Below are 57,671 nucleotides of genomic sequence, written 5' to 3' on the forward strand. Positions count from 1 at the left end.
TTCCACCACCGAAGTTCCGACACTGCGGGTCGAGAACCTCTCGATCGCCTATCGGACCAGGGGCCGCAACACACCCGTCGTCGATTCCGTCAGCTTCGACGTCCACCGCGGACAAACACTCGCGATCGTGGGCGAGTCCGGCTCGGGCAAGAGCACCATCGCGAACGCGATCGTGGGATCCTCCACAGAATCCGCACGCATCACAGGTGGTCGCATAATGTTCGGCGACGACGACATCCTGACTCTGAAAGAACGTGCTCTTCGACGGTTGCGTGGCTCCGAGATCGCTTTCATACCACAGGATCCTGGATCGTCACTCGATCCGATCGTGCGAGTCGGTGCACAGATCGCAGAAGTGTTCACCACTCACCGGCGGCTGTTCCCGGTGGCGGATGTCGACGACGCCGTGACCACAGTGCTGCAGGAGGTCGGTTTCGACAATCCCGATGTCATCCGTAAGCGCTACCCGCACGAGCTCTCGGGCGGGATGCGACAACGTATTCTCATCGCGATGGCAGTGGCTCTGTCGCCGCGTCTGCTCATCGCCGACGAACCCACCTCCGCTCTCGATGTCACCGTCCAGCGCACGATTCTCGACCTGCTGAGCCGGCTCGGTGAGCAACACAACATGGCCGTCGTGCTGATCACACACGACATCGGTGTCGCCGTAGACCGTTCGAACCGCGTCCTCGTGCTGGACAAGGGGGCGGTTGTGGAAGAAGGCGAGTCCGCGACAGTACTTCGGACGCCGACTCATCCGTACACCCAGCGCCTCGTCTCCGACGTTCCCACCCTCGCCGACGCTCGGCTCGGGTCGGCGCGAACGCCACGGGAACGCCTGCTGTCGGTGAGCGCAACCGAACTACGAGTCGAATACGCCTCGGGTGAGGAACATCCCGTGGTGGCTGTCGACGATATCTCCTTCGAGATTGCGACGGGCGAAACCTTGGCCGTGGTAGGCGAATCCGGTTCGGGCAAGACCACGACGGCCAGGACGCTGGCCCGATTCGTCACTGCCACATCGGGAAACATCGACGTCCGAGCTTCCGACGGCACATCACTCAGCACCGCCGACGAACGAGATTTCAGACGCCACGTGCAGTTCGTGTACCAGAATCCGCGATCCTCACTGAGCCCGAGGCGGTCCATCGGATCCATCATCGCCGAACCCCTCGACGCGTTCCACATCGGAAATCGCCGTTCCCGCACAACACGCCGCAACGAACTGCTCGAACTCGTCGGACTGCCGACGTCTCTGCATACCCGCACACCACGAGAGTTGTCCGGCGGACAACAACAACGCGTCGCGATCGCCCGTGCACTCGCACTGTCCCCCAGCATCCTCGTGCTCGACGAGCCGGTTTCGGCGCTCGACGTCACCGTCCAGGCTCAGATTCTCGACCTCCTCGTCGGTCTTCAGGACGAACTTGCCTTGACCTACCTCTTCATCTCCCATGATCTGGCGGTGGTGAAACGCGTCGCCGACACCGTGCTGGTGATGAAGTCCGGACGCGTAGTCGAATACGGAAGAGCAGAAGCCATCTTCGGGAATCCACAACAGGACTACACACTCGAACTTCTGGGTGCCGTCCCAGGAAGCCGGACCCTCCGACCCACAGGAGTCAGCTCGTGACCGCCGCGCACACCGGACCCGATTCTCGGTCGTCGACCGAAATTCCGAAGGGAGTTGCGGACACATCGGGCGAAATCAGCTTGATCGTCAACATGCAGAGCTACGGCTCACACAACGCAGGGTGGCGTACCTCGGCGGTCGATCCACGCGAATTCCTTCGACCCGAGTACTTCGTCGAGATTGCACGCACTGCCGAATCGGGCCTCTTCGACGCCGTGTTCCTGGCCGACCACTCGTCGATCCACGGAGCGATAGCGGAGACGCCGAGTTGGACGCTCGACCCTACTGTCGTCATGTCCGCCATCGCGGCGGCCACCGACCATATCGGGCTGGTTGCAACCATGAGTACGACGCTGGCCGCGCCCTACTTCGTGGCGCGAGCCATTTCTTCGCTCGACCACGCGAGCCGTGGACGTGCGGGATGGAACGTCGTCACCAGCTGGGACGACCGAGCAGCACGAAACTACGGACTCGACGCGCTCCCGGACAAATCCGATCGCTACCGCGCAGCCGACGAGTTCGTCCAGGTCGTCGACAAACTATGGGAGAGCTGGGACGAGGACGCCCTCCCTGCCGACCGTCGTTCCGGTATTTTCGCCGACACCACCAAGATCCGTCCGGTCGACCACACCGGTGAATTCTTCACTGTCGCAGGCCCACTCCAAATTCCATCCTCACCCCAGCGACGCCCCGCGGTGTTCCAAGCGGGTGGTTCCGACGCCGGACGCACACTGGCTGCCAAGTATGCCGACGGAGTCTTCGCCGCACACCAGCTGCTGGACGGCGCCAAGGTCTACAGAGACGACATCCGAGCACAAGCGACTGCATTCGGCAGATCGGCCGATTCGGTCAAGATCCTGCCAGGGGTCGTCGTGGTCACGGCCGAGACATCGCAGCGGGCCTGGGCAAAGCGTGCAGCGCTCGACGAATTGCTGGGCGCCGAGGACGAGCACCTCCGCAGACTCGGCCGAGTCCTCGGGCTTGACCTGTCCGGTTTCGACCTCGACGCTGCTTTCCCGCAAGACTTGATTTCGTCGTTGACGATCAACCTGCCCCAACAAGGGTTCGTCGACGCCACCATCGGTCTGCTCCGAGACCGGAGTCGGACGCTCCGGCAACTGAGCCACGTGATCGGACTCGGCCACCGGAGCCTGATCGGTAGCCCCGAAGAGGTCGCAGACGACCTACAGGCCTGGGTCGACGGCGGCGGCGCCGATGGCTTCGTCCTGATGTTCGACCAGCTTCCCGAAGGACTCGACGACTTCGTCGAGCTCGTCGTCCCCGTACTGCAGAAGCGTGGGCTGCTTCGGTCGTCGTACTCCGATACCACGCTCAAGGACCGACTGCTGCAGCGCGACGTCGTCGTCGTAGAGCCCTGATTCCCCCTTCCACTGGAGATCGCGAACCGGAGCGGACGGATGTGTGCAACTCTCGGTAGCCGATAGTCCAAGATGGGCTGGTGATCCTGTGGATAATTGCAGCCGGAGTCGAGCTTGCCGTCATCGTTGCGCTCGGTGTTCTGCTGGTCGTGTCGAACCGAAAGTTGGCGGGAACCCGCGAGGCGCTCGAACGTGCCAAGCGTGACTCCGAGCGCCCGCGTCGCCGACGGGGAATCGGCCCACTCGCGATCAGGACGGCCTTCAACGCTGCAGATTCGCTGATCAACAAGGGATTCGGTGCGACCGTGCGCAACTCGGTCGAGGATCTGGCGGGTTGGGCCAAGGTCGAGCGCCCCGACCTTGCACGAATGACCGCCGACGGCGATGTCGTGGTGGTCTTCTCGGACATCGAAGGATCGACCGCGCGCAACGAGGAACTGGGCGATCGAGGGTGGTTGAAGCTTCTCGAACGACACAACCGACTCGTCACCAAGCAGGTCGACGACCACGGTGGCCACGTCGTCAAGAATCAGGGCGACGGTTTCATGATCGCATTCTCCGACCCCGCCCAGGCCGTGCGCTGTGGGCTTCGGGTGCAGGAGGCTCTGCGCGAGAACCCGGATCGCTGGAACCGGATCCGGGTGCGCATGGGCATTCACGTGGGAAGTTCGGTGCGACGAGGCGACGATCTCTTCGGGCTCAACGTCGCGATGGCCGCGCGGGTCGCCGGTCACGCCGAAGGCGGGGAAATCCTTGTCAGCGAACCGATTCGGGATGCGATCGTCCCCACCGGCGATTTCGAGCTCGGCGCACCCCGCGAAGTCGCACTCAAGGGTATGAGCGGTAGCCACCAGCTGTATCCGGTCGAGCTACCAGCTCACCCCTCGGCTGCACACACTTCCGCGTGATCGCAGCCGGCGTCAGGCCTTGGCCCGTTCCTCGACCAGTTCGATCAGCTCGGTCGCGGCGGCCGCCGACGAATTCGGATTCTGGCCGGTGATCAGGATTCCGTCCTTGACCACGTAGGAATCCCAATCGACGCCCTTGCTGTAGTCACCGCCCAGTCGAACGAGCTCGTCCTCGACCAGGAACGGCACCACATCGGTCAGGCCGACGCCCTCTTCCTCGGTGTTGGTGAATCCCGTTACCTTCCGGCCTTCCACGAGCGGGCGACCGTCCGAATTGGTGACGTGACGCAAAACGCCGGGCGCGTGGCACACCAGAGCGACCGGGATCTGTTGCCGCAGAGCATGTTCGATGAGCGCCTTCGACGTGCGATCCTCGGCCAGATCCCACAGGGGCCCATGGCCGCCCGGGTAGAAGACTGCATCGAATTCGGTGACGTCGACCGAGCTCAGCACGACGGTGTTCGCGAGCTGCGCGTTGGCGGCCTCGTCTGCTTCGAAACGATGCGTATCCGCCGTCTGGAAGTCGGGTTCGTTGCTCTTGGGATCGAGCGGCGGCCGGCCGCCGAGAGGTGAGGCCAGCACGATGTCCGCGCCCGAGTCCTTGAATCTGAAGTACGGCGCCGCAAGCTCCTCCAGCCAGAAGCCGGTCTTGCGTCCGGTGCTGCCCAATGTGTCATGGGAGGTCAATACCATCAGAACCTTCATCTTTTTTCCTTCTCTCGCAGACCAGTAGACCGGTCGACTAGCGACGGACACGGACGTGCCGTCGCGAAACATGATGCGGGTCAGATACCCAGGATCCGGCGGGTGAGAACCAAGGCGTTGTCCATCGAGTCGGTGGTTCGGCTCACCTTGGCGGTGACGCTCGCACCCAACCACAGGTCGTACAACGACGCCGCGATCGATTGCGTATCCCCCACCGGAATCACCGACTTCTCGTCGATTCCAGCTCGGATAGCAGTCTCGATTCTCGCGATGATCGCGGCAATCCCGTCCTTGAGCGCGACGCGCATCGATTCGGACAGGTCCGCGACCTCGGCGCCCAGTTTGACCGCAAGGCATTTGCCCTGGCAGTCGAAACTGCTCTGCGATTCGATCCAGGATGCGAAGTAATCCAGGATCCGCTGCGCCCACGTGCGATCCGTGCGCGCAAGGATCGCGTCGAAGTCCGCCAGATAGTCCGTGAAATAGGACTTCAGCATCGCCTCGCCGAGCGCGTCCTTCGACTTGAAATGGTAGTAGAACGAACCTTTCGGAACACCGACCGATGCCAGAATCTCGCTCAAACCGACTGCAGTGTAACCTTTTCGAGCCATCAGGCCCTGAGAGCAGGCGATGATGGCCTCTCGCGTATCGGTCGTTTCGATCTCTGGCATGCCGGTAACAGTACACGCTAGTAGACCGGTCGTCTAGTCGGGTTCTCTGGCGGCGCCGCTCCCCCGCACGCTTGAATGGTGCTTTCATACGATCTGAACGTATGAAAGCACCATTCAAGCGATGGTTCCTACGGAAAAAAACCTACTCCGCCGACGCCAACGCGTCGTTGAACGTCTTGGACGGACGCATGACAGCAGCGGTGGCCACGGGATCGGGAAGATAGTATCCACCGATTTCGACGGGCTCACCCTGTGCGTCGTTGAACTCCTTGACGATGGCGCTCTCGTTGTCGGACAACGTCTTCGCCAGTGCCGCGAAGTGTTCGGCGAGGGCGGTGTCCTCGGTCTGCGCAGCGAGTTCCTGCGCCCAGTACAGCGCGAGGTAGAACTGGCTGCCGCGGTTGTCGAGTTCGCCGGTCGTGCGCGACGGGCCCTTGCTGTTCTCGAGCAACTTGCCGGTCGCCGAGTCGAGCGCCTGGGCCAGCAGCGTCGTCTTGGTGCTCCCGGTCTTACGGCCGAGATCTTCCAAACTGACTGCAAGAGCGAGGAACTCGCCGAGCGAATCCCACCGCAGGTGGTTCTCCTCCAGCAGCTGCTTGACGTGCTTGGGCGCCGAACCACCGGCACCCGTCTCGTACAGTCCGCCACCTGCCATGAGAGGCACGATCGAGAGCATCTTTGCGCTGGTTCCCAATTCGAGAATCGGGAACAGGTCGGTGAGGTAGTCGCGCAGAATGTTGCCGGTCGCGGAAATGGTGTCGAGCCCGCGAACCAGACGTTCCATCGTGTAGCGGATCGCACGAACCTGCGACATGATCTGAATGTCGAGGCCCTCGGTGTCGTGATCCAACAGGTACTTGCGCACCTTGCCGATCAGCTCGTTCTCGTGCGGGCGGTACGGGTCGAGCCAGAAGACGACGGGCATTCCCGACTCACGAGCGCGTCGAACGGCCAGCGCGACCCAGTCCTGAATCGGCGCATCCTTGACGATGCACAGACGCCAGATGTCGCCCTCTTCGACGGTCTGGGTCAGTAGAACCTCGCCGGTGGCCAGATCGGTGATGTTGACGATGCCTGCCTTCGGCACCTCGAAGGTCTTGTCGTGCGAGCCGTATTCCTCGGCCTTCTGTGCCATCAGGCCGACGTTGGGGACGGTGCCCATGGTCGTCGGATCGAACGCGCCGTTGGTCTTGCAGAAATTGACCATCTCCTGGTAGATCCGGGAGAAGGTGGACTCGGGGTTGACTGCCTTGGTGTCCTTGGGACGGCCGTCTGCACCCCACATCTTGCCGCCTGCGCGGATCATCGCAGGCATGGATGCGTCGACGATGACGTCACTGGGCGAGTGAAAGTTCGAGATGCCGCGTGCAGAGTCGACCATCGCGAGCTCCGGACGGGTCTCGTGGCACTTGTGCAGGTCCTCGATGATCTCGTCGCGCTTGGACGCGGGAAGCGTCTCGATCTTGCTGTACAGATCCGACAGGCCGTTGTTGACGTTGACACCGAGCTCTTCGAACAGCTCGTTGTGCTTGGCGAACGCGTCCTTGTAGTAGACCCGTACCGCGTGTCCGAACACGATGGGGTGCGAGACCCGCATCATGGTTGCCTTGACGTGAAGCGAGAACATGACGCCCGTCTCGTAGGCGTCCTGCATCTCCTTCTCGTAGAAATCGAGCAATGCCTTCTTGCTCATGAACATCGAGTCGATGACGTCGCCGTCGGTCAGCGCGACCTTGGACTTGAGGACGATCGCCTCGCCGCCCTCGGGTAGCAGTTCCATCTTGATCTCGCGGTCACCCTGGACCGTCGTCGACTTCTCACCGTGGTAGAAGTCACCCTCGCGCATGTGCGCGACGTGGGTGCGTGACGCGGGCGACCACTCGGTCATGCTGTGCGGATGCTTGCGGGCGAACTCTTTGACGGCCTTGGGCGCGCGACGGTCCGAGTTACCCTCGCGGAGAACAGGGTTGACCGCGCTACCGAGACACTTGGTGTAGCGATCGCGGATCTTGCGCTCCTCGTCGGTCTTCGGGTTCCCCGGGAAGTCGGGGATCGCGTAGCCCTTGCCCTGCAGTTCCTTCACAGCTGCGAGCAGCTGCGGGACCGAGGCGCTGATGTTCGGCAACTTGATGATGTTGGTCTCGGGGAGCTGCGTCAGCTTCCCCAGCTCGGCCAAGTTGTCCGTCACGCGCTGATCTTCGGTCAGGTAATCGGGGAACTCGGCGAGGATTCGACTGGCGACGGAGATGTCACTCGACTCGACGTTGATCTCAGCCGCACTGGCAAAGGCACGTATGACCGGCAGAAACGCGTGCGTCGCAAGCATCGGCGCCTCGTCGGTCAGGGTATAGATGATGGTCGGCTGTTTCGCTGTCATATTTGCCTTTGCCTCAGTTTCAACGTCGTCTTTTGGATACGTCCGCTCCCAACTTTAAACTTCCGACGCGATCCTGTGCGGAGCAGTAGCCCTATCGCACACCTACTGGCCAGTAGCAATGCGGTTGCCGCCACTTTCGATCAACGCACGACGCGCTGAACAGGCCGATCACCATCGGAAGTATCCAATCTGCCGGAATTGGAACCACATCGCCGCCCTCGGCCGTTGAATGAGGTATGACAACCTACAAAACTGTCAATCCTGCCAACGGCGCAACCGTGAAGGAGTTCGACACGCTCGATTCGGCCGGCGTCGAGCACGCGTTGTCCTCGGCGCACTCGGGCTTCCTGACGTGGCGTCTGACGTCGCCGCAGCACCGAGCCGAGACCCTGGGCAAGGTCGCCGCCCTCTACACCGAGCGGGCCGACGAACTGGCGCGCAGCATCTCCCTGGAGATGGGCAAACCCGTCAGGGAGGCCAAGGGCGAGGTCCAACTGTCCGCGGCGATCTACCAGTACTACGCCGACAACGGGCCGAAGTTCCTCGAAGACGAGACCCTCGACGTCCCGGGAGCCGAAGAGTCGGTGGTCCAACGCAAGCCGGTGGGCGCACTCGTCGGGGTCATGCCGTGGAACTTCCCTTACTACCAGGTGGCACGCTTCGCCGCGCCGAACCTGATGGTGGGCAACACGATTCTGCTCAAGCACGCACCGAACTGTCCGCAGTCGGCACTGCTGATGGAGGAGATCTTCCACCAGGCCGGCCTGCCCGAGGACGCATACATCAACATCTTCGCCAGCAACGAGCAGATCGCCGACATGATCGCCGATCCCCGCGTGCAGGGCGTTTCCCTCACCGGCAGTGAGCGCGCCGGAACCTCCGTTGCCGAAACCGCAGGCCGCAACCTCAAGAAGGTCGTCCTCGAACTCGGCGGATCCGACGTCTTCATCCTCCTCGACTCCGACGACATCGACGCCACCGTCAAGTCCGCGACCCGCGCCCGCCTGTCCAACGCAGGTCAGGCCTGCAACGCGGCCAAGCGCATCCTCGTCACCGAGGACTACTACGACGAGTTCGTCACCAAACTCACCGCATCGTTCGCCGCCACCAAGACCGGTGACCCGCTGGACGAGAAGACCCGACTCGGACCTCTGTCGTCACAGACCGCGGCGGACACCCTCATCGAGCAGATCGACGACGCCGTCGCCAAGGGCGCCACGCTGCTGACCGGCGGCAAGAAGATCGACGGCCCTGGCGCGTACGTCGAGCCGACGCTGCTCGCCGACGTCACCCCGGACATGCGCGCCTACGAAGAGGAGCTCTTCGGTCCGGCCGGTGTCGTCTACAAGGTCAAGAATGCCGAGGAGGCAATCGAATTGGCCAACTCCTCGCCGTTCGGTCTCAGCGGTTCGGTGTGGAGCTCGGATCTCGACACCGCGCGCTCGGTCGCCGAACAACTCGATGTCGGCATGGCATTCGTCAACGAGCACGGCACCACCCTGCCCGGCCTGCCGTTCGGCGGCGTCAAGCGCTCCGGCGTCGGCCGTGAACTCGGACCGTGGGGCATGGACGAGTTCGTGAACAAGAAGCTCGTTCGAGTGTCCAAGAAGTAAGACACGACGAAGCGAGGGCCGCGCCTGATGTAGGCGCGGCCCTCGCTCGTCAGGCAGAGGCAGCCTCATTGCCCTGAGCTGCGGAGACGACCAGGTTGCTGCCGGCGAGGGAGTCGCCCGCTTTGACTGCCTCGGACCACTGCGCCGTCGTCACGACTGCCGCGAGGTTCGACTGGAACAACACCATCAGCGCGTTGTGCAGCACCTCCGCGGACACCTGCCCTGCCTCGTTCGCGAGATTGATCGCGCCGGTGGCGTCGGAGATGATCTCGGTCGAGAGGCCGAGGGATTCGGCGTCGACGGCGGTCGCGAGGTCGCAGTTGTTCGTCATGAAGCCGACGACGGAGATGGTGTCGACGTCCTCGGACTTCAAGTACTCGGCGACGTCGGTGCCGGCGAAAACGCTGCCGTACTGCTTGGTCACCCGTTTCCACGACGGGTCGATACGCTGCTCGATCTCGGGATGCAGCTCCCACGTCGCGGAGCCTCGAGCGAAAACAGGCGCACCCTCGGGCGTTTCGTGCTGCACGATCACCACCGGAAGATCCGCAGCCGCAGCCACTTCCAGCGCGGTGACGACGTTCGCCAACGATTGTTCACGAGGTGGGTACTGAATCTGCAGCAGGCCGTCGAAATACTCCTGCTGAACATCGACGACGACGAGTGCGCGGCGCGGTGCGGTCATGTTCGATTCACTCCTGAAGGTCGGGGTTCGATCAACGTCGTCCATTCTTCGGCTGATGTGTTGCCTCCGCGAGTGGCACGGATGCATACTTTCGATGACTTTGTGCCAACCTGGGAGATTGCATGCGCATCGCGCTGTACGCGTTCGACGACATCACGATGTTTCATCTCGCCGCGCCGTTGATGGTGTTCGGCGAACTCGCGCGACTCGGCCTGGCATCCGATTGGGAAACGCACGTGTGGTCCGACACCCCAGGGTCGATCCGGACCGTGGAAGGCTATTCGTTGGGCGACATCAACGGACCGTCCGTCATCGATGGCGCCGATATCGTGATCATTCCCTCGTGGCCGTCGGCGCTACCGCCCATCGACGACGCGTTGAGCACCCGGTTACGCGACGCGCACCTGCGCGGCGCCGAGATCGCCGGCCTGTGCCTCGGCGCGTTCGCCGTCGTCGATACGGGGTTGCTCGCGGGCCGCGCTGCGGTCACACATTGGCAGGAGATGCCCGCGCTGCGCGAACGCAACGCCCAGATCGAGCTCGACGCATCCGTGCTCTACATCGACCACGGCGACGTGATGACCTCCGCGGGCACCGCGTCCTCGATCGATGCGTGCCTGCACCTCGTGCGTAAGCACCTCGGATCGGCAGCAGCAACCCGGGTGGCGCGCAGCCTCGTCGTCGCTCCGCACCGAGACGGCGGCCAGGCGCAGTACATTCAGCGCCCGGTCACTCGGGCCGCCGAGGACACCACCATGTCCGACGTCGTCGAATGGGCGCTCGGCCGACTGCACGAGCCGCTGCCCATCGATCGCCTCGCCGAACGAGCGCGCATGAGCCGGCGCAGTTTCGTGCGTCAGTTCGAGGCCGCAACCGGGGCAACTCCAGCGAAGTGGGTGCTCGAGCAACGCCTCGACGCGGCACGTGTGCTTCTGGAAACCTCGACCTGGACTATCGAAAAGATTGCTGCTGCCTGCGGTTTCGGCAGTGGCGTGACATTTCGGCAGAACTTCGGCGCCGCTTTCGCAACCTCGCCGACCGCGTACCGTCGTCAATTCGCCGACACCAGAAGGCGCGCAGATTAATTCGTTCGAATGACATACCGTTCGAGATGCGCAGTTCACCAGCTCGCACCGGGCGCGCGAGCAGTAACACGGTTGACGGCTCGATCGATGAAAAGGCACCACCAGCGCTCGTCTACGAACGGAAAACGCAATGCTGAAGAAGACCCTGTCGATCGTCGGCGTGACCGCCGCGAGCCTGATCATGCTGGCGCCGACGGCCGGAGCACAGCCCACCAACGACAATCCGTTCGGTCCGTGGGATTACACCGACAAATTCGTCAGCGCCTTCGACCCCGCCGCATACGGAAGCGAAAGCGATCGGTCCATCATCATCAGCCCGTTCGGCACCAGCCAGACCATCGAGTGCAGTTCATTTCACGGATCCACCTGGTGCACCCAGAACGATCCCTGGGGCGCCAAGCACGATCTGACACCACTCACGCCGCAGTCCGGATCTGCTGCAGGCCTGCGTCCGGTGTACGTCTACAACCCGTTCTGATCTACGAAGTCGACTCGGCGGTCAGCCGCAGGGCCCGAAAGGATCTGTCGGCGACCCGCTCGAGTTGACTCCGATTCGCTCCGTCGCGAGCGCGCTGGGACATTCCCTGAATGATCACGCCGATGAACTCGGCCAACTCCGCCGGCTCGCAGTCGGCAGGGAGAACTCCGTCGACGACGTCGGCGGTGATACGTTCGGTGAGCAGATCGACGTTGGCATTTCGCATATCGCGCAGTCGATCTGCCACGTGCCTGTTGGCGTCGGTGACGCTCACGGCGGAACTGATGACAAGACAGCCACCCGGACACGATTCGTCGGCATAGTGCGAGGCCGCGTCGTAGAGTAGCCGACGAATCAGCTCGGATGCACGCACCTCCTCCGCGAACGCACGGTCCATGAAGTCCCCGCGGGTGGCGTTGTACCGGTCGATAGCCGCGAAGAACACACCCTCTTTGCCCCCGAAAGCACTGTAGAGGCTCGGCGGATTGATCTTCATCGCCGACGTCAACGTCGCCACCGACGTGCCCTCGTACCCATGCTCCCAGAAGGCATACATCGCCTGGTCGAGCGCTGCGTCCACGTCGAACTTCCGCCCTTGCCCCGGCACGCCCGCCATAGTTCCTCGCTTTCGCCCACAGCGATGATCGCTGTGTGAAGCAGTCTACTCCTGTAGCGATCACTACGCGAATGGCCTACTGTGATTCCGGGAAGCCCATTTCGTTCACCGAAGCAACGCGTATGACCGAACACCGATCGAGAGTTCGCCACACAGCCAGGGGGATCGATATGCGAAGTGCCGCATCATTCAAGCTGGGTCAGGGATAGACCATGGTGACCGAAACTCGGCTCAGCACACCGTCCGCTTCCGGATCGAAGGCCGGTTCGATCAACGCGAACACCGCGATCCTGTGGATGTTGCTCGCGGTGTTCGGAGTGGGAACCGTCGAATATCTTGTTGCAGGAGTACTCCCGGACATCTCGTCCGACGTCGGAGTCGGTAACTCGACAGCCGGACTCCTCGTCACGATATACGCCGTCACCGTCGTCGTCGGCGGTCCGTTGCTCACCATCGCGACGACCCGCGTACCCCGGACACCGCTCGTCGTGGGCCTGATGACGCTGTTCATCGTCGGCAACATAGGAACCGCGCTGGCATCGAACTTCGCAACACTGGTGATCTTCCGAGTCATCACCGCCCTTCCGCACGCCACATTCTTCGCACTCTGCCTCGTGTTGGCGACATCGCTGGTGGCGCCGGAATTCCAAGGTCGCGTGATTGCCCGCGTCACCCTCGGATTGAACCTCGCCACCGTGCTCGGTGTCCCGCTCGGAACGTTGATCGGAACTCAGCTCGGTTGGCGCTGGTCCTTCGCCATCATCGCCGTCTTCCAGCTGGTGGTCACGGCCGGACTCATCGCCTCGACCCGCCGAGCGGCACCGTCGCACCAGACCGGCAGCGTCACATCGGAACTGGGAGTCTTCACCCGTGGACCCGTATTGTGGGCCATCGGCCTGACCGCACTCAGCCAGGCAGCGCTGTTCGTGGTGTTCACCTACATCGCGCCGTACCTGACGGACCATGCGGGCATCTCCGCGTCGACGGTCACCATCGTTCTCTTCGTGTTCGGGATCGGATCCGTTGTCGGCAACCAACTCGGCGGATACTTCGCCGACAAAGCCCTGGACCGCACCCTCTACGTCGCGCTGACGGCACTCGCACTTGCACTCGCCGTACTCTTCGTGTTCGGCAACACCCCGTGGTTCGCGTTCGCCTGGATGTTCGTCCTCGGTGCCACCGGCTTCTCGATCATCCCCCCGCTCGCGTCGAAACTCATCGGCGCCGCGAGCGAAGCACCGCACTTGGCCGCGACGGTGAACATCGCCGGCTTCCAACTCGCGAACGCCGCAGGCGCGTGGATCGGATCGATCGCGCTGTCCGGTGGAGGCAACGTGTCGATACTTCCCGCCATCGGCGCAGTCCTCGCAGTGGCGGCCGTGGTATTGCTGTTCGTCAGTCGTCGCACAGTTCGGGAGACGGCGTGACCCCCATGCGGGCCGGACGACGAGACCGGTTCGCGGATAGGGGAGCTGGTGATACGCCTCGTCGTCGATGTCGCGGGTATGTGAAGCGCGCTTCACCAGGCGCTCTGCAATTTCGTACACCGTACGGTAGGATGCTCTGGCGTCCGCTTGGACGCACCTGCCGCCCGAGAGGTGACTGCCCCAGATGACCACGGCCGAAGCACTGAACACGATCGTCGTACGCGGCGCCCGTGAGAACAATCTCCACGACGTCGACCTGGACCTACCCAAGCGTCAGCTCATCGTGTTCGCCGGAGTTTCCGGTTCCGGGAAGTCCTCGCTCGTGTTCGACACCGTCGCGGCCGAGGCACAACGCCAGATCAACTCGACGTTCACCGCGTTCGCGCAGACATTCCTGCCGTCGTACGGGCGTCCCGACGCCGACCTGATCGCCAATCTCTCGGCCGTCGTCATCGTCGATCAGAAGCGGCTCTTCGGTAGTCCAAGATCGACCGTCGGCACCATCACCGACATCGGCGACTGGCTGCGCATGCTGTGGTCACGCGGAGTGACGCCGTCGATCGGCTACGCCAACGCCTTCTCGTTCAACGATCCCGCCGGCATGTGCCCCGAATGCGACGGCCTCGGCGAGGCGAAGGTCATCGACCTCTCGGAGCTGGTCGACGAGTCGAAGTCGTTGCGAGAGGGACCGTTCAAGCATCCGGACTTCGAGCCGGGCAAGTGGCCGTACAGAGTGTTCGCCGACTCCGGATTCTTCGATCTCGACGTACCCGTGGAGCAGTACTCGGCACGCGAGCGCCACCTGTTCTTCGACGCCAAACCCGGCGAGGTGACGGTGACCAATCCCGATGCCGTCATGAAGAGTTACGAAGGCATCGTCTCCCGCTTCCGCCGTAGCTACCTGTCGAAGGATGCGGATGCACTGAAGGGCAAGGCGAAGGCCGCGTTCGATCGCATCGTGACTCGTGGCACGTGCGAATCCTGCGGCGGCACACGGTACAACGACTTGATCCGAGGGGCAAGACTCGAAGGACTCTCGCTGCCCGACGCCTTCGCCATGCAGGTCTCCGACCTCGCCGAACGTCTCGACGGATGGCAGCTGAAGAATCTCGACGGGCCCCGTTCCGAAATCGTCACCCAGTTGCGCAGACTCGTCGACCTCGGGCTCGGTTACCTGAGCCTCGACCGGGCTACGTCGTCGCTGTCCGGTGGCGAGTCCCAACGCATCAAGATGGTCCGGCATCTCGGCGCGACGCTCAACGACATGCTCTACGTCTTCGACGAGCCCACCACCGGACTTCATCCCCGCGACGTGCATCGCCTGAACGACATGCTGCTTGCATTGCGCGACAAGGGGAATACGGTTCTCGTCGTCGAACATGATCCCGAGGTCATGGCGATCGCGGATCGCATCGTCGAAATCGGTCCTGCCGCAGGCAAGGCCGGTGGCACCGTGGTGTTCGAGGGTACATACGAGCAGTTGCGCGCCGCCGACACGAGGACCGGCACGGCGTTGCGACGCAACGGTGCCGCGCCGCGTATTCCGCGAACCCCGACGGGCTTCCTGCACATCGTAGGTGCGAACACACACAACCTGCGCAACGTCAGCGCGGACATTCCGCTCGGTGTTCTGACCGCAGTCACGGGCGTCGCGGGATCCGGAAAGTCGAGCCTGATCCACGGGCACCTGCGTTCGGTCGCGCCGGATGCCGTCATCATCGACCAATCGCCGATCCGAGGCTCGCGCCGCTCCTCCCCTGCAACATATTCGGGTCTCCTCGATCCGATTCGCGCATACTTCGCGAAGAAGACCGGCCAACCGGCGTCGTTGTTCTCACCCAACTCCGACGGCGCATGCCCCGAGTGCCAGGGCAGCGGAATCATCTTCACCGACCTGGGCTTCACCGACCCGGTATCGAGCACGTGTGAAACGTGCCAGGGCAGGCGTTTTCGTCCGGGAGCCATCCGGCACACAGTCGACGACATCAGTATCGCCGACATCTTCGAGATGTCCGTCGAGGACGCTCAGGACTTCTTCGAGGTGAAGAAGATCCGAGACATTCTGCATCGATGCTCCGACGTCGGACTCGGGTATCTGTCTCTCGGACAGAATCTTTCGTCGCTGTCCGGTGGCGAACGCCAGCGCCTGAAGCTCGCGACCGAGTTGGTGGGTTCGTCGCCGATTCTCGTTCTCGACGAACCGACGACCGGTCTGCACCCGTCGGACGTCGCGAATCTCATTTCGCTGTTGTCCGGAATGGTCGACGAGGGTCGCAGCGTCATCGTGATCGAGCACAACCTCGACGTTGTCGCAGCGGCGGACTGGGTCATCGACCTCGGCCCGGACGGCGGCCACAACGGTGGCGACGTCGTCTTCACCGGCATGGTCGACGATCTGATACAGACCGATACGCATACCGGCGTCTATTTGGCGAAGAGTCTGGGCCGCTAGCTTACTTACGGGTAGGTTCGAACACCATGAGCCGTGACACCTCCAACGCCATCGCCCGCGCTGCCTACACGACCTTCGAGCCGTTCCACATCACTGCATATTTCAACCCGCAGCTGAAGTCGGCAGGTCAGGACACCGGGCTCGACGGGCACGCCTGGTACGTGGGATCGCGGGCCGCACCACTGGGTGAGACGGCTGCAAGCGTCGTGGCGGCAGCGTTCTACAACTTCAACCCCGCGCTGATCGAGCGGGTATGGCCGCAGGCGGTCGCTGCAGGGCTCGACAAGATCGCCGATCGACGCTGGGCGTTGTTCGACAGCGTTCTCGGCGACGCACTGGGGCCATTGGCCAAAGATCCTGAGCTGGTGAAGGTCGCGGGCAGGCTGCGCGACATCGGTGACACCGCGGTCTTCGCCGGGCGCACGTTGTCCTCCGCATGGCACTCGTCCGAGCGCCCGGACACACCTCACCTTGCACTGTGGCATTCAATCGCCGTCATCCGCGAATGGCGCGGCGACGGTCATATCGCCGCGCTCGTCGACGCACAACTCGATCCCACGGAAGCCGTCGTGTTCCACGAGGCCGTGCATCCCGACCCGAAAGCCCGCCGCGTACTCGGCAAACGGATCACTCAGCTGACTCGTCAGTGGTCGGACGAGGAGTGGGGCGCCGCAGCCGAACGGCTCGCCTCTCGCGGATTGGTGACGCACACGGAGAAGGGCGAGGCCCTCACCGATCAGGGCGTCGAACTCGACGCACACATCGAAGCCCGCACCGATGCGCTCGCATCCTCGATCTGGGACGACGTTCCTGATGCCGAGGACCTGATCGTCGGCGTTCGTCCCTACGTCAAGGCGGTCATCGACGCCGGAATTCTGCCAGGAACGAAGAAGAAGGGCTGATCGGTGGGCATGGTGTTCCACCTGGGGTTGAATCGATCCCCGCTGCGGGTGCACCCGAGTGCAACACCATGCCCAACTCGACTACGCGGACCGTCGGTTCGCCTCCTGCACGATATGTTCGGCGATGGCCAACGAGGACGTAGCACCGGGTGACGGCGCATTGCGCACGTGCAGAACGCGAGAGGAACCGGTGATGACGAAGTCGTCTTCCAGGCTGCCGTCGCGGTTCATCGCCTGGGCTCTGATTCCGCGCGGTCCGCGTCGCACGTCCTTCAGCTCGATGCCCGGGACGTACTGTCTCGCCTGCTCGACGAAGGCTCGCGTGCTCAGCGCAGTCCTGGTCTCCCGCACGGCTGCAGACATGTTGTGTGCTGCGAACTTCCAGAAACCAGGGAAGCCGACGGCGTCGAGCGTGTCCTTCAGCGATACCTGCCTGCGGTCGTAGGATTCGCGGCCGAGTGACAGAAAAGCATTGGGACCCAACGTTACATCCCCGTGCACCGTCCTACTCACGTGCACACCGAGGAACGGGTACTTCGGGTCGGGCACCGGATAGATCAGCCCGTTCACCAACCCGGACTTCTCGACTGCGAGCAGGAAGTAATCACCGAAGAACGGAACGATCTTCGGGTACGCGTCCTCACCGGAATCGACTGCCACACGGTCGGACTGGAGTCCCGCGCACGCGATGACGCGGTCGAACGATTCGGTACCGCTGTCGGAGTCGACGAGCACGTCCGCCGATCGCTCCGACACCCCGGTGACCGCCGACCCCAACCGAATTCTGCCGCCGCGCCTCTCGATGTCGGTTGCGAGAGCTCGCGTCATCGCGGGATAGTCGACGATCGCCGTCGCGGGCGAATGCAGTGCCCGTACTCCCCTGGCATGCGGCTCGATGTCACCGATCTCGTCTCTGCCGATCATCCGTACACCCGGAACGCCGTTGGCCAGTGCGCGCTGATGAATCCCATCGAGCCGATCCTTTTCGACCTCGTTCTGGGCGATCACGAGCTTTCCGCACTGCTCGTACGGAATCGAATGCGCCTCGACGAACTCCTCCAGCAGCGTGACGCCTCTCCGACACAACGTCGCCTTCAAGCTCCCTGGAACGTAATACAGACCGGCGTGGACGACACCGCTGTTGTGCCCGGTCTGGTGCGCGCCGACCGTGGGTTCCTTCTCGAAGACAGTGACATCTGCATTCGACGCCAGCAGCTGCCGCGCGACAGCGAGCCCGATGATTCCGCCTCCGACCACAGCGACTCTGTTTCGCGCCACGTCCCCCACCTCTGCTCTATCAGTGCTCCCACAACCGCGTCATTCTCACACGAGCTGCACCGTGGTCTTCCGTCCGCGCCGGGTCCGTGCTGGCCCTTAGACCGCGCCGGGCCTTAGACCGCGCCGGGCCTTCTTACGCAAACGCACGTGCGTTTGTGTAGGGAATGGGGGTCGACCACGCCGAGCCCACGCCGGGTCCGCAAACGCACGTGCGTTTGTGTAGGGAGTGGGGGTCGACCACGCCGGGTCCGGCCAAGTCCGCAAATGCATATGCATTTGCGTGGGATGCAGAGGGAACGTCGCATTCGGACGCAAATGCATATGCATTTGCGCGGTGGGGTTGGGGGCGGGTGGGGTGGTGGGCGGGGTTGGGGGTGCCGGCACGAGGTGGGCAGCAGGAAGACGGCACGAGGAAATATTTTCGTGTCGGAGGGAATTGATACCTTCGCGAGCACGTTACTTGAGTCTACGACGCTCAATCTCTGTAGGAGGATCTTCAATGCCGGCATTCTTGGGACCAGATGGCGCCCGTCGCATCGATATCAGTCGTCTGATGAGCAGGTCGACCCAGTCGCTCATCGGCGACGCGGCCACATTCGCATCCGGACGCGGTGACGCCGAGCTCGATGCACTGCACGTTCTGGCTGTCATGGCTCAACAGGACCCGACGCGTGGTCTCATGCAGCGCGCTGGAGCGCAGGCTGCTGCCGTCGTCGACGCCGTCGAGCTCAGGCTCCCGCAGTCCCACGGCGAGTCCTCGACCATCGCCAGTGCGCTGAGCAGCACACTCAAGACGGCGATTCTCGAAGCGCATCACATCGCTCAGTCATTGGGGTCCACGTACATCGATCCCGAACACCTTTTCGTGGCGTTCGCGGCCGATCAAGAGCACATCGCCGGACGGCTGCTGGCGTCCGAGGGCATCACTCCCGACGGCCTGCAGACCGCCCTCAAGGGCGGGTCCGTCGAGCCGTCGTCGGACTCCGAGACCCCGACGCTCGACAAGTACGGCGTCGACCTCACCCAGCGAGCTCGCGAGGGCGGCGTCGACCCCGTCATCGGCCGCGCCGACGAGATTCAGCAGACCATCGAGATCCTGTCTCGGCGCACCAAGAACAATCCTGTTCTGGTCGGTGAAGCGGGCGTCGGCAAGACAGCCGTCGTCGAAGGCCTGGCGCAGCGCATCAACGCGGGCGACGTCCCCGACCGTCTGCTGGGCAAGCGCATCGTGCAACTCGATCTGGCGTCGATGGTCGCGGGCACCCGTTACCGCGGTGATTTCGAGGAGCGGCTGACCACGGTGATCGACGAGATCGTCGCGCACAAGGATCAGCTCATCGTGTTCATCGACGAAGTTCACACCATCGCCGGTGCGGGCGGCGGCGCCGAAGGTGCCATGGACGCCGGAAACATACTCAAGCCCAAGCTCGCTCGTGGTGAGCTGCACATCGTCGGCGCCACCACTCTCGACGAGTACCGCACGAACATCGAGAAGGACCCGGCTCTGGAGCGTCGTTTCCAACCGGTCACGGTGCCCGAACCGAGTGTCGACGACGCCGTCGCCATTCTCTCGGGACTGCGCAGCCGATACGAAGAGCATCACGGCGTGAAGTACACCGACGAGGCGATCAGCGCTGCCGTCGAGCTGTCCGATCGCTACATCGGTGACCGTTTCCTGCCCGACAAGGCGATCGATCTGATCGATCAAGCAGGCGCTCGCGCGCAACTGAGCCGTCCGAGCGTCGACGTCGCGGCCGTCGAGGAGCAGCTTGCCGCACTCGTCACCGAGAAGGAATCGGCCATCGCGGAGGAGGACTACGAGCGCGCATCGACACTGCGTGACGACATCTCGACTCTTCGGAACCGGATGAACGGCATCTCCGACGAGGACACTCCCCAGGTGACCGCCGAGGACATCGCGGACATCGTCTCTCGTGCCACCGGCATCCCCGCGAGCCAGATGACGCAGGAGGAGAAGGAACGCCTACGCCGACTGGAATCCGAACTGCACCAGCGCGTCGTAGGACAGGACGAGGCCGTCCAGGCGATCGCCCGCGCCATTCGCCGCAGCCGGACCGGAATGAGTGACCCTGACCGTCCCGTCGGCAGCTTCCTGTTCCTCGGCCCGACGGGTGTCGGCAAGACCGAGCTCGCGAAGGCCTTGGCTGCATCGCTTTTCGGTGACGAGAAGAAGATGCTCCGCCTCGACATGAGCGAGTTCGGTGAGCGGCACACCGTCAGCCGCCTGGTCGGTGCACCTCCCGGCTACGTCGGCTACGGCGAAGCGGGTCAGCTGACCGAGCAGGTTCGCCGCAACCCGTACTCGGTGGTGTTGCTCGACGAGATCGAGAAGGCCCATCCCGACGTCTTCGACACGCTCCTGCAGGTGCTCGACGACGGCAGACTCACCGACGGACAGGGACGCACGGTCAACTTCCGCAACACCGTGGTGATCATGACGAGCAACCTCGGTTCCGACATCATTTCGAGCAAGTCCGGCGGAACCGGATTCAACACCGGCGCCCTGGACGAGAAGCCGCTGCGCGCACGAGTGATGGGCAGGCTACGTGAGGCGATGCGGCCGGAGTTCCTCAACCGGATCGACGAGATCGTGGTGTTCCGCAAGCTCGACACCGAGCAGCTGTACCGCATCACGGATCTGATGCTCCAGGAGAGCCGGGAGCGGTTGTCGGCGAAAGGTATCGACATCTCCTTCAGCGACTCCGCCGTCGACTGGCTGGCATCGAACGGCCACCAGCCCGAGTTCGGGGCACGGCCGTTGCGTCGGTCCATTCAGCGGGCACTCGACGACCGAATCGCCGACCTGCTGCTCGACGACATCCTCACCGAGGGCGGCTCGGTGGCCGTCGACGTCGCCGGAGACGAATTGGCCCTGAACGTAGGCTGACTACGGCTACGCTGCCCCTGGTATTTCGCTGCCCGTGATATTCCTAGGATGTCACGGGCAGCGAAGCCCACTACCCCAGCGGCGAAGGAGAATTCAGTGACGAACGAGAATTCAGTGGCACAGGCGTCTTCGTACATCTCGAAGCAGGACGATCTGAAGATCAGCACCTACACGTGGCCCACGTCGGCAGTACCGGTTCGCGGGGTTGTCCAAATCGCGCACGGCCTGGCCGAGCACGGCAGCCGATACGCCCGTTTCGCTTCCGCGTTGAACGACGCCGGATTCCACGTCGTCGCCTCCGATCACCGCGGTCACGGATCCACGATCGCGGGTACACCGGGAGACCTCGGGCCACTCGGCTTCCAGGCGCTGTGGGCCGACATCGAACAGCTCGGCGAAGCGCTGTTGAACGAATACCCGGACCTGCCTCTGTTTCTGTTCGGCCACTCCATGGGTTCCTTTGCCGCTCAACATGTACTGATCGAACGCTCGGACCTCTACGCGGGTGTCGTCCTGTCGGGATCGTCGGCCGTCGACGTTCTCGCCGGCAATCTCGCCGACGCCCCGGCCGGTGACCTCAGCGTCTTCAACGACGCGTTCGAGCACCGCACCGGATACGAGTGGCTCTCACGCGACGAAGCCGAGGTCGACGCATACGTCGCCGACGCACTGTGCGGATTCGACCTACCTGCCTCGGCTGTTCCCGCCCTGTTCACCGAGGCCGACAAGTTGGCCGATCCCCGCAAGCTGAGCGAGGTTCGTTCCGATCTCCCACTGCTGATCACATCGGGTTCCGACGACCCACTCGCCGGCGGCGGTCAGCTCGTCGAACTTCTCGGATCACGCTATCGCGAGGCCGGATCGAGCGACGTCACCGTGACGATCTACCCCGGTGCGCGTCACGAGATTCTCAACGAAACCAACCGCGACGAGGTCACCTCGGACATCATCGAGTGGCTGACCGCCAGGGCCTGATACGAACGAACGTGGCTACTGTGGACAGAGTGGCCCACACCCGCCGACCCGATCGTTCGACCCCACCGGACAAAACGTGTACCTCGTGTGGTCGGCGTATCGAGTGGCGCAAGAAATGGGAGCGAAACTGGGATGACATCGAGTACTGCAGCGACAGGTGCAGAAGGAACAAGGTGACATCCTCGGATCACGAACTCGAGGACAAGATCCGCGAGCTGCTCGACTCCCGGTCACGTGACTCGACGATCTGCCCGTCGGACGTCGCTCGGGCGATGTCCGACGACGGGTGGCGCGAGCTGATGGAACCGGTCCGCCGCGCCGCGCGCCGCATGGTCGACGCAGGCGAAGTCGAGATCACGCAGAAGGGAACCGTCGTCGACCCGTCGACGGCGAAGGGGCCCATCAGAATTCGCTGGAAGCGGAATTGAGCGTCACAGCCGCGGGAGCGGAGGCGGATTCGCCTCCAGCAGCGCCAGGATCGTTCTCAAGTCTTCGTCGGCGCGGCTTCTGGCCTCGTCGCCCCCTTGGAGGGAACGCGTCGGCCCCATCTCGGTGACGAGTTCGAGCACCATCGTCGCCATACGCGCGGTTGCCTTGCAGTACACGTCGTCCGACGGTAGCCCGAGCCGCTCGGCGACCGCCTGCTCCAGCAGCGTCCGCTCGTTGATGAACGCCATCAGCAGTCTCGTACCCAATGACGGGGTCTCGTCGAGCACTCGGTAGATCTGCGCCATCCGGTCGGCGCCTGCGCGCGGGGCCACGAGAAGCGCGCGGACAGCATGCCCCAGCCCGATCTCCAACGGCTCGTCCCCCGGACGCGCGCGCAACTCGCCTGCCATCTGACCGTTGAGTTCGAGAGGACCGAGAACCAGCAGATCCTTGCTCGGGTAGTAGCGGTAGAGCGTGGTGGTGCCGACCTCTGCCGTTGCAGCGATCTCCTCCATCGTGGTCCGGTCGTAACCGCGGTCGAGGAACAGCGAGAACGCAGCGTCGAGAATCAACTCGCGCGTCTGCGCGGCGTGCACTTCCCGTAGACCCATGTCTGCAATGTAGCAGTAGGCACCCATTCGGTAGTAGCTACTACCCTGGATGTGGTTGTACTTTTGACTATAGATTCTCCGATTAGATCAGGATGATTGCAACTGTTCTCCTTCGGCAACACCCCCGTTAGGTTTCCTGGCGAATGCCGTTCACCACGGCCACTCGAAATGCAATCTCTGTTGGGGGAACTCGAATCCGATGCGTCACAGACCAATACACCGAAGAATTCTTCGTACAGTCACTCTGGCCACGGCAGCCGTCGCGGCCGCAGCACTCGTGACGGGCTGTGGCAGCTCCTCCTCGGAAGCGACGACCACCGGGGACGGCAAGACGGTGTTGCGGTATCAAGGCTCGGCCAGCCAGGTCACCTTCCCCGAACTGGCCGAAGGGCTCGGCTACTTCGACAAGGTCTCGCTCGACTGGGTCGGCGACACCACGAGCGGACCACAGGACATTCAATCCGCTGCCACCGGGGACACCGATTTCGGCGGCGCGTTCAACGGGGCCATCGTCAAGCTCGCCGCGGCCAAGTCACCGGTCGAATCCGTCGTCTCCTACTACGGCGCGGACAAGGAGACCTTCAACGGCTTCTACGTTCTTCAGGACAGCCCCATCCGATCGGCGCGCGATCTGATCGGCAAGAAGGTCGCGATGAACACACTCGGCGCCCACGCTGAATTCGTGATCCGCGAGTGGCTCTCGCAGCAAGGGCTGTCCAAGGACGAGATCTCACAGGTCGAATTGACCGTTGTGCCGCCCGTGAACACCGAGCAGGCACTCAGGCAGGGTCAGATCGACGTGGGCACCCTCGGGTCGGTGTTCCGCGAGACGGCCACCGAACGCGGCGGGCTGCGAGAGTTGTTCACCGACGAATCGCTCTACGGAACCTTCTCCTACGGCAGCTACGTGCTCCGCAAGGACTTCATCGAGGCCAACAAGGATGCGGTGGGCGACTTCGTTCAAGGCGTGGCCAGAGCGATCCGCTGGACCCAGACAGTTCCACGGGAGGTGGTCATCGGCAAGTACCGAGAAATCATCGCCCAGCGTGGTCGCAACGAAAATCCCGACCTGGTCGGCTACTGGAAGAGCTCGGGCGTCGCACCAGGCGGAGTGATCGCCGACGAAGAGATTCAGATCTGGATCGATTGGCTCCGACGCAACGAGGATCTCGGCGACGACATCGAAGCCGGCGACATCTACACCAACGAATTCAATCCGTACTCGAACGGCACCTACCCGGAGAACAGCGATGCAAACGGCCAAGCATTGGGGACATCCAAATGACAACGACGGAACCGAAGCTCGTACTCGAAGGCGTGACCAAGCAGTTCGCCGCGCGCGGCGCGCACGAGATCTTCACCGCGGTCGACGGCATCGATCTCGAAGTCGCGGCAGGTGAATTCCTCGTTCTCGTCGGTCCGAGCGGATGCGGGAAGTCGACGCTGCTCGATCTCCTCGGTGGGCTCACCGACGCCACGTCCGGCCGCATCCTTCTCGACGGCACACCCATCCACGGTCCCGGACTCGACCGCGGCATCGTGTTCCAGCAGTACGCGCTTCTCCCCTGGCGGACGGCCCGACACAACATCGAGTTCGGGCTCGAAGCCAAGGGTCTACCGAAGAAGGAACGCCGGGAGATCGCGCAGAAGTATCTCGAGCTGGTCGGGCTCGAATCGTTCGCCGACCGATTTCCCCACGAGCTGTCCGGTGGCATGAAACAGCGTGTGGCCATTGCACGCAGCCTGGCCTTCGACCCGGAGGTCTTGCTGATGGACGAGCCGTTCGCCGCACTGGATGCGCAGACGCGCGAATCTCTGCAGGACGAGTTGCTTCGCATCTGGAAGACGACCGGCAAGACCATCGTCTTCATCACCCACGGCATCGACGAGGCAATCTACCTCGGCCAACGCGTCGCAGTCCTGACCTCGCGACCGGGGCGTATCAAGACCATCGTCGACGTGGACATCGACCGAGACGTACCCGACGTCCGATCCGACGCCAAGTTCAGATCACTCCGCCACCACGTGTGGACTCTGCTGCACGGTGAGGTCGAGCGTGCACAGTCCACCGAACTCGAAGCAGCGGGAGCGTGACATGGTCGACGTAGCAGCATCACCCGGTTCCACCACCTCTCGCGCGGTCGCGGTACCCGCCCTCTCGCGTGGTCGGCGTTGGTCGGCCGTGGGCTGGCGATACACCAAACCGCTGATAGCGATTGCGGTGTTCCTCGGCATCTGGGAGGCCGCGCCGCGGCTCGGCCTCGTCGACGAGGTGTTCCTGCCCCCATTTTCGGTCGTCGCCGACGCCTTCGTGGAACTGGTGACGAACGGGCAGCTGTGGGAACACTTGTCCGCCAGCCTCTCTCGCGCGCTCACCGGATTCGCCATCGCCATCGTCATCGCGATTCCGCTCGGTGTCGCCATCGCGTGGTACAAACCGGTCGCCGAATTCCTGGGGCCCATCCTCGAGTTGTTCCGCAACACCGCCGCACTGGCCCTGCTGCCGGTCTTCATCCTGATCCTCGGCATCGGAGAAACGTCCAAGATCGCACTGGTGTTGTACGCCAGCACCTTTCCGATCCTGCTCAACACCATCTCCGGTGTCCGCACCGTCGATCCACTGCTCGTCAAATCGGCACGGTCCCTCGGCCTACCAGCGGTGAGACTGTTCCAGAAGGTGATACTGCCCGCTGCAGTACCCACGATCTTCACCGGTATCAGGATGGCGGCCGCGTCGTCGATCCTCGTGTTGATCGCCGCCGAGATGGTCGGAGCCAAAGCAGGATTGGGATACCTGATCACCGCGTCCCAGCTCAACTTTCAGATTCCCAACATGTACGCCGGCATCATCGCCATTTCGCTCGTCGGACTGGCGTTCAACGGCGTAATCGTCACGATCGAACGACGCTTCTCGCGCTGGCGTCCCGAAAGCTGAGGGCTTCATGACCGACCGACAACTCCATCTCAACGCTTTTCTCATGGGCGTCGGCCACCACGAGGCAGCGTGGCGACACCCCAGAACCGAGGCCAGGCGCGTACTCGACGTCAAACACTTCCAGGAACTGGCGCGCACCGCCGAACGCGGCAAGTTGGACTCGGTGTTCTTCGCCGACAACCTCGCGACCGGGCCTCGCGTACGCAACAACGCCCCGGCGATCTTCGAACCGATCACGCTGCTCACCGCCATGGCCGCAGTGACCACGCACGTCGGGCTGATCGCGACCGCATCCACCGGCTACAACGAACCGTTCAATCTGGCCCGGAAGTTCACCTCGCTCGATCACATCAGCGGAGGACGGGCGGGGTGGAACATCGTCACCTCGGGCGGTGTCGACGAAGCAGCGAACTTCGGCTACGACGAAGTGCCCGATCATGCCGGACGGTACGACCGTGCCGCCGAATTCGTCGATGTTGCTCTCGCGCTGTGGAACTCGTGGGAGGAGAACGCGCTCGTTCTCGATGCGGAGAGCGGGGTTTTCGCCGACAGCGACAAGGTGCGACCTATCGACCACAAGGGCCCGCGCTTCGCGGTGCGTGGACCACTCAACTCACCGCGCTCGGTGCAGGGACGGCCACTGCTGGTCCAAGCCGGGTCCTCCGAAAGCGGAAAGGACTTCGCCGCGAAATACGCCGAAGCAGTGTTCACTGCGCAGCGCACGCTGGCCGAGGGCCAGCAGTTCTACCGAGACCTCACCTCCCGTCTGGCGCGGTTCGGACGTCGCCCGGAGCATCTCAAGGTCTTGCCCGGCATCGTGCCCTACCTGGCATCGACCGAGGCCGAGGCGATTGCGCTCGAGGCAGAGTTCACCGACCTGATTTCTCCGGAATACTCGCTACGACAGCTCTCCTGGATGCTCGGGACCGACCTGTCCACGCACTCGCTCGACTCACCGCTGCCGGAACTGCCGCCCATCGACAAGATTCGAGGCAACAAGAGCCGCTATCAGCTGGTGAAGAACCTGGCCGAATCGGGAGACCTGACGGTGCGCCAGCTGATCGGACTACTCGGCGGCGGCCGCGGCCACAGGACCTTCGCCGGAACACCCGAACAACTGGCCGACGACATCGAGCTGTGGTTCGACGGCGGAGCTGCGGACGGCTTCAACATCATGCCGCCGTACCTACCAGGAAGTCTGGACCTGTTCGTCGACGAGGTAGTCCCGATTCTGCAGCAGCGCGGCCTCTTTCGCACCGAGTACACCGAGACCACCCTGCGCGGGCACTACGGCCTGGATTCGGTGCCCGCACCGATCACGGCGTCGAACTGATCTCTCGGGTGTATCGCGGTATGTACCGGGCGAGCAATCCAGCTCCGGCGGCGGACATTCCGGATACCACGAAGATTCCGGCCGACAACGGAGCGATCGCGACCACGAACGCGATGGACAGCGGTCCGAGCAGAAATCCTGCGTCATGGGTGAGCCTCCACGCGGCGAGGAATTCCGCCCGACCCGACGGAGGAGCCACGTCGGCACCCAATGTCATGATCACGCCGTTGCCGAAGCCGTTGCCGACCCCCATCGCGATCGCGACGACGGTGAAGGCGAGGATCGACGTCGTCAACGGAATCAGCAGGTAGGACAGGGCGAGTACCAGAATCGACGGGATCGCGACGAAGGTTCTTCCGAACCGATCCATCAGATGACCGGCCGGATAGGAACACACCACGTCGAGCGCCGCACCGACACCGAAGATGAGACTCGCCGTACCCGCGGAGGCACCGAGATGATGCGCCCACAGCGGCAGCACCGCTTCCCTGGACGACCGCGCAACACCGAGCAGCAGTGATCCTGTGCCCAGCGTGGCCAGCAGCCGCACATGCTCACCGAACACGGTCGACAGCGAATGTGGCTGCGGCTGCGCTCCCGAACCCGGTGGGTCAGGCAATCGGGCCATGAGGATTCCGGCCACGACGACAGCGATCAGCTGGACGACGAAGCCTCCGCGAACACCCAGGAACCAGATCGCCGCCGCACCGAGCAACGGTCCGACGAAGAAGCCCAACCGCATCGTGCCACCGAACAGCGACATCGCCCGCGCGCGCCATTCGAACGGCACCGCGAGTGACAGATAGTTCTGCCGGGCGAGCCCCCACACCGAATTCGCGAGCCCGACCAACAGGATTCCCCCGCACAGCCACAGGACGGTGGACGCGACGATGCACAGGAGCGCCCCGGCGGTTGCGATCGAACTGGCGAGGATAACGGATCGGCGTTCGCCCAGACGTGCGACCACCTGGCCTGCTCGGAGATCACCGACGACCTGCCCCAGTCCGACCAGCGCAACCGTAAGGCCTGCCAATGCCACCGAGGCGCCGAGCTCGAGCGCACGCAGAGTGAGCACGGGAGCGGCAGCGCCGGTGCCGATTCCGTAGATGGCGGCCGGGACGTACACCGTGGATCCGAGCGACCGAAGTGGATTGACCGACGCGCTCGATCCCGTCACAGCGTGACACCGAGTGCGACTGCGGTGGAACGTAGTTCCGGAATCACCCGGGCGATCAACCCGAGATCGAGTCTGACGCTCATGGCTTGCACCCCCAGCGACGCCTGCACCCGGCCTGCGCTGTCGAAGACCGGGACCGCGATCGCCGTGATCTCCCGGTACTCCCCCGCCTGCATCACCGCGTAGCCTCGCCGTCGTACGGCAGCAAGGTCGACCGAACCCGGTGTGAGCCGGACTGCGGCCGGTTCGTTCCCGAACGCGAGCAATACCCGGCCCATCGCACTCAGGTGCAACTGCTGACCGCTCGTCGGGAGTTGGTGATCGCAGAACCTCACCGGCGGCCGCGCGGAGTAGACCGTGACCGCCGCGTCGTCGGCGCGCGTGCTCAAACTCGCGGTGATCGCGATTCTCGACGACAGCAAATGTAGGTGCGGCGCAACGTTGTCGAGCTCGATGGGTCTGATGACGGACCCTGCCAGGTCGGTCAAACCGGAGCCGATGCTGTAGAGATCACTCGAATCCCGAGTCAGTAACCGGCCGCGTACGAGTGCCGACGCAATTCGATGCGTCGTGCTCACCGGCAACCCCACTCGCTCGGCGAGCTGGCTGACCGTGAGCGCCGGATTCTCGGAGGAGAACGCGTACAGCACCGAGATCGCCCGCTCGACGGCCTGCGATCCGGTACGTGACTGTGCCGGTGACGTTTTCGGCACAGAATCCCCTCCGGTGGCGCGTTCGCACTTCACACCCGAGACCCTTCCGTACTCGTGCGCGGGAGGGAAGCATTAGGCGCGCCGTGAACATATGTCGGGTCATTCCACAATGCGGAAGTGTTGTTGCAGGCCCCGCAACGGATCTCGATACTTCATCGTCATGACCGTCATCGACAACGACACACACCAGCAGTCAGTCACATTCGCGCCAGTCGCAGGCCATATCGGAGCCGACGTGCACGGTATCGACATCGGGCAGGAGTTGACACCCGATCTGGTCGAGTCGATCACCACCGCGCTTCACCGTTACAAGGTTCTGTTCTTTCGGAACCAGAACATAGGGCACACCGAGCACATTGCGTTCTCCAGGAATTTCGGCCGCGTCACGGCGTCGCACCCGTACGACGACGATGCGCCGACCGAGGCTCCGGAGATTCTCGCGGTGGACAACCGGCTCTACGAGAAGCGGTTCGGCAGGAAGGCCGCCGGTTACACCAGTGCATGGCACACCGACATCTCGGCGTTGATCAATCCCCCTGCGGCGTCCATTCTGCGGGCGGACATCGCTCCGGACCGGGGTGGCGACACCAGTTGGACCAACCTCGCCGCCGCCTACGCCAACCTCCCGGACGCGCTGAAGGAGTTCGTCGACGGTCTTCGGGCCGAGCACCGGTTCGGAGGCCGCGCACCGGTATGGAGCACCGACAGCGACTACGGCAAGAAGGTCGCCGCAGCGCCGCTGATCACCGAACACCCCGTGGTACGTGTCCACCCGGTGACCGGTGAGAGGATCCTGTTCGTCAACCCGGGATTCACCGTTCGTATCGTCGGCCTGACGCCGCGGCAGAGCGACGCAGTTCTCGAATTGCTGTTCGACGAGATCGAGAATTCCGCGCATACCGTCCGTTTCCGTTGGGAGAAAGGATCGGTGGCATTCTGGGACAACCGAGCAACGGCACACCTCGCACCCACCGATGTGAACCACCTCGATGTCACGCGAGTGCTCTACCGCACGACCCTCGAAGGAGACATTCCGGTCGGCATCGACGGGGTCCCGTCCACGTCGATCTCCGGTGATCAGTTCTTCGGATCGTGACATGATCCGGCGAAAAGCTATGCGCTCCTTGGTCGTGACGATTGCGGCGACGGTACTGGCGGTGAGCGTCGTCGCGTGTGGGGATTCGTCCAGCCAGCCGAATGCCGACGGCAAGACAGTACTGCGATACCAGGGTTCGCCGAGTGCCGTCCGGTGGCCAGAGCTGGCGGAGTCGCTGGGCTACTTCGAGAACGTCGAGCTCGAGTGGGTCGGCGACACCACATCCGGACCGCAGGACATTCAATCCGTGGCCACAGGCCAAACCGAGATCGGTGAGGCGTTCAACGGTTCGGTCGCCAAATTGCAGGAGGCAGGTTCGGCGATCACGGCCGTCGTGTCCTCGACAGGCTCGGACGACGAGACGTTCCAGGGCTACTACTCCCTCGAGGGAAGCGGAATCGACTCGGCCCGCGACCTCATCGGCAAGAAGGTCGGGATCAACACGCTCGGTGCGTATCACGAATACGCGATCAAGGAATGGCTTCACCGCGAAGGCTTGACCGAGGACGAGATCGGCCAGGTCGAGTTCCTCGTCGTACCCCCGATCAACACCGACCAATCGCTGCGGCAGCGCCAGATCGACGTCGGCAACCTCGGAGGCATCATCAAGGATGTCGCGCTCGAGGCAGGTGGGCTGCACGAGATCTTTCGCGACACCGATCTGATCGGCAGTTTCAGTATTTCCACTGCAGTACTGAGAGACGACTTCATCGAGAAGAACCCCGACGCCACGGCCGACTTCGTCCAGGGTGTGGCGCGGGCGATCCGATGGGCGCAACTGCGCCCTCGCGAAGAGGTCATCGGCAGGTTCACCGACATCATCTCCGGCCGCGGCCGGAGCGAGAACACCGACTACGTGCAGCATTGGAAGAGCGCAGGTGTCCCAGCACCGGGAGCCGTCATTGCCGACGACGAGTTCACCCTGTGGGTGGACGAGGCCGTGCGGCTCGGTGAACTTCCGGCGGACCTCGACGTCGCGACGTTGTACACCAACGAATACAACCCATACGCCAACGGCCGCTTCGAGCCCGACGCGGACGAGAACGGCAACCCGATCACCCAAGGAGCGAAACCATGACCGCTGTGTTGAACGACTCTTCGGCCCCGTCCACCGACTCGCTGGTGATAGCGCCGATCGCGGGCTACATCGGAGCGGAGGTGTCCGGTATCTCGCTGGAGCACGAACTCTCCGTGGATGTCCAAGCGGCACTGCGCGATGCGCTGTACGAGTACAAGGTCCTGTTCCTCCGCGACCAGAAGATCGGACACGCGGAGCAAATCCGCTTCACCGGCTACTTCGGACCGGTAACACCTGCCCATCCGCTCGGATACACCGACAAGTCGCCTGCCGGCTTCCCGGAGATTCTCGAGGTCGACAGCAGGATCTACGCCAAGCGATCCGGTTCGAGCAAGTACAGCTATGCGAGTTTCTGGCATCAGGACGTCACCGCATTGATCAACCCGCCCGCGGTCACCGTTCTGCGCGGCGAGCTGGTGCCCGAGGTCGGCGGGGACACCACGTGGGCCGATCTCGGTGCCGCCTACGACAACCTGCCGGCCTCGCTGCAACGGTTCCTCGAAGGTCTGTATGCGGAGAATCGCTTCGGTGGGCGCACACCTCGCTGGGCGGGCGGTTCGGAGTCGGAATCGCTGACTCAGGAAACCCGAATAGTCTCCGAGCACCCCGTCGTCCGTGTACATCCTGTGACCGGTCAACGCCTGATCTACGTCAATCCAGGCTTCACCAGCCGCATCATCGGGGTCAGCCCGCGTCAGAGCGACAAGATTCTCGATCTGCTGTTCGAGGAGATCACCGATCCGGCGTACACCGTCCGTATTCGGTGGACTCCGGACAGCCTCGGCATCTGGGACAACCGGGCCACGATCCACCAGGCCCCCACCGACCTCGATCATCTCGACGTCGTGCGTGTGCTGCACCGAACCACCGTCGAAGGCGATGTACCCGTTGGCGTTTCGGGTGAGCGGTCCAGATCGATCCACGGCAGCGAGTTTCGCGCCCCCGCACCGGCCTGATACCGACGCCGAACTGTACCCGCGGCGCGGCCGCACCCATCGCACGCGGTGCGGCCGCACCCATCCAGGCGGTGCGGCCGCCTCCGCACGGGCGCGTCGGCGCATGTAGTTAGATCGTAGGCATGTCGACACCCGATCACTTCGCCCTCGAACGCTTCGACGTCGCCGAAATCGGTTCGATCACTGCGATTTTTACCGCAAAGGCGTACGCCGCCGGACTGTACGTCCTGCACTTCGGTGACGGCCAGGCCTACACCGGGCAGGCCGCGGACGTCGCGGCCCAGTTCCTCGCCGACCGTGCCGAATGGGACGACATCGACGCCGTCGAGTTCGTATCGTGGCCCGCGGACGAGCTGGTGGCGGGCGCAACCCGGCTCAGCGCGATCACCGCGCAGACCGCGCAACTCCGCACGCGTGGGCAGGACGTGCCTGCCGCGGCGGCGTCGAGCAGGGACGTCTTTCCGCTCGAACGCGGCAAGCGGATCACTGTCACCTCCGGCGAGGTCGGCGACCGCAGGTCGAAGTTCTGGGAACTCTCCGACCACCTCGCGTACCAGGAGATCCGCAGCATCGTGGCCGATTACATCAACTCCACGATCCCGGATCCGGTCAACACGCAGAAGTATCTGTGGAACGTCGTGGCACTGCCTGCCACCGATGGAGCCGAGGATCGCCGACGACTGCTGACGCTGTACTGCGGCGACCTCGAGACGCTGTACATCACCGAGATCACCCACGACGACGACACCATCGAGCTCGACCTCGCCATCAACACCGCCATCCCGGCCCAGAGGTCCGATGCGGAGCTGGAGGTCTCCAACGATTCGGTGATCGCAGGCGTCGGTGGTTACGAGAACGAGCGTGTGTGGTCGTGGTCGATCGACCTCGGTGCGCTGCTGGAGGAGGACGTCGACGTCGAGCTCAGTATCGACGACGACACGTTCGACGATCTCGCCTACGCCCTCAACGTGCGTCTGCTCAGCCGAGACGGGTCATCGCATGCGCGGCACCACAACCAGGATCTGGCGAACGATCTGCTGGCCGAGGCGTACCGGCAGAGTTAGTGGTGTAGCCGCACCAGCCCTGCCGCCGTCCTGGCATCGATGATCAACGACGACACCAGACCCGATTTCAGAACCGAACGGACCGCCGCGAGTTTGGCCTCACCGGCTGCGATGGCGATGACGTCCGGGATTCCGCGGAGGGCATCCTCCGAGACTCCCATCCGCCGGTCGTCCAGGCCGCTGACCCGATGTCCGTCCGCGTCCAGCAACAGGGCGCAGGACTCGGCCACCACGCCTTTGTCGGTCCAGCTACTGGCTTCCGACGGGGTGAGAAGGTCGTAGACCTGCGACAGCCCTGGCTGCCAAGCCCCGATGGACACAACGGCTTTCGTCACCGAGGCGTGGTGTCTCAGTGTCTCCTGTATCCCTCTGCTGCTGCGCAGCGCAGCGCAGGTCCGCGAGTCCGCGACCACCAGCGGCGCGTACATCGACCACGCTTGTCCCCCACCGAGTTCGGTGATCCGACGCACCAGCTCGGCCGACGTGGCACCGACGGCACCCGCCATGCCGGTCAACTGCACCACGTCACATTCGGCGACGGCGTCGAGGTGGGTGGTCATCCGCGATAGCGTGCGCCCGCAATCGACGCCGAGTACGTCTGCGGGCGTGACGATTTCACTCAGGAGATCGGCGGTGACGCGCCCTACGGCATCCCACAGCTCGTCCTGGCCGTCACTGGCGGTGCGCACAGCGAAGGCCATGCGCAAACCGAACTCGTCCTTGAGCGCCCGGGACAGGTCGATGTCGATCGACTCCGGCGCATGCACGGTGATCTCGACCATCCCGGACGCAACCGCGTCCTCGAGTATCCGCGCGACCTTGAAGCGCGAGAGGCCGAACTCGTCGGCGATCTGAACCCGCGTCCGTCCGTCGAGGTAGTACCTGCGTGCGATGAGCCCTCGCTGACTGAGCTCCTCGGGTCCGGCCCTGCGGACTTCGGGTTCCTGCGGCATCCCCCCACCTTTCGTGTCACTGCGACCATCATGACCGTAGATGCTCACATGAGCAAGCTCGTTGACATGTGAGCACCCGAGGGTGCATGATCCTGTTCACTAATCACGTGAGCAGTGAGGTACACCATATGAGCAAGCTCGACGACGCCGAACTTCGGCGTCTCGCGCACACCGTGTTGGTCCGGGAGGCCGCAGGCCTGACCAACTTGGCTGACACCGTCGAGCCCAGCGTCGTTCGAGTCGCCCGCGCGGTCGTGGAGACGACCGGCAAGGTCATCACCACCGGTTCCGGCACCTCCGGCATCATGGCCGAGCGCCTGGCCCACCTCCTCTCGGTATGCGGCGCGCCCGCCCTCTACCTACCCGCCATGGACGCACTGCACGGCGGTATGGGCGCCATCGGCACCACCGACCTCGTTCTCGCCGTCTCCAAGACGGGACGCTCCACCGAACTCACCCAGCTGGTCACCCGCCTCGTCGACCGTGGCGTCCACGTCATCGCAGTCACCGAGGACGCGGGATCTCCGTTCGGCAACGCCGCAACCGAGGTGGCCGAACTCCCCGCTACCGCTGCCGATTCCGACCCCGGAAACATGATCGCGATGACGAGCACGCTCGCAGTCGGCGCGTGGGGTGACGCCGTCAGCGTCGTCGCGATGGCCTTGAGCGGCCACACGATGCACGACGTCGTCAACTCCCACCCGGCAGGTGGCGTCGGCACCCGCGAGGACGTCATGTCCGACACCGACAAGCCGGTGGTCGGACTGTGACCAGAGAAGTCGTCGTCGGGATCGACTCGTCGACTCAGTCCTGCAAGGCCGAGGTGCGCGACGCCCAGAGCGGCGAGCTGCTCGCCTCGGGCTCGGCTCCCCATACCCCAGCATTCCCGCCGTGCAGTGAACAGGATCCCCGGTCGTGGTGGGACGCTTTGGTTCTCGCGGTACGTACCGCACTCGCCGACGCCGGTGACGTGCAGGTCACCGCGATGGCCGTCGCGGCCCAGTGTCACGGCCTCGTGCTGCTCGATTCCGACGGCGAACCATTGCGTCCGGCGAAACTCTGGAACGACACCACCGGTGCCGACCAACTGGCGGCACTCGTCGAGACGATCGGTGGACCGCAGTGGGTGCGCCGCATCGGCTCGCTGCCGACAGCCGCGTTCACCATCGCCAAGCTGGCGTGGGTCGCCGAGCACGAGCCCGCAGTGCTCGACAGGACCCATCGCATCCTGCTCCCGCACGACTATCTGACATTCCGACTCACCGGACGCGCCGTCACCGACCGCTCGGACGCGTCGGGAACCGGATATTTCGACGCGACGACGTCCACCTGGTTGCCGGAATTCCTCGACGCCGCAGCCGGCCCGCGCGACTGGCTCCCGATGCTCCCGGTCGTGCTCGGCGGCGCCGAACCAGCGGGCCCGCTGACCGAACAGGCAGCAGCCGAACTCGGACTCACCGGACCGGTACAGATCGGAGCGGGCGCGGGTGATCAGCATGCCGCGTACCTCGGCCTCGGACTGAGCGACGGCGACCAGTACATCGGGCTGGGAACCTCGGGAGTCTTCGCCACCTCGACGCGCACCGCGGTGTTCGACGAGGCAGGCATCGTCAACGGCGTCGCCGACACCACCGGGGGCTACCTGCCTCTTGTCTGCACCCTCAACGCCGCACGGGTGGGCGACACCGCTGCGCGGATCCTCGGCACCGACCATGCGGGGCTTGCGGAGCTCGCACTCGCTGCCGAACCCACCGTCGGACCGACGCTCGTGCCGTTCCTCGACGGCGAACGCACACCGAATCGGCCGTACGCCCGAGGCCTGATCTCGGACCTGACCTCTGCGACGACGCGCGAGGAGATGGCCCGCGCGTTCCTCGAAGGCCCACTTCTCTCGCTGCTCGCCGGACGGGATGCGTTGCGGTCCTTCGGAATCGCATGCGACGGGCCTCTGACCGTCGTCGGCGGTGGCGCTCGGTCGCGTGCAACGTTGCAACTGCTGGCCGACCTGTCCGGTGACACCGTCACCGTGCCGGACGCCGACGAGGCGACAGCCCGCGGGGCCTGCGTACAGGCCGCGGCCGTGGCCGCAGGTGTCGACGAAGCCGGCATGGTCGATCTCGCTCGCCGGTGGACGCCGTCGGCTCGCACCACGGTGCTCCCGCGCGACACCGGACGCGACATCAGCACTGTCCGTGCCCGCTGGGCCGACGCGGCAGCCGTCGACGCCCTCGATCGGCGGGAGACCACATGACCGTCGCCCTCGCTCCGTGGCACATCGGCCACGAAAGCCGTTTGACGGGAAGCATTTACGCGGTCGCACCCGAACTCCGCGTAGACGCTGCTCGCGCCCTCGTCGACGCGGGCATCTCGGTGCACATCGATGTCATGGCACCGAACGAAGGACTGCCGGTCGGGATCACCGTCGACGAGTTGGACGAACTCGCCGCGGTCGTTCCGCAGGACAAGCTCGGCATCCACCTCATCGGAAGTTCCGAGGCAGTCGAGGCGATGCTGCCCGCCGTTCCACATGCGGGAGATCTGTACGTGCCGATCGGAACCCGTGCCTCGCAGTCCATACGGCTGTGGGCAGCGATCTGGGACGAGGCCGACGAGTACTCCGCGCCGACCGTCGACCTGGATGGTTACGACGGCGTACTCGTCATGCTTCTCGAGCCTGGAACCTCGGGAGCCGCCGACCCGGACCGACTGCGGATCGCCGCCGCGTTCGCCGGCCGCACCGCGGTGACCGTCGACGGCGGGGTCACCGAGGAACTGATGTCCTCGTGCCACACCGCAGGCGCCACGACGATGGTCGTCGGACGCGCCCTACTGACCAATTCCATACTGCTGACCGATTCCACACTGCCGGAAGGACAATCATGACCACCGCCACACCAACACCTCCCGCGTCGTCGATGCGGGCGAGCGTGATGACCGGCGTGCGCACGCTCGAGATCGAGGACCGACCGGTTCCCACACCGGCACCGAACGAGGTGCTGATCGAGGTCGCTGCCGTCGGTGTATGCGGATCGGACGTTCACTACTACCGCGAAGGCCGTATCGGCGACTTCGTCGTCGACGATCCGATGATCCTCGGCCACGAGCTGTCGGGCCGTATCGCTGCGGTCGGTGACGGCGTCGACGAGTCCCGGATCGGCCAGCGCGTCGCCGTGGAGCCGCAGCATCCGTGCCGCCGATGCAAGCAGTGCATGGCGGGCCGCTACAACCTGTGTCCCGACATGAAGTTCTACGCCACTCCCCCGGTCGACGGCGCATTCTGCCGCTACGTCACCATCGACTCGGATTTCGCTCACCCCGTGCCGGATTCGATGTCCGACGAGGCTGCGGCACTGCTGGAGCCACTGTCGGTGGCCGTCACCACGATGCGCAAGGCCGGGATCGTCCCCGGCTCGTCGATCCTCATCGCGGGCGCCGGGCCCATCGGCATCATCACCGCGCAAGCCGCACGTGCCTTCGGCGCCGCGCGCATCGTGGTCTCCGATCCGGTGGCATCACGTCGTGAGCGCGCACTGACCTTCGGCGCCACCGAAGTGATCGACCCGATGGTCGACGACGTCGCCGCCCTGACCCCTCAGGTCGACGCGTTCGTCGACGCCAGTGGCGCCGTTCCTGCCGTGCAGAGCGGCATCCGCGCCGTCGGGCCGGCCGGACGTGTCGTTCTCGTCGGCATGGGCGCGGACAACTACCCGCTCCCCATCAGCCATATCCAGAACTTGGAGATCACGGTCACCGGGGTGTTCCGTTACACCGACACCTGGCCCGCTGCAATCCATCTCGTGTCCTCGGGACTGGTCGATCTCGATCGTCTCGTCACCGGACGCTACGACCTCGAACACGTCGCCGACGCGCTCGAGAGTGACACCGACCCTGCCAGCCTCAAGTCGATAGTGGTGCCTGCATGAGTAACAATCCTTTTGATCTGACCGGACGTACCGCCATCGTCACCGGCGGCAACCAGGGGCTCGGACGCGCGTTCGCGTTCGGACTCGCCGCAGCGGGCGCACGCGTCGCCATCGCCGGTCGAAGCGCCGAGCGCAACGACCAGGTCGTCGCGGCAGCCGCGTCCGAGGGATACGATTTCGCGGCCATCACCGCCGACATCACACAGCACGCCGACATCGAGCGTATGACCGCCGAGGCGATCGACAAGCTCGGCCACGTCGACATTCTCGTCAACAACGCCGGTACCTGCTACCACAACGACTCGTGGGACGTCACCGAGAACGAATGGGACAACGTCTTCGATCTCAACGTGAAAGCCCTGTGGGAGTGCAGCATCGCCGTCGGTGCGCACATGCGTGAGCGCGGCAAGGGCTCGATCGTCAACATCGGTTCGATGTCCGGCATCATCGTCAACCGGCCGCAGATGCAGCCCGCCTACAACGCGTCGAAGGCAGCGGTTCACCACCTGACCAAATCCCTTGCCGCCGAATGGGGCCCGCTCGGCATCCGCGTCAACGCAGTAGCACCCGGTTACTGCAAGACCGAAATGGCACCGGTCGACCGTCCCGATCTCAAGCGCTACTGGATCGACGACGCCCCACTGCAGCGTTACGCGATGCCCGAGGAGATCGCACCGAGCGTCGTCTTCCTCGCCAGCGACGCCGCCAGCTTCATCACCGGATCGGTACTCGTCGCGGACGGAGGCTACACAGCATGGTGAGCACGGAAATATCGACCGTTCGGCGGATTCTCGTCGAAGGAATCGACGACATCAGCGTCGAGACCACCCCGACGCCGGAGGCAGGACCAGGTGAGGTCCGAGTCCGCAGCACCGTCGTCGGAATCTGCGGATCCGACATCCACGCCGCGCACGGACGGCACCCGTTCATCGACCTGCCGTTCCGGCCGGGTCACGAGGTCGTCGGTGTCGTCGACGCTGTCGGTGAGGGTACCGACGCCTCGCTCGTCGGCACGAGGGTCGTCGTCGAACCGAATCTCGCGTGCGGCCACTGTACGCAGTGCCTGGCCGGCCGATACAACATCTGCGCCGAGCTCGCCGTCTTCGGGTGCCAGACACCGGGCGGTCTGACCGATGCGTTCACCATCGCCGCCGACCGAGTCATCCCGCTGGACGACGCACTCGACGACCGGCACGCCGCGCTCATCGAGCCGCTTGCGACCCCGGTGCACGCGGTTCGCCGGGCAGGCAAGCTCGTCGACGGACTCGACGGCAAGCGTGTCGCCGTGCTCGGCGCAGGCCCCATCGGCCTGTTCGTGCTGCTGGCCGCCCGGCGGGCCGGTGCCATCGTCGTCGTCGCCGATCTGCTCGAATCCAAGCGCACCCGCGCACAGCGACTGGGTGCGATCGGCAGCTTCGACCCGACCGCAGAAGGCGCCGTCACCACCGCCAAGGACATCCTCGGCGGACCGGCGGACGTCGTCATCGATTGCGTCTCGCGGGAGTCGTCGATGGCTCAGGCCGTCGACCTCGTGGACAAGGGCGGGGCCATCCTCGTCGTCGGTGTCGCGGCGGGCGCCACCCCGGTTCTCCTCGATCTGATCCAGGACCGTGAGCTCGTCGTCGCGGGCTGCCTGATGTACGTCCGCGAGGACGTTCAGGAGGCCATCGACATGCTGACCGAGGGTGTCGTACCGATCGACGAGTTCGTCACCGCCGAATTCCCGCTCGATCGCGCAGCGGAGGCCTTCGCCGCATCGACCGATCCCGAGCACGTGAAAGTCCTGATCACCGTCGGTGACCGACCATGACCCGGCTGCTCGACTGCCAGGAGGTGACCAAGAGTTTCGGCGGAGTTCCTGTGCTGAAAGGAATCTCGCTCGAACTGCACCCTGGCACCGTCACCGCACTCGCCGGTGAGAACGGCGCGGGCAAGTCGACTTTGATGAAGATCGCGACCGGGCAGCTTCGCGCCGACACCGGTACCGTCACCATCGGAGAACACACGCTGTCGGCAGGCGATCCGCGGGATGCGGTCCGCCACGGTGTTGTCATCGTGCCGCAGGAGCTCGCCTCGATCGACGACATGACGGTGTACGAGAACATGTTCGTCGGTCGCGAGAAGCGCCGCGGAATCCTTCTCGACCGCCGGGCCATGATCAAGGAAGCCGCCGAAGCCCTTGCGGTGTTCGACGTGTCCATCTCGCCGACCGCGCGCATGGGGAGCCTGCCCGTCGGACTTCGGCAGATCATCGAGATCGTCAAGGCCGCCCGCACCGGCGCCCAGGTCGTCATGCTCGACGAGCCGACCTCCGCCATCTCCGAACGTGAGGTCGAAGGCCTCTACAAAGTGATGAAGCAACTGCGCGACCGCGGCGTGGCGATGGTGTACACGACGCACAAGATGGCCGAAATCCGTGCCATCGCGGACCGAGTCGTCGTACTGCGAGACGGAAAGCTCATCACCGACGAATCCCTCGCCGACATCACCGACGACGAGATCGTCACCGCGATGATCGGCCGCGAACTGGAGCATCTGTTCCCCGCTGTCGGCAAGGACACCGGCGATGTGGTCCTCGAAGTCGAGAACCTGCTCGTCGCAGGCGCTTCCGAGCCGGTGAACCTCACCGTCAGGCGCGGTGAGATCGTCGGGTTGGCCGGCCTCGTCGGCGCAGGCCGCACCGAGTTGCTCGAGGCGCTGTTCGGTATGCGTTCGGTGATATCGGGAACGATCAAGGTCGACGGCAAGCTGATCACCAAGGGTCGACCGGCTGCGGCCATCACCGCGGGCATGGCCATGGTGCCCGAGGACCGCAAGGTCAACGGCGTCGTATTGTCGATGAGCGTGCTGGACAACGGATCTCTTCCCAGGCTGGCGTCCTTCAGCATCGCCGGATGGTTGCGCAACAAGTCCCGATCCACCGCCGTGGCCGGCGCCATGGAGTCGGTACGACTGCGCAGCCGCGGACTGAGCCAGAGCGTCGGCACCCTGTCCGGTGGAAATCAGCAGAAAGTAGTGCTCGCTCGCTGGTTGACCGGTACCGTCAACGTACTGCTTCTCGACGAACCCACCCGCGGTGTCGACGTCGGAGCTCGCTCCGAGATCTATCGGATCATCACCGAATTCGCCAGCCGCGGAATGGCAGTCGTCATGGCGTCGTCGGACATGCCCGAGATCGTCGGTCTCTCGCACCGCGCGTTCGTCATGCGTGAGGGCGCCTTCGTCGGCGAACTCGATCGACAGGCGCTCGATCATCCCGAAGTTCAGGACTCGGTCTTCCGTCTGGCCACCGCCCTGGACTCACGAAGCGAAACACCCGCGGCCGAACAGCGGCCGTCACTCGAGGAGGCACAACAGTGACAACACCCGTCGCTGAAACGGACGACAAGACGTCCGTATCGGCCACCACAGGCGAACCGGTACGCCGGTTCTCCGGTGCCTGGGCTGGAGCTCTGGCTCTGCGTTACTCCATGGTCATCGTCATGCTGCTCGTCATCGCGTACTTCTCGTATCGCAGTGCACGATTCGGCACCGTCGACAACCTGCAGACGATCCTCGTCGCGGCTGCACCGTTCGCTCTGATCGCCCTGGGGCAGACACTGGTCATCCTCACCGGCGGTATCGACCTGTCGGTCGGCAGCGTCATCGCCGTGTCCGCGATGGCATCCGCGGCAGTGGCGAAGGCCAACCCGGGCCAGATCTGGATGACCGTGCTCGTCGCGATGGCCGTCGGCCTGATCGCGGGCTCGATCAACGGATATCTGGTTTCGCGCATCAATGTGCCTCCATTCATCGCGACACTCGGTATGCTCACCGCAGGTTCAGGTTTCGCGTATGTCATCGGCGGTGGCGCACCCATCAACGGGCTTCCCGCCGAGTTCGGCCAGATCGCCAACACCAAGATCTTCGGACTGCAGATCCCGGTTCTGGTGATGATCATCGGCATCGTCGTGCTGGCCGTGGTGATGAAGCGAACCGCATACGGTATGCGCGTATACGCCGTCGGCGGTAACCGCACGGCAGCCGAGATCGCCGGCATCAATGCCAAGAACGTCCTGTTCAGTGTCTATGCACTGTCCGGCGTGCTTGCCGGCCTGTCGGGTGTCATGCTCGCATCCCGCGTCATCTCCGGTCCGCCCAACCTCGGCCAGGGATACGAACTGGACGCGATCGCCGCCGTCGTCATCGGCGGTGCGAGCCTCATGGGCGGACGCGGCACCATCTGGGGAACCGCGCTCGGGCTGTTCATGATTCAGACGCTCAACAACGGCCTCGATCTCCTCGTGGTACCTGCCTACTGGCAGGACGTCATCAAGGGCGTCCTCATCGTCGCTGCCGTCTCGGTCGACGTGTGGTCGTCCAAACGAAGAACCTGACCGACCTTCTCAACTCTCGTCACAACATTCACCGATCTGGAGATGACAATGAAGTTTACTTCCAAGATGCTGACCGTGGCGGCCACCGGCCTCCTCGCCGTCGGTGTCACCGCCTGCGGCGCGGGCGATACCAGTGCCCAGGACGGAAAGACGCGCATCGGCGTCACCGTCTACGACATGAGCTCGTTCATCACCGCAGGCAAGGAAGGCATGGAGACCTACGCCGCGGCCAATGACATCGAGTTGCTGTGGAACTCCGCAGGCAACGATGTCTCGACGCAGGCGAGCCAGGTCGACTCCCTGATCAACCAGGGCGTCGATGCGATCATCATTGTTCCGGTGCAGGCAGATTCGCTCGCTCCGCAGGTGCAGTCCGCCAAGGACAAGGACATTCCCGTCATCGCGGTCAATGCGGAACTCGAGACCGATCAGATCTCCGGCAACGTCCAGCCCGACGACGTCGCGGCAGGCGCGCAGGAAATGCAGATGATGGCCGACAAGCTCGGTGGCCGCGGCAACATCGTCATCCTGCAGGGCCCGCTCGGCGGATCCGGTGAAATCAACCGTGGCGCAGGCATCGACCAGGTTCTCGCGAAGTACCCGGACATCAAGGTGCTCGCCAAGGACACCGCCAACTGGAAGCGCGACGAGGCCGTCAACAAGACCAAGAACTGGCTCTCCAGCTTCGGCGACCAGATCGACGGCGTCGTCTCCCAGAACGACGACATGGGCCTCGGCGCACTGCAGGCTCTCAAGGAAGCCGGCCGCACCGATGTTCCGATCGTGGGCATCGACGGCATCGAGGACGGGCTCAATGCCGTCAAGAGCGGTGAATTCATCGGCACGTCACTGCAGAACGGCACTGTCGAGCTCTCCGCAGGTTTGGCTGTAGCGAACCGTATCGCCAAGGGCGAGGACGGCGACACCGCACCGGTGTACATCATGCCTGCCATCACCCCGGAGAACGTCGACGTCGCCATCGAGCACGTCGTGACCGAGCGTCAGGCCTTCCTCGACGGCCTGGTCGAACTGACCGATCAGAACCTCGAGTCCGGCGACATCGCCAACGAGGGCATCCCCGGTCAGTAGACCGCTACCGGCTTCGAGGTGGGGCGGCGCTGTCCCCCACACCCGCCCCACCTCGAATACCACCGCTCTGAACATCACCGCTCTGAACATCACAGCTCGAACCTCTCAGCTCGAAACGAAAGGTGTGTCCTGACATGACGACCGTCCCTGCTCCCGTCGATCTGTCGTTCGACGGCATGGTGGCCGTCGTGTCCGGCGGCGCCTCAGGAATCGGTGCAGCCATCGGCGCCGCGTACGTCGCACAGGGCGCCGACGTCGTCCTCGTCGATCGCGATGGCGACGCAGCGGCGAAAACCGCGTCGGACATCGGTGCCCGTAGCCTCGCCTGCGATGTCGCCGACCGCGAATCCGTCCGCGCCGCAGCCTCTTCCGTCGTCGCCGAGCTCGGACACGTGGACGTACTGGTCAACTCGGCCGGTGTCGCTCGCCTGGCTCCCGCCGAGGAACTGTCGGACGAGTTCTGGAACCTCACGATGAACGTCAACCTGACCGGAACATTCCTGATGTGCCAGGAGTTCGGTCGCATCATGCTGGGGCGTGGCAGCGGGCGCATCGTCAACATCGCCTCGCAGGCCGCCACCGTCGCAATCGAGGAGCACGCAGCGTACTGCGCCTCGAAATTCGGTGTGCTCGGGCTGACCAAGGTGCTCGCAGCGGAATGGGCGGGCCGCGGCGTCACGGTCAACACCATCTCCCCCACTGTCGTCATGACCCCACTCGGCCGCGAGGCTTGGTCCAACCCGAAGGGTGACGCGCTGCGCGCCCGTATTCCGGTGGGCCGCTTCGCCGAAACCCAGGACGTCACCTCGGTTGCCATCTTCCTGGCTTCGGCCGGCGCGGCGATGATCAACGGTGCCGACATCCTCGTCGACGGCGGTTACACGATCCTCTGACGTGCCTCCGGCGCCCGCACGTGCACACTGACCGCGGACGGTGACTCCTCACGGACGGTCGCGGAGCGCACGCTTGAGCAACTTCCCACTCTGATTGCGCGGAAGTTCATCGACGAAGACGACCGACTTCGGCACCTTGAACGGTGCGATCAGACCCTTGACGTGCTCGATCAGGGCTGCCTCCGTGACAGTGCGGGATCCATCCTTGAGTACGACGACCGCAGTGACTGCCTCGATCCACTTCTCGTCGGGCGTCCCGATGACAGCTACCTCCGCGACCGAGGGATGTGTGTAGATCGCATCCTCGACCTCACGCGAGGCGACCAGAATCCCTCCGGTGTTGATGACGTCCTTGATGCGATCGACGACGGTGATGAATCCCTCGGAGTCACGTGTCACGAGATCACCCGAATGAAACCACCCGTCCTGGAACGCTTCTTCGGTGGACTCGGGGTTGTTCCAGTATCCATCACACAGTTGCGGTGAGCGGTAGAGCACTTCACCCGGTTCGCCGTCGGGTACGTCGCCACCGTCGGCATCGACCACCCTCGTTTCCACGAAGAACACCGCGCGCCCACACGATGCGGGGCGGTCTTCGTGCTCGTCAGGCTGCAAGACGGTTGCCAGCGGTCCGATCTCGGACTGCCCGAAACAGTTGTAGAAGCCCAGCTCCGGATACCGCGCTCGCAGCCTGTTCAGCACGGTGACGGGCATGATGGACGCACCGTACTGCGCCTTGGTGAGCGAGGATAGGTCCCGTGTCGCCAGATCCGGATGGTTCGCGAGCGGAACCCATACCGTCGGCGCAAGAAACAGCGATCCGATCTTGTCTTCCTCGATGCGGCGCAGGATCTCGGACACGTCGGGCCGCTTCATCAGATGCACCGTCGCCCCGACCGACAAGTAGGGCAACGTGAACACGTGCATGCCTGCAGAGTGGTACAGCGGCATCGCGACGAGGGGATTGTCGTCCTTGTCGAGACCGAGCGAAATCACCGAGGACACGTACTCGGCCACCAGCGCACCGTGGGACATCATGGCGCCCTTGGGCTTCGACGTCGTACCCGAGGTGTACAGCAGCTGAGCGAGGTCACCGGACGCTGCAACGGACTCGAATTCACCAGCGTCGTCGCCGGTGTCGAGCAGTACTGGCAACAGCAACACGTGGTCGATGTGGAGATCGCCGCGCACCGAGTCCAACGTCGGCTCGAGATCCGGATCGACGAGCACCACACGGGAGCCCGATTGCTCCACAATGTATTTCAGTTCTTCCCCTACGAGGGCGTAGTTCACCGGCACGTGTACGAGGCCGGCTCGCACGCATGCCAAGAATCCCACGACGTACGAGTCGGAGTTGACTCCGTACGCGGCGACACGATCTCCCGTCGACAGCCCGAGCGAGAGCAGTCGTCGAGCTGCACTGCTGACGACGTCGTCCAAGTGTCGGTAGTTGTGGCTGCGACCATCGAAGGTGATGGCCGTTCGCTCGGGGTATCTCGCGGCCGACCGCCGCAGGACGCCGTCGATGGTGTTCGTCCGCGAGCCCATGCCGACAGGCTATAGGACGTCCAACGAAAACCGGGGCGATACGGTCGCATCACCCGATTCGACCCGGTCCCCGAATCGAGTTGGATATCATGGCTCAATGCTCTCATCGGTGCCCGAGCCCACGCGGTCGTGGCGGGACACACTGTCCCCCGAGCACCTCCGTCGAATACTCGAAGTTCTCGACGTCTGCCGCACGTCCGGGAACGGCACACGCTTCAAGGAGAACCTGGTAGACGCTGTCGCGACGATATTCGACGTCCGTGACGTCACGTTCTTCTTCGGAACCACGTTCCCGACGCTGTTCGCCGATCCGGCACCTCTTCTGACCGGCGCCGCCGAACCCTTGCTCGACGTGTATCAGGAGCGGTGGCGAGAGAAGGACGTATTCGCACTCCCTCAGGCCCGGCGAGCGCTGACGGACGACGGCTTTGCCACCCTCGACGATCTCGCCCGGCTGCCGGTGCCGCAGAAGTCCTACGTCGAGGACTACCTCGCACCCCATGGCATGGGCACCGCGTCGGCGATCCACCTGCGCTTCGCCGACGGCGAAGCACTCGTAGGCATGTTCGATCGCGAACGCCACTGGGATCAGGTCGATATCACCGCGATGCGGCTTCTCGCCTCGCATCTTCGGGTGACCAGCCGTTCCGTCGTCATCGGTGCGGATGTGGAGTCGGTCGATGCACTCTCCGGGCTCACACCTCGTCAGATCGAGGTGGCCGAACTGATCACCGACGGTCTCACCAACGCCGAGATCGCATCCGCGCTCACACTGACCGAGATGACCGTCAAGAAGTACGTCAGCCGGATCTTCGAGACCACCGGCCTTCGCAACCGGGCAGCACTCACCGCCTCGATACTGCGCCGACAGGGCTCGGCCATCTGACTGTCCACTTTCGAGGACCGTCGGATGCTGTGGCGCAGGTCAGAGTCGCCGAGAGAAGTTTCTCGGCGATCGAGTCGACGCGAGCACGAGGAACCATCGTCAACGTTGCTGCGTGGGAGCGCATGGACTCGGTAACCTCGGACATCGAGTCCATGCGCTGCGTTGTGGTCATGTCTGCGTTGTGATTCAGCCTGCCGAGAATTCTCCTGCTGCGGCAACGACATCGCTGGCGAAGGTTCCCAAGGTCACGCTGGTTGCACCACCGTCGACGGGAATCACGGCCCCGCTGACGTATTCCGACAGGTCACTGGCAAGGAATGCAGCAACCGCGGCCACATCCGCGGGATACCCGACACGAAGGGACGGCTGCGACGGGCCGAGACGTGCGGCCAAGAACTCGATGAACTCCTCGCTCCTGGCGTCCTCGACTCCGAAGGTTCTGGACATGATGGGGGTCATGATGATTCCTGGGGCAATTGCATTCGATCTGATGCCGTGCGGGCCGAGTTCCGCTGCAGCTTGACGCACGAGCCCCACCACGGCATGTTTTGCCGCCGTGTAACCGACTGTGCTCCAACCACCTTGCAACGACGCTGCGCTGCCGGTCGACACAATCGACCCCTTCGACCCCTGCTCGATGAACTGCGCTGCACTGTATTTGTGACCGAGAAGCACCGAACGCGCCAGCAGTGCAACAGTTCTGTCGAATCCGTCGGCGTCAGCCTCCAGAATCGACGACGGGTCCCCCTGCGCGCCTGCGTTGTTGACCATCACGTCCAGTCGACCGAATTGCTTCACGGCGAAGGAGATCGAGTCTCGCACCGATCCCTCGTCCGTCACGTCCGTGTGGGTGTACGCCGCTGCATCCCCAAGATCTCGCGCGATCGCTGCCCCTTCGTCACGGATGTCGGCAATGACGACCTTCGCGCCTTCGGCAACGAACCGCTCGACGATTCCCCGCCCGATTCCGCTCGTACCGCCCGTCACGACGGCCACTTTGCCCTCGAGTAGTTTCGTCATTTCTCTCTCCCGAATCATGTCTTGGGACAATGGCGTGTAGGCGCCCTGCACCGTGCTGACAAGACCGATACTGTTCGGTCAAGACCGATATTGTTCAGTCTGTCCGAACAGTTGTTCGGTCGTCGACCCTGCGGCCGACGTCTCAAATGTACGCCGACAAGTATTCACGGGCTGCCGGGTGCCCAACGGCCCACCGATCGATCGATACGATCCGCACTGTCCACTTTCGAGGACTGTCGGCCACTGTGGCGTAGGTCATACAGTCACCGAGACCAATCCACTCGGCACTTTTGGAGACTCGATGACGCGTCTGAAGTTCGGTACGTTTCTCGCCCCTATCCACACCCCAGGACAGAACCCGACACTGCTGCTTCAGCGCGATCTCGAACTCGTCGAGTACGTCGAGAAGCTGGGCTTCGACGAGGCGTGGTTCGGCGAACACCACTCGGCAGGCGCCGAGATCTACGCCTCCCCCGAGATCATGATCGCCGCGGCCGGTGAGCGCACAAGCCGCATCAAGCTCGGCACCGGCGTCACCTCGGTCAGTTACCACAACCCACTGTGGGCAGCCGAGCGTATGGTCCTGCTCGATCACCTGACGCACGGCCGTGTCCTGTTCGGCCTCGGCCCCGGCTCGCTGCCCACCGACGCCGCGATGCTCGGCCTCTCGCAGATCGACACCCGAGAGTTGTTGGCCGAGAACGCCGACATCATCATGCGTCTGCTGCGCGGTGAGACCGTCACCGCCAAGACCCGCACGCACGAGCTGTTCGACGCAAAGATCCAGATGGCGCCGTACTCCGACCCGCTGTTCGATGTCGTCGTCGCAGCGATCGCGTCACCGACCGGCGCACGTCTGGCAGGCAAACTGGGCATCGGCCTGCTGTCCATCGCCGCGACGTTGACTGCCGACGGATTCAGTGCGCTGCAACACCATTGGGGCATGCTCGAAGAGTTCGCCGCACAGGCCGGCCGTTCCGACGAGGTGGACCGTGCGGCGTGGCGCCTCGTCGGGCCGTTCCATATCGCCGAGACCGTCGAGCAGGCGTACGAGGACGTCGAGCACGGCATCGAGTACTGGTTCAACTATCTGCAGCACGTTGCAGCGTTCCCGCAGATGGACGTTCGCGGCGAGAACAAGAAGGAGATGATCGACTTCATCAACACCTCCGGCATCGGCGTCATCGGCACCGCGGAACAGGCACGCGCGCAGGTGCAACGCCTCGTCGACCAGTCCGGCGGATTCGGCACACTGCTGATCCAAGGTCACGACTGGGCGAACCCGCAGGCCACCAAACGTTCCTACGAGCTGTTCGCGCAGGACGTCATGCCGTACTTCCAAGGACAGGCGCAGCCGATGCTCGACGCGGCGGCCCACGCCGAGGCTGTGCGCGGAGGCCAGGCCGACGAGCATCGCAAGGCAGTCGACCATATGACACAGAAGTACAACGCCGAGCTGGGAAGGGTCTAGAGAAATGGCAATCGTCTCGCTCCGACAGGAATACCCCCAGTCCCCCGACGCCGTCTGGGCGGTCGTCGGCGATCCTGCCACTGCAGCCCAGTGGATCCCGTCGCTCGCGTCGTCGCGTCTCGAGGACGACGTCCGTCACGTCGTGTTCACCGACGGCAATCCTGCCCGCGAGCGCATTGTCGCTCACAACGACGACAACCGCACGTACACATACGAATACATCGACGGGCCGCTTCCGTTGGCGAAGTACGTCTCGACGATCAGGGTCGACGCCGCAGCATCGGGTTCCGTGGTCTCGTGGGATGCGGAATTCACCGCGGCGGGTGAGAACCCGGCAGCGCTGGAGAAGGACCTCGAAGCAGGCATCGGCGACATCTACCGCGCTGCACTCGACGAGGCCGGGCGTTTGGCACACTTGTAGTGTTCAACATGACTGAACAGCTGCTCGGCGATACCCCCGTTGACTAGCGGTACTACCATCTGGCAAGGTCGCTTTAAACCGAACGATCGTACGAACAGGGAGCGCTGGATGAGTACCGCAGTCATCGTCGACGTCATCCGAACACCGTCGGGCAAGGGCAAGCCGGGCGGCTCGCTGTCCGGCGTCCACCCGGCCACCTTGCTCGCCGACCTGTTACGCACGCTCGTCGCCAAGCACGACCTCGATCCCGCGCTGATCGACGACGTCATCACCGGCTGCGTCACGCAGGCCGGTGAACAGGCGGTCAACATCGGGCGCACCGCCGTGCTGGCTGCCGGCTTCCCGGAATCGGTCCCCGCCACGACGATCGACCGTCAGTGCGGTTCGAGCCAGCAGGCTGCGACCTTTGCGGCACAGGGCGTTTCCGCAGGTGTATACGACATCGTCATCGCGGCAGGCGTCGAATCGATGAGCCGGGCGCCGATGTTCTCGAACGTCGGTGACAAGGACCCTACCGTCGGACCGCTGTCCGCGCGATACCCCGACGGCCTGGTCTCCCAGGGAATCGGAGCCGAACTCATCGCCGCGCGGTGGAAGTTCGATCGCGAACAACTGGACGAGTACGCCGCACGATCGCACCGTCTCGCCGCGCAATCGGCAGATCGCGTGCAGCACGATCAGATCGTCCCGGTGTCAGACGCAGTGATCGACGAGACGGTCCGGTCGTCGACCACTGCCACCTCGCTGTCCGGCCTGAAGCCGGTGTTCCAGAATTCGGCTCTGTCGGAGCGCTTTCCGGAGATAACGTGGTCCATCACCGCCGGAAATTCCTCGCCGCTCACCGACGGTGCCTCCGCAGCTCTGATCATGAGCGAGGAGAAGGCCGCGGCACTGGGTCTGACACCGCGCGCACGTTTTCACAGCTTCGCAGTATCGGGCAGCGACCCGCTACTGATGCTGACCGGGCCGATCCCGGCGACGGAGAAGATACTCGCGCGCAGCGGGCTGACGCTCGACGAGATAGACACCTACGAGGTCAACGAGGCATTCGCTTCCGTACCGCTGATGTGGCAGAGCCACTTCGACACCGACCCGGCCCGATTGAATCCGGCCGGCGGCGCGATCGCCCTCGGCCACCCTCTCGGGGCATCGGGTGGACGACTGCTGGCCTCCATGCTGACCTATCTCGAAGCCACCGGTGGCCGGTACGGCTTGCAGACCATGTGCGAGGGCGGCGGCATGGCCAACGCCACCATCATCGAACGACTGTAGGGGGAATCTCCAATGAGCAACACACGTTTCGCCGGGATCACCGCGGTCATGTCCGGCGGAAGCCGAGGCATCGGCCTCGCCATCGCCACCGAGCTGGCCCGCGGCGGTGCGAATCTCGTTCTGTTGGCCAAGACGGGTGTTCCCGATCCACGGCTACCGGGCACCGTCCACACCGCTGTCGAGCAGATCGAGAGTGCAGGTGGACGTGCCGTCGGCGTCGTCGGAGATGTCCGCAGCGACGACGATGTCGCGCGTGCGGCGCGCACGGCCGCAGACGAATTCGGCGGCATCGACTTCTGCATCAACAACGCGAGCGTGCTCGACCTCTCGAGCACCGAGGACCTGCCGTTGAAGCGTTTCGACCTCATCCAGCAGGTCAACGTTCGCGGGACCTTCGCATTGACCCAGGCGTGCCTTCCGCACCTGAAGAAGTCGTCGTCGGCACACGTACTGACGCTGTCGCCGCCGCTGAACATGTCCGCCGAATGGTTGGGCAAACACCCCGGATACATGCTGGGAAAGTACGGAATGACGCTACTCACACTGGGTTTCGCCGCCGAGTTCGCAGAGTTCGACATCTCCGCGAACTGCCTGTGGCCGGAGACGACCATAGCGACCGCCGCGGTGCGGAACCTTCTCGGCGGCGAGGACGGAACCGATCACGCGCGTAGCCCGCAGATCATGGCCGACGCGGCCGCCGCGGTTCTGTCGCACACTCCGGCTCGTCGCACCGGCAGCACACTCATCGACGTCGACGTGTTGCGCGAAACCGGAGCGACGGATCTGAGCAGTTACGGCGGCACCCCGCCGCTCGACTACGACATCTTCGTCGACCCGCGCTGAAAGTCCTCAGGCTCGATGGGCGACCAGATCGAGGGCGAAGCGGACGTACGCGGCCGCGATCTCCTCGGGCTGCTCGTCGCCGGACGGGTTGTACCACTGTGCAACGGAGACGCACATGTTCACCACCGCCCGTGCGGCGTCGTGCGGGCGATCGGTTGCGAACAACCCGAGGTCGACTCCCGTCTGTACTTCGAGGTCGACCATGCGCTGCAGCGAAATTCGTTTGGACGCGATATCGGAATGACTGCTGCCCTCGAGGCTGCGCATCTCGCTCGTTCCCACGAACGCCAGTTCCTTGCGGTAGCTGTGGTAGAGCGTCAAACTCTCCACCAGGCGCGAAAACCTCGCGACATGATCGCTCGGATCGCATTCGTCGCGAGCTGCTTTCGCACGGTGAAGCAGATCCGTCATCGTCAGTTCGAACAACGCGACCAACATGGCCTGCTTGCTCGGATAGTAGTGATAGAGGGCGGAGACACTGGAGTTCGCTTCCTCGGCGATGTCGCGAATGGAGCAGCCGTGGTACCCCTTTCGGACGATGCAGGCAAGGGCAGCGCGCAGCGCGACGTCCATCTCGATGTCCGCGAACTCGCGCCAGTTGCCGTCGGCGAGGTCGTCGCCCGTACCTCGCGGCGACGGCGAGACAGCAGATCCGGTCGCGAACAGGTCGGCGGGCGAGACACCCAGTGCGGTGGCGATCTCGTGCAGCCGATCGACGCTCATCGTCGTACGACCCTTCTCGAGCGCCGTGATGGTCGCGGGGCTGAGTGCAAGGCGCCGTGCAAGTTCACGCAAAGACACCCCGGTCGACATCCTGATCTCGCGCACGCGTGCGCCGATATGTACCCCCGGGCTGTTCGAGCTGGTCGCGACCGACATATGTTCAGCGTAACGGAACGTCACTGTTCGGCTCGTCCGAACGGTGACGAACGTGTCCACTCAGGCGAATCAGGAAGAGAACACACATGTCGATCGACACCACGGTGCACTACAGCGTCTCCGACGGAATCGCGCGGATTCACCTCGACCGACCGAGGGCGTCGAACGCCCTCGACCCCGAACTGGCCGCGGGCTTCGAGGCCGCCGTCGCCGAGGTAGCGGCAGACACCTCGACACGAGTCCTCGTTTTGTCCGGTGGAGGCAAGAACTTCTGTGCCGGGGGTGACGTGCGGCAGATGGCAGCTGCCTCCGACATGCCCGCGTTCCTGACCGATCTCGCGGGCACGGTCCATCGCGCGCTCGTGATGCTCGACTCGCTTCCCGTGCCCGTCGTCGCGGCGGTTCAAGGTTCGGCGGCGGGCGCAGGCCTCGGCCTGGTCCTGGCTGCCGACTTCGTGGTCGCAGGGACCTCGAGCACGTTCACCGCTGCATATTCGGCCGTCGGACTGTCACCGGACTGCGGTGTCTCCGAACTGCTGCCTCGGGTGGTCGGAATGCGCCGCGCTGCGCGCATACTGCTCGACGGCAAGGTATTGACCGCCGACGAGGCCCTCGATTGGGACCTGATCACCGACGTCGTCGACGACGACGAGATCAACCCACGCGCCGACGACATCGCAGCCAGGCTCGCCCGCGGCACCTTCCCCGCGATCGGGCAGACGCGACGGCTGCTCCGGGCGTCGGGAACCCGTTCGTATGCCGATCATCTCGACGACGAAGCACTGACCATCGCGAAGGTCAGCACATCGGAAGACGCCGTCACGCGAATCACCAAGTTCGCCGGTCGCTAACGCTTCAGAACATCGAGATTCGTCTTCAGTAGCAGCACGTTGTAGTCCGACCACCGGGATGCCGTGAAGTACAGGTCTTTTCCGGAGGTGATCGGGTGGATGTAGGGCGCGTAGATTCCACCCGAGGACTGCCGTGCGTCGAGCAGGGTCGTCGGCGCGCTCCACGGACCTTCCGGTTTGTCGGCGGTCCTGGCGAGGATGGTTCTGTCGACCTCGTTGCCGTACAACATGACATAGCGCTGCAGGTACTCGTTCCACGACACCGACAACTCACTGACGGGTTCCTTGACCACCGATACGGAGTCGGCGACATTCGTCGACCACGGCGTGGCAGCGTCCTGTGTCGAGTACTCGTATTTCGTCAGATCGAGGATGTTCTCGGGAAGCACGCGGGAGACGAAAGCCGCACCGAATCGGCCGTTCGGCGTACCGAACTGGTAGATGTAACCGTCGTTGCCGCGAGCGTAGGCGTTCATCTGATACTTGCCGTTGCTTTCCTCGACCTGCGCGACACCGGGGATCGTCACACCTGCGTTGACGCGGATGGTCGACGGTGACGTCGCCCAGGTCTGCCCGTTGTCGTTCGACACAGCGATCGCGGAGAAGTTGGTGACCCAGCGCCCCGGCGCACCCCATTCACGCACCGACATGTAATTCATGTACTGGACACCGTCGATGGCGATGGCCGCGGTCGGGATCGTGGTGTCCTCGACCTTCGGCAGACCGAGGCTCGGGATCACTTCGCTCGCGAATCGGGGTGTGGCCGCCTGCACCACGGCACCCGAGTTCGAGTCACCGGGAATCGCGGGACCGAACGAGATGCCGTCGGCGAGGTTCGTGTCGTCCGAGCGCAACAGGACATTGCTACGCCACTGTTGGCCGTTCACCGAGCAGTTGCCGAACGTGTCGCCGAAGGCCATCAATGTCTGGCCCTTGCCGTTGTCCCAGCTGATGCCCAGATCCGTTCCGGAGATGCCGAGTCGGTCGTACGTGCTGTTCGAACTCTCCGGCCCGGTAACCCACGCGATCGACTGCGTGTTTCCGCCCGAGATGACCGGCAGCGGCCCCTGCGGGCCCCTCGGGTTCTTGCCGTCGCCGCTTCCCGAGGAGCCGAACAGAGGCGACGACCCAGGCCCGCCGATACCCCCACACGGTTCCGCCGATGCCACAGGTGTCCCGGTGAGTGCTCCGAGCCCACTGGCCACCAGAGTGAGGACCGCACCCACTGCGATCTGTCGACGTCGTGTGCGCATACAAGTCCTCACCGGGTCGTGTTACTCGTGTGACTGATGTGGTGAGTGTTACTGAAATCGACTCGTTGCGCAACAAATCGCTATTGACAAATGCACATTCGTCCGAATGACATCGATGGGATTCGGTATATCATCTGGTGACTCTCCAGAAGTCGGACCACGTCGACCCGGTCTCGGGTAGCGAGCAAGAATCAGCGTCGGTGTCCGCGCATCGCCGATTCAGGTCTTGCCCGCCGGTGGCTCCCGCGGAACGCTGCCGGTGAAGAACAGAGCCGCGATGCCGAGCAGTGCGGCGATCGACAGCGCGGCCCGCAGTCCATCCAGACGCGCGTCCGAATTGAGTTCGACAATGTTCTCGACGGTCGATTCGTCCAGCGAGGCATCGGTTGCCGCGGCGCGCAGCTGGGTGTCGGACAGGAACGGCACGCCGGCAGACAGTTCCGTCGTCGCCTGTTCTTTCACTGCTGCGGGAACATCGGGGTTCGCCTGGATCCCCGCGACTATCGATGTGCTCAACGTCGCGATCAGTACCGACCCGATCAACGCCGTACCCAGTGACGCACCGAGATTGGTCGCAGTGTTCTGCAACCCGCCTACTTCGGCGCTCTGCGAATCCGGCACTGCCGAGACTGTCACGGCGCCGAGTTGTGACGCCAGTGCGCCGAGTCCGATGCCCATCAGCAGCATCGGCACCGCGACGATCGCAGCGTTCGCACCCGGATCCATTCCCGCCACGAGCACCAGGATCCCCAGAATCATCGCTGTCCATCCCACCCGCACCACGCGCCGAGGGTTGGCGCGCGGCCACACCTTCGGTATTCCCGCGGCGGCGACGAGCAGGGCAATCGACAACGGCACCAACCGAAGTCCGGTCTGCAGAGCGCTCAGCTCGAGTACCACGGACAGAAACAGCGGCACCGTGAAGAAGACTCCGGCCTGAACGGTGAACTGCGCGAAGAACATCGTGAGACCACCGGTGAGTTGCCGGTTGCGCAGGAGGCCTGGATCCACGAGCGGATCACCACCGGTCGCGGCGAGATGCGTCTGCCAGCGCAGAAATCCGTACAGCAGCACCGAACCGCCCATGATCAGCCAGATCACCGGCGAGAGCCCAGCGATCTCGGTTGCACCGGGTTTCGGCTGGACCCATCCCCATTCACCCGAGCGCAGAACGCCGAAAACGATGAGGCCGAGGCTCACCACGGACAATCCCGAGCCCACCAGATCGAGCCTCGCCGTGGCCGGTGGGACATCGTTGACACGTCGAAGCACGAGCAGAATCATCACGACGATGACGACCTCACCGAAGAATACGTACCGCCACGAGGCGAACGTCGTCACTGCCCCGCCTATCAGTGGACCTGCCGCCACCGCCATCGCTCCTGCAGCTGCAACGAGACCGTATGCGGCAGCGCGTCGTTCGGACGGAAAATTCGCCGCGACGAGGGCGACGATCGCCGGCATGATCAGTGCCGCGCCCACTCCCTCCAGCAACGACCATCCGATCAACAGCACCGCCAGGTTCGGCGCCAGCCCGGTGGTGAACGATCCGATCCCGTAGATCACGAGTCCGAGACCGAACGCCCGTCGACGCCCCATGATGGTGCCGATCTTGCCACCGGTGATCATCAGAGTCGCCATGACCAGTGTGTACAGCGTGATAGCCGTCTGAATGCCTGTGATCGTCGTGTCCAGATCGGCAGCGACCGACGCCATGGACACGTTCATCACCGAACTGTCCAGAGTCATCACGAACTGACCCGCCGCCAACACCGTCAGGACCAGCGACGAACTGGATTTCGTTGCAGCAGTCATGAACGCACCCGTCCGGCAGCTGTGGAAAACTCGACTCTGCCGCCCGTCGATCGATCACACATCATCCCTCGAGGGTGACTTGGCGTCGTCGTGAATTCCCCCCGCCACGAATGTGCTCGTACGGCCCTGCGTCGGCCTTACGATGGAACTCGGTCCACGGGAGTGAACTGCCTTACGGGGAGGGGTGCTCATGTGAACAAACCGACCACGCTCGACGCCAGCGCCCGTGCCCGGCGCTGGTGGGCGCGTGCTGCGTTCGTGTTCGCACTCGGCGCCGCGGCAGCGCCGATTCTCGTCGCGGGTGTGCTCGGCACCGCGGCGTTGCTCGCCGCGGGAACCGGTGGCGTCGTGATCGCGGTGGCGGCGCTGTACTGGTTTCTCACCCGCCGGGGACTGATCAGATGGATATCACTGGCCGTGGCCGTCGCCGCACCCATCGTCGTCCTCGCGCTGTTTCTTCGCGCCGACTTGCTGTGGGTCGTACTGGTCTCCTACGCGCTCGGGCTGCTGGCCGTTCTCTGCGCCCGCATCGCGTTGCGGGCCAGACGCGCGGACGCGGCAATGCCCGAGTATCCGGCGTCACCACCCCGTCATCCGTTCATCATCATGAACCCGCATTCCGGCGGCGGGAAGGTCGCGAAATTCGATCTCCGACGCCGAGCCGAGGAACTCGGCGCCCAGGTGGTCCTGCTCG

The 57,671-nt window shown here is 64.0% G+C and carries 53 protein-coding genes and 1 pseudogene (2 of these 54 cut by a window edge); 39 read left to right on the forward strand and 15 right to left on the reverse strand.

Annotated elements, in window-relative coordinates; genetic code table 11:
- The 3 genes from RY1_RS13980 to RY1_RS13990 form a co-directional block, all read left to right on the forward strand.
- Positions 1-1,633: the 3' portion of a dipeptide ABC transporter ATP-binding protein gene (locus RY1_RS13980; protein WP_245819665.1), read on the forward strand. Its footprint begins 26 nt before the window's first position; 1,633 of the gene's 1,659 nt are visible here — the last part of the coding sequence; the start codon falls outside the window, past its left edge; the stop codon is at positions 1,631-1,633.
- The gene (locus tag RY1_RS13985) at positions 1,630-3,012 is read left to right on the forward strand and encodes an LLM class flavin-dependent oxidoreductase (protein WP_084727427.1); all 1,383 of its coding nucleotides are present in this window, start codon (positions 1,630-1,632) and stop codon (positions 3,010-3,012) included. The genes RY1_RS13980 and RY1_RS13985 overlap by 4 nt, the downstream gene beginning before the upstream one ends.
- Before the next feature lie 80 nt (positions 3,013-3,092).
- On the forward strand, positions 3,093-3,920 hold the full coding sequence (locus RY1_RS13990) for an adenylate/guanylate cyclase domain-containing protein (RefSeq protein ID WP_072804172.1): 828 nt from the start codon (positions 3,093-3,095) through the stop codon (positions 3,918-3,920).
- Between the two features lie 12 nt (positions 3,921-3,932).
- Here the strand turns inward: RY1_RS13990 and RY1_RS13995 are convergent, their stop codons facing one another.
- The 3 genes from RY1_RS13995 to RY1_RS14005 form a co-directional block, all read right to left on the reverse strand.
- Positions 3,933-4,625, reverse strand: a complete 693-nt coding sequence (locus RY1_RS13995; protein WP_072804173.1) for a type 1 glutamine amidotransferase domain-containing protein — start codon at positions 4,623-4,625, stop codon at positions 3,933-3,935.
- A gap of 80 nt (positions 4,626-4,705) precedes the next feature.
- Positions 4,706-5,296 (reverse strand): TetR/AcrR family transcriptional regulator, encoded by a 591-nt coding sequence (locus RY1_RS14000; RefSeq protein ID WP_072804174.1) that lies wholly within the window; start codon positions 5,294-5,296, stop codon positions 4,706-4,708.
- A gap of 142 nt (positions 5,297-5,438) precedes the next feature.
- Positions 5,439-7,673, reverse strand: a complete 2,235-nt coding sequence (locus RY1_RS14005; RefSeq protein ID WP_072804175.1) for an NADP-dependent isocitrate dehydrogenase — start codon at positions 7,671-7,673, stop codon at positions 5,439-5,441.
- A 236-nt stretch (positions 7,674-7,909) separates the two neighbouring features.
- Between RY1_RS14005 and RY1_RS14010 the strand changes: the two genes are divergently transcribed.
- Positions 7,910-9,286 carry an NAD-dependent succinate-semialdehyde dehydrogenase gene (locus RY1_RS14010; RefSeq protein WP_072804176.1) on the forward strand — a complete coding sequence of 459 codons (1,377 nt, stop codon included), beginning with the start codon at positions 7,910-7,912 and terminating at the stop codon, positions 9,284-9,286.
- A gap of 49 nt (positions 9,287-9,335) precedes the next feature.
- Here the strand turns inward: RY1_RS14010 and RY1_RS14015 are convergent, their stop codons facing one another.
- Complete coding sequence (locus RY1_RS14015) at positions 9,336-9,971, reverse strand: isochorismatase family protein (RefSeq protein WP_072804177.1); 636 nt, start codon at positions 9,969-9,971, stop codon at positions 9,336-9,338.
- Positions 9,972-10,093: 122 nt separating this feature from the next.
- Between RY1_RS14015 and RY1_RS14020 the strand changes: the two genes are divergently transcribed.
- On the forward strand, positions 10,094-11,056 hold the full coding sequence (locus RY1_RS14020; protein WP_072804178.1) for a GlxA family transcriptional regulator: 963 nt from the start codon (positions 10,094-10,096) through the stop codon (positions 11,054-11,056).
- Between the two features lie 130 nt (positions 11,057-11,186).
- Entirely contained in the window at positions 11,187-11,534 is a 348-nt protein-coding gene (locus tag RY1_RS14025; RefSeq protein WP_072804179.1) for a hypothetical protein, read from the forward strand.
- 1 nt (position 11,535) lies between these two features.
- On the opposite strand, the gene RY1_RS14030 is transcribed toward RY1_RS14025, so the two are convergent.
- Positions 11,536-12,150 (reverse strand): TetR/AcrR family transcriptional regulator, encoded by a 615-nt coding sequence (locus RY1_RS14030; RefSeq protein WP_072804180.1) that lies wholly within the window; start codon positions 12,148-12,150, stop codon positions 11,536-11,538.
- Between the two features lie 212 nt (positions 12,151-12,362).
- Between RY1_RS14030 and RY1_RS14035 the strand changes: the two genes are divergently transcribed.
- The 3 genes from RY1_RS14035 (at position 12,363) to RY1_RS14045 (ending at position 16,931) form a co-directional block, all read left to right on the forward strand.
- Entirely contained in the window at positions 12,363-13,577 is a 1,215-nt protein-coding gene (locus RY1_RS14035) for an MFS transporter (RefSeq protein ID WP_072804181.1), read from the forward strand.
- A 184-nt stretch (positions 13,578-13,761) separates the two neighbouring features.
- Complete coding sequence (locus RY1_RS14040) at positions 13,762-16,029, forward strand: ATP-binding cassette domain-containing protein (RefSeq protein WP_072804182.1); 2,268 nt, start codon at positions 13,762-13,764, stop codon at positions 16,027-16,029.
- Positions 16,030-16,055: 26 nt separating this feature from the next.
- Positions 16,056-16,931, forward strand: coding sequence for an SCO6745 family protein (locus tag RY1_RS14045; RefSeq protein ID WP_072804183.1), 876 nt, complete (start codon positions 16,056-16,058; stop codon positions 16,929-16,931).
- Between the two features lie 81 nt (positions 16,932-17,012).
- On the opposite strand, the gene lhgD is transcribed toward RY1_RS14045, so the two are convergent.
- Positions 17,013-18,209, reverse strand: coding sequence for an L-2-hydroxyglutarate dehydrogenase (gene lhgD / locus RY1_RS14050; protein WP_072804184.1), 1,197 nt, complete (start codon positions 18,207-18,209; stop codon positions 17,013-17,015).
- 499 nt (positions 18,210-18,708) lie between these two features.
- Between lhgD and RY1_RS14055 the strand changes: the two genes are divergently transcribed.
- The 4 genes and pseudogenes from RY1_RS14055 (at position 18,709) to RY1_RS30625 (ending at position 22,520) form a co-directional block, all read left to right on the forward strand.
- Positions 18,709-21,117, forward strand: a complete 2,409-nt coding sequence (locus RY1_RS14055) for an ATP-dependent Clp protease ATP-binding subunit (RefSeq protein ID WP_072804185.1) — start codon at positions 18,709-18,711, stop codon at positions 21,115-21,117.
- A gap of 96 nt (positions 21,118-21,213) precedes the next feature.
- Complete coding sequence (locus RY1_RS14060) at positions 21,214-22,092, forward strand: alpha/beta fold hydrolase (RefSeq protein WP_245819658.1); 879 nt, start codon at positions 21,214-21,216, stop codon at positions 22,090-22,092.
- 29 nt (positions 22,093-22,121) lie between these two features.
- Positions 22,122-22,250 (forward strand): annotated as a pseudogene (locus RY1_RS30620) (DUF2256 domain-containing protein); the annotation flags it as partial.
- A gap of 15 nt (positions 22,251-22,265) precedes the next feature.
- Positions 22,266-22,520, forward strand: coding sequence for a DUF3253 domain-containing protein (locus RY1_RS30625; protein ID WP_245819666.1), 255 nt, complete (start codon positions 22,266-22,268; stop codon positions 22,518-22,520).
- A gap of 3 nt (positions 22,521-22,523) precedes the next feature.
- Here RY1_RS30625 and RY1_RS14070 read toward each other — a convergent pair whose 3' ends face one another.
- Complete coding sequence (locus tag RY1_RS14070) at positions 22,524-23,132, reverse strand: TetR/AcrR family transcriptional regulator (protein ID WP_072804187.1); 609 nt, start codon at positions 23,130-23,132, stop codon at positions 22,524-22,526.
- 199 nt (positions 23,133-23,331) lie between these two features.
- Here RY1_RS14070 and RY1_RS14075 point away from each other — a divergent pair, with 199 nt between their 5' ends.
- From RY1_RS14075 to RY1_RS14090, 4 genes are read left to right on the forward strand one after another with little or no spacing between them, the layout of a single operon-like run.
- The gene (locus RY1_RS14075; RefSeq protein ID WP_072804188.1) at positions 23,332-24,417 is read left to right on the forward strand and encodes an ABC transporter substrate-binding protein; all 1,086 of its coding nucleotides are present in this window, start codon (positions 23,332-23,334) and stop codon (positions 24,415-24,417) included.
- A complete protein-coding gene (locus RY1_RS14080) occupies positions 24,414-25,226 on the forward strand; it encodes an ABC transporter ATP-binding protein (RefSeq protein WP_072804189.1) in 813 nt (270 codons plus the stop codon). Before RY1_RS14075 ends, RY1_RS14080 begins: the two co-directional genes overlap by 4 nt.
- Position 25,227: 1 nt before the next feature.
- Entirely contained in the window at positions 25,228-26,067 is an 840-nt protein-coding gene (locus RY1_RS14085) for an ABC transporter permease (RefSeq protein WP_072804190.1), read from the forward strand.
- Positions 26,068-26,074: 7 nt separating this feature from the next.
- Complete coding sequence (locus tag RY1_RS14090) at positions 26,075-27,400, forward strand: LLM class flavin-dependent oxidoreductase (RefSeq protein ID WP_072804191.1); 1,326 nt, start codon at positions 26,075-26,077, stop codon at positions 27,398-27,400.
- Here the strand turns inward: RY1_RS14090 and RY1_RS14095 are convergent.
- Together RY1_RS14095 and RY1_RS14100 are read right to left on the reverse strand one after the other, a co-directional pair.
- Positions 27,384-28,577 carry an MFS transporter gene (locus RY1_RS14095; protein WP_072804192.1) on the reverse strand — a complete coding sequence of 398 codons (1,194 nt, stop codon included), beginning with the start codon at positions 28,575-28,577 and terminating at the stop codon, positions 27,384-27,386. The genes RY1_RS14090 and RY1_RS14095 overlap by 17 nt on opposite strands.
- Entirely contained in the window at positions 28,574-29,290 is a 717-nt protein-coding gene (locus RY1_RS14100; RefSeq protein ID WP_072804193.1) for an IclR family transcriptional regulator, read from the reverse strand. Before RY1_RS14100 ends, RY1_RS14095 begins: the two co-directional genes overlap by 4 nt.
- Before the next feature lie 160 nt (positions 29,291-29,450).
- On the opposite strand from RY1_RS14100, the gene RY1_RS14105 reads away from it, so the two are divergent.
- The 4 genes from RY1_RS14105 (at position 29,451) to RY1_RS14120 (ending at position 33,484) form a co-directional block, all read left to right on the forward strand.
- A complete protein-coding gene (locus RY1_RS14105) occupies positions 29,451-30,386 on the forward strand; it encodes a TauD/TfdA dioxygenase family protein (protein WP_072804194.1) in 936 nt (311 codons plus the stop codon).
- A 1-nt stretch (position 30,387) separates the two neighbouring features.
- On the forward strand, positions 30,388-31,464 hold the full coding sequence (locus tag RY1_RS14110) for an ABC transporter substrate-binding protein (protein WP_072804195.1): 1,077 nt from the start codon (positions 30,388-30,390) through the stop codon (positions 31,462-31,464).
- Positions 31,461-32,420, forward strand: a complete 960-nt coding sequence (locus RY1_RS14115; RefSeq protein ID WP_072804196.1) for a TauD/TfdA dioxygenase family protein — start codon at positions 31,461-31,463, stop codon at positions 32,418-32,420. The genes RY1_RS14110 and RY1_RS14115 overlap by 4 nt, the downstream gene beginning before the upstream one ends.
- A 122-nt stretch (positions 32,421-32,542) precedes the next feature.
- Positions 32,543-33,484, forward strand: coding sequence for a hypothetical protein (locus RY1_RS14120; RefSeq protein WP_245819660.1), 942 nt, complete (start codon positions 32,543-32,545; stop codon positions 33,482-33,484).
- Here RY1_RS14120 and RY1_RS14125 read toward each other — a convergent pair.
- Positions 33,481-34,437, reverse strand: a complete 957-nt coding sequence (locus RY1_RS14125; RefSeq protein ID WP_072804197.1) for a sugar-binding transcriptional regulator — start codon at positions 34,435-34,437, stop codon at positions 33,481-33,483. The genes RY1_RS14120 and RY1_RS14125 overlap by 4 nt on opposite strands.
- 128 nt (positions 34,438-34,565) lie before the next feature.
- Here RY1_RS14125 and RY1_RS14130 point away from each other — a divergent pair, with 128 nt between their 5' ends.
- From RY1_RS14130 to RY1_RS14175, 10 genes are all read left to right on the forward strand, one after another.
- Positions 34,566-35,207, forward strand: a complete 642-nt coding sequence (locus RY1_RS14130) for an SIS domain-containing protein (protein WP_245819661.1) — start codon at positions 34,566-34,568, stop codon at positions 35,205-35,207.
- Positions 35,204-36,688, forward strand: a complete 1,485-nt coding sequence (gene xylB / locus RY1_RS14135) for a xylulokinase (RefSeq protein ID WP_072804199.1) — start codon at positions 35,204-35,206, stop codon at positions 36,686-36,688. The genes RY1_RS14130 and xylB overlap by 4 nt, the downstream gene beginning before the upstream one ends.
- The gene (locus RY1_RS14140) at positions 36,685-37,320 is read left to right on the forward strand and encodes a beta/alpha barrel domain-containing protein (protein WP_072804200.1); all 636 of its coding nucleotides are present in this window, start codon (positions 36,685-36,687) and stop codon (positions 37,318-37,320) included. The genes xylB and RY1_RS14140 overlap by 4 nt, the downstream gene beginning before the upstream one ends.
- Positions 37,317-38,360, forward strand: coding sequence for an NAD(P)-dependent alcohol dehydrogenase (locus RY1_RS14145; protein ID WP_072804201.1), 1,044 nt, complete (start codon positions 37,317-37,319; stop codon positions 38,358-38,360). Before RY1_RS14140 ends, RY1_RS14145 begins: the two co-directional genes overlap by 4 nt.
- Complete coding sequence (locus tag RY1_RS14150; RefSeq protein WP_072804202.1) at positions 38,357-39,121, forward strand: SDR family NAD(P)-dependent oxidoreductase; 765 nt, start codon at positions 38,357-38,359, stop codon at positions 39,119-39,121. The genes RY1_RS14145 and RY1_RS14150 overlap by 4 nt, the downstream gene beginning before the upstream one ends.
- Complete coding sequence (locus RY1_RS14155) at positions 39,115-40,170, forward strand: zinc-dependent alcohol dehydrogenase (RefSeq protein ID WP_072804203.1); 1,056 nt, start codon at positions 39,115-39,117, stop codon at positions 40,168-40,170. Before RY1_RS14150 ends, RY1_RS14155 begins: the two co-directional genes overlap by 7 nt.
- Positions 40,167-41,720, forward strand: coding sequence for a sugar ABC transporter ATP-binding protein (locus RY1_RS14160; RefSeq protein WP_072804204.1), 1,554 nt, complete (start codon positions 40,167-40,169; stop codon positions 41,718-41,720). The genes RY1_RS14155 and RY1_RS14160 overlap by 4 nt, the downstream gene beginning before the upstream one ends.
- Complete coding sequence (locus tag RY1_RS14165) at positions 41,717-42,736, forward strand: ABC transporter permease (RefSeq protein WP_072804205.1); 1,020 nt, start codon at positions 41,717-41,719, stop codon at positions 42,734-42,736. Before RY1_RS14160 ends, RY1_RS14165 begins: the two co-directional genes overlap by 4 nt.
- Before the next feature lie 48 nt (positions 42,737-42,784).
- Complete coding sequence (locus RY1_RS14170; protein ID WP_072804206.1) at positions 42,785-43,825, forward strand: substrate-binding domain-containing protein; 1,041 nt, start codon at positions 42,785-42,787, stop codon at positions 43,823-43,825.
- Between the two features lie 134 nt (positions 43,826-43,959).
- A complete protein-coding gene (locus RY1_RS14175; RefSeq protein ID WP_072804207.1) occupies positions 43,960-44,718 on the forward strand; it encodes a GolD/DthD family dehydrogenase in 759 nt (252 codons plus the stop codon).
- Between the two features lie 48 nt (positions 44,719-44,766).
- On the opposite strand, the gene RY1_RS14180 is transcribed toward RY1_RS14175, so the two are convergent.
- The gene (locus RY1_RS14180) at positions 44,767-46,266 is read right to left on the reverse strand and encodes a fatty acyl-CoA synthetase (RefSeq protein ID WP_072804208.1); all 1,500 of its coding nucleotides are present in this window, start codon (positions 46,264-46,266) and stop codon (positions 44,767-44,769) included.
- Between the two features lie 97 nt (positions 46,267-46,363).
- On the opposite strand from RY1_RS14180, the gene RY1_RS14185 reads away from it, so the two are divergent.
- Entirely contained in the window at positions 46,364-47,152 is a 789-nt protein-coding gene (locus tag RY1_RS14185) for a helix-turn-helix transcriptional regulator (RefSeq protein WP_072804209.1), read from the forward strand.
- Between the two features lie 29 nt (positions 47,153-47,181).
- A complete protein-coding gene (locus RY1_RS29970) occupies positions 47,182-47,337 on the forward strand; it encodes a hypothetical protein (protein WP_156376392.1) in 156 nt (51 codons plus the stop codon).
- Between the two features lies 1 nt (position 47,338).
- On the opposite strand, the gene RY1_RS14190 is transcribed toward RY1_RS29970, so the two are convergent.
- Entirely contained in the window at positions 47,339-48,172 is an 834-nt protein-coding gene (locus RY1_RS14190) for an SDR family NAD(P)-dependent oxidoreductase (RefSeq protein WP_072804210.1), read from the reverse strand.
- A 301-nt stretch (positions 48,173-48,473) separates the two neighbouring features.
- Between RY1_RS14190 and RY1_RS14195 the strand changes: the two genes are divergently transcribed.
- From RY1_RS14195 to RY1_RS14210, 4 genes are all read left to right on the forward strand, one after another.
- On the forward strand, positions 48,474-49,643 hold the full coding sequence (locus RY1_RS14195) for an LLM class flavin-dependent oxidoreductase (RefSeq protein ID WP_072804211.1): 1,170 nt from the start codon (positions 48,474-48,476) through the stop codon (positions 49,641-49,643).
- A 4-nt stretch (positions 49,644-49,647) separates the two neighbouring features.
- Positions 49,648-50,064 (forward strand): SRPBCC family protein, encoded by a 417-nt coding sequence (locus RY1_RS14200; RefSeq protein WP_072804212.1) that lies wholly within the window; start codon positions 49,648-49,650, stop codon positions 50,062-50,064.
- 108 nt (positions 50,065-50,172) lie between these two features.
- Positions 50,173-51,336: a thiolase family protein gene (locus RY1_RS14205; protein ID WP_072804213.1), complete on the forward strand. Its 1,164-nt coding sequence runs from the start codon at positions 50,173-50,175 to the stop codon at positions 51,334-51,336.
- Positions 51,337-51,348: 12 nt separating this feature from the next.
- The gene (locus tag RY1_RS14210; RefSeq protein ID WP_072804214.1) at positions 51,349-52,179 is read left to right on the forward strand and encodes an SDR family oxidoreductase; all 831 of its coding nucleotides are present in this window, start codon (positions 51,349-51,351) and stop codon (positions 52,177-52,179) included.
- 6 nt (positions 52,180-52,185) lie between these two features.
- Here the strand turns inward: RY1_RS14210 and RY1_RS14215 are convergent, their stop codons facing one another.
- A complete protein-coding gene (locus RY1_RS14215; protein ID WP_072804284.1) occupies positions 52,186-53,058 on the reverse strand; it encodes a TetR-type transcription factor C-terminal domain-containing protein in 873 nt (290 codons plus the stop codon).
- Positions 53,059-53,144: 86 nt separating this feature from the next.
- Here RY1_RS14215 and RY1_RS14220 point away from each other — a divergent pair, with 86 nt between their 5' ends.
- Positions 53,145-53,909, forward strand: a complete 765-nt coding sequence (locus tag RY1_RS14220) for an enoyl-CoA hydratase/isomerase family protein (protein WP_072804215.1) — start codon at positions 53,145-53,147, stop codon at positions 53,907-53,909.
- Here the strand turns inward: RY1_RS14220 and RY1_RS14225 are convergent.
- Complete coding sequence (locus RY1_RS14225; RefSeq protein WP_072804216.1) at positions 53,906-55,162, reverse strand: glycoside hydrolase family 183 protein; 1,257 nt, start codon at positions 55,160-55,162, stop codon at positions 53,906-53,908. The genes RY1_RS14220 and RY1_RS14225 overlap by 4 nt on opposite strands.
- Before the next feature lie 219 nt (positions 55,163-55,381).
- On the reverse strand, positions 55,382-56,977 hold the full coding sequence (locus RY1_RS14230; RefSeq protein WP_072804217.1) for an MFS transporter: 1,596 nt from the start codon (positions 56,975-56,977) through the stop codon (positions 55,382-55,384).
- Between the two features lie 192 nt (positions 56,978-57,169).
- On the opposite strand from RY1_RS14230, the gene RY1_RS14235 reads away from it, so the two are divergent.
- Positions 57,170-57,671, forward strand: partial view of a diacylglycerol/lipid kinase family protein gene (locus RY1_RS14235; RefSeq protein ID WP_072804218.1) — the start only. The gene runs 845 nt beyond the window's last position; the window shows 502 of its 1,347 coding nt (coding positions 1-502); its start codon is at positions 57,170-57,172; the stop codon falls past the right edge of the window.

It is taken from the genome of Rhodococcus yunnanensis NBRC 103083, assembly GCF_001895005.1.
In the GTDB taxonomy this organism is placed as follows: domain Bacteria; phylum Actinomycetota; class Actinomycetes; order Mycobacteriales; family Mycobacteriaceae; genus Rhodococcoides; species Rhodococcoides yunnanense.

Excerpts from the sequence above, each read along its gene's own strand:
- RY1_RS13995 (WP_072804173.1), bottom strand. The coding sequence starts at position 4,625 with ATGAAGGTTCTGATGGTATTGACCTCCCATGACACATTGGGCAGCACC.
- RY1_RS14000 (WP_072804174.1), bottom strand. The coding sequence starts at position 5,296 with ATGCCAGAGATCGAAACGACCGATACGCGAGAGGCCATCATCGCCTGC.
- RY1_RS14005 (WP_072804175.1), bottom strand. The coding sequence starts at position 7,673 with ATGACAGCGAAACAGCCGACCATCATCTATACCCTGACCGACGAGGCG.
- RY1_RS14010 (WP_072804176.1), top strand. The coding sequence starts at position 7,910 with ATGACAACCTACAAAACTGTCAATCCTGCCAACGGCGCAACCGTGAAG.
- RY1_RS14015 (WP_072804177.1), bottom strand. The coding sequence starts at position 9,971 with ATGACCGCACCGCGCCGCGCACTCGTCGTCGTCGATGTTCAGCAGGAG.
- RY1_RS14020 (WP_072804178.1), top strand. The coding sequence starts at position 10,094 with ATGCGCATCGCGCTGTACGCGTTCGACGACATCACGATGTTTCATCTC.
- RY1_RS14025 (WP_072804179.1), top strand. The coding sequence starts at position 11,187 with ATGCTGAAGAAGACCCTGTCGATCGTCGGCGTGACCGCCGCGAGCCTG.
- RY1_RS14030 (WP_072804180.1), bottom strand. The coding sequence starts at position 12,150 with ATGGCGGGCGTGCCGGGGCAAGGGCGGAAGTTCGACGTGGACGCAGCG.
- RY1_RS14035 (WP_072804181.1), top strand. The coding sequence starts at position 12,363 with ATGGTGACCGAAACTCGGCTCAGCACACCGTCCGCTTCCGGATCGAAG.
- RY1_RS14040 (WP_072804182.1), top strand. The coding sequence starts at position 13,762 with ATGACCACGGCCGAAGCACTGAACACGATCGTCGTACGCGGCGCCCGT.
- RY1_RS14045 (WP_072804183.1), top strand. The coding sequence starts at position 16,056 with ATGAGCCGTGACACCTCCAACGCCATCGCCCGCGCTGCCTACACGACC.
- RY1_RS14055 (WP_072804185.1), top strand. The coding sequence starts at position 18,709 with ATGCCGGCATTCTTGGGACCAGATGGCGCCCGTCGCATCGATATCAGT.
- RY1_RS14070 (WP_072804187.1), bottom strand. The coding sequence starts at position 23,132 with ATGGGTCTACGGGAAGTGCACGCCGCGCAGACGCGCGAGTTGATTCTC.
- RY1_RS14075 (WP_072804188.1), top strand. The coding sequence starts at position 23,332 with ATGCGTCACAGACCAATACACCGAAGAATTCTTCGTACAGTCACTCTG.
- RY1_RS14080 (WP_072804189.1), top strand. The coding sequence starts at position 24,414 with ATGACAACGACGGAACCGAAGCTCGTACTCGAAGGCGTGACCAAGCAG.
- RY1_RS14085 (WP_072804190.1), top strand. The coding sequence starts at position 25,228 with ATGGTCGACGTAGCAGCATCACCCGGTTCCACCACCTCTCGCGCGGTC.
- RY1_RS14090 (WP_072804191.1), top strand. The coding sequence starts at position 26,075 with ATGACCGACCGACAACTCCATCTCAACGCTTTTCTCATGGGCGTCGGC.
- RY1_RS14105 (WP_072804194.1), top strand. The coding sequence starts at position 29,451 with ATGACCGTCATCGACAACGACACACACCAGCAGTCAGTCACATTCGCG.
- RY1_RS14110 (WP_072804195.1), top strand. The coding sequence starts at position 30,388 with ATGATCCGGCGAAAAGCTATGCGCTCCTTGGTCGTGACGATTGCGGCG.
- RY1_RS14115 (WP_072804196.1), top strand. The coding sequence starts at position 31,461 with ATGACCGCTGTGTTGAACGACTCTTCGGCCCCGTCCACCGACTCGCTG.
- RY1_RS14120 (WP_245819660.1), top strand. The coding sequence starts at position 32,543 with ATGTCGACACCCGATCACTTCGCCCTCGAACGCTTCGACGTCGCCGAA.
- RY1_RS14125 (WP_072804197.1), bottom strand. The coding sequence starts at position 34,437 with ATGCCGCAGGAACCCGAAGTCCGCAGGGCCGGACCCGAGGAGCTCAGT.
- RY1_RS14130 (WP_245819661.1), top strand. The coding sequence starts at position 34,566 with ATGAGCAAGCTCGACGACGCCGAACTTCGGCGTCTCGCGCACACCGTG.
- RY1_RS14140 (WP_072804200.1), top strand. The coding sequence starts at position 36,685 with ATGACCGTCGCCCTCGCTCCGTGGCACATCGGCCACGAAAGCCGTTTG.
- RY1_RS14145 (WP_072804201.1), top strand. The coding sequence starts at position 37,317 with ATGACCACCGCCACACCAACACCTCCCGCGTCGTCGATGCGGGCGAGC.
- RY1_RS14150 (WP_072804202.1), top strand. The coding sequence starts at position 38,357 with ATGAGTAACAATCCTTTTGATCTGACCGGACGTACCGCCATCGTCACC.
- RY1_RS14155 (WP_072804203.1), top strand. The coding sequence starts at position 39,115 with ATGGTGAGCACGGAAATATCGACCGTTCGGCGGATTCTCGTCGAAGGA.
- RY1_RS14160 (WP_072804204.1), top strand. The coding sequence starts at position 40,167 with ATGACCCGGCTGCTCGACTGCCAGGAGGTGACCAAGAGTTTCGGCGGA.
- RY1_RS14170 (WP_072804206.1), top strand. The coding sequence starts at position 42,785 with ATGAAGTTTACTTCCAAGATGCTGACCGTGGCGGCCACCGGCCTCCTC.
- RY1_RS14175 (WP_072804207.1), top strand. The coding sequence starts at position 43,960 with ATGACGACCGTCCCTGCTCCCGTCGATCTGTCGTTCGACGGCATGGTG.
- RY1_RS14180 (WP_072804208.1), bottom strand. The coding sequence starts at position 46,266 with ATGGGCTCGCGGACGAACACCATCGACGGCGTCCTGCGGCGGTCGGCC.
- RY1_RS14185 (WP_072804209.1), top strand. The coding sequence starts at position 46,364 with ATGCTCTCATCGGTGCCCGAGCCCACGCGGTCGTGGCGGGACACACTG.
- RY1_RS14190 (WP_072804210.1), bottom strand. The coding sequence starts at position 48,172 with ATGACGAAACTACTCGAGGGCAAAGTGGCCGTCGTGACGGGCGGTACG.
- RY1_RS14195 (WP_072804211.1), top strand. The coding sequence starts at position 48,474 with ATGACGCGTCTGAAGTTCGGTACGTTTCTCGCCCCTATCCACACCCCA.
- RY1_RS14200 (WP_072804212.1), top strand. The coding sequence starts at position 49,648 with ATGGCAATCGTCTCGCTCCGACAGGAATACCCCCAGTCCCCCGACGCC.
- RY1_RS14205 (WP_072804213.1), top strand. The coding sequence starts at position 50,173 with ATGAGTACCGCAGTCATCGTCGACGTCATCCGAACACCGTCGGGCAAG.
- RY1_RS14210 (WP_072804214.1), top strand. The coding sequence starts at position 51,349 with ATGAGCAACACACGTTTCGCCGGGATCACCGCGGTCATGTCCGGCGGA.
- RY1_RS14215 (WP_072804284.1), bottom strand. The coding sequence starts at position 53,058 with ATGTCGGTCGCGACCAGCTCGAACAGCCCGGGGGTACATATCGGCGCA.
- RY1_RS14220 (WP_072804215.1), top strand. The coding sequence starts at position 53,145 with ATGTCGATCGACACCACGGTGCACTACAGCGTCTCCGACGGAATCGCG.
- RY1_RS14225 (WP_072804216.1), bottom strand. The coding sequence starts at position 55,162 with ATGCGCACACGACGTCGACAGATCGCAGTGGGTGCGGTCCTCACTCTG.
- RY1_RS14230 (WP_072804217.1), bottom strand. The coding sequence starts at position 56,977 with ATGACTGCTGCAACGAAATCCAGTTCGTCGCTGGTCCTGACGGTGTTG.